The sequence below is a fragment of the Gordonia sp. N1V genome, assembly GCF_029269935.1.
GTDB classification, from domain to species: domain Bacteria; phylum Actinomycetota; class Actinomycetes; order Mycobacteriales; family Mycobacteriaceae; genus Gordonia; species Gordonia polyisoprenivorans.
The window spans coordinates 57,672-115,342 of record NZ_JARJDD010000007.1 but is presented as its reverse complement, the minus strand read 5'-3'; the positions used below and the strand labels follow the sequence as shown (position 1 = coordinate 115,342).

The following is a 57,671-nucleotide window of genomic DNA, read 5'->3' as shown; positions in this document are numbered from 1 at the left end:
TCTAGTGTCATACATAGCTGAGCTATCGTCAACACGTACGACCGCTACACACACCGGATCGAAGACGGAGGACCATCCAGATGACCAGCAGTTGGGCCGACCGCCGACCCGTCACGACTCGGGTCAGCGCGGCCGAAGCGGTGTTCACCGACCTGCGCCAGGCCATCGAGAGTGGCGACCTCCCCGTCGGTGAGCGCCTCCCGTCCGAGGCCGCGCTCGGCGAGCGCTACGCGGTGAGTCGATCGGTCGTCCGGGAGGCATTGCGCTCGTGCACTGCACTCGGACTCACCGAAACCCGCACCGGCCGAGGAACATTCGTGGTCAGCAGCACGGCGTCCCACGACCTGAAGGTCGGCGAGTACACCGCGCGGGAGCTCATGGAGGCGCGGCCGCACATCGAGATCCCGGCCGCCGGGTGGGCCGCCGAGCGGCGCTCCGCCGAGGACCTGCGTCAACTCACCGAATTGACGCAGGCCATGGCGGCCGAGTCGAATCAGACCGACTGGGTCGCCCTCGACGGACAGTTCCACCTGGCGGTCACACGAGCGAGCGGCAACCGGGTGTTCCAGAACGCGCTCGTCAACATCCGCAATTCACTGACTGCCCAGTCGGCCACACTCAATCTGGCGACCGGACGCATGCGCCGATCGAACGAGGAACACGAGCGCATCGTCGAGGCCATCAGCTCCGGCGACCGGCAGGCCGCCGAGCGGGCCATGGCCGATCATCTCGACGCCGTGCAGGTGGCGGTGCGCTCGCTCACCCACTGAACCAACCAGAGTTCTTCTGCCGCAGCAGGTTCAGAACTTGTTGCAGGTGCGCAGGGCCTTCGCCATGGCGTCACGGGTCATCGTGTGCTGCTGCGCGCCGATGCCGTGATCACGCAGAAACGCCATCACCGTCGAGCGGACCGGGTGCGCGTGACGATTCTTCTCCCGCAGCGCTTTCCGCTGCGCAGGCGACAGCACGATCATCTCCTCGAAGTGCCGCTTGGCCCGCGGATGCGAGTTGATCTGCTGCCACAGCGCCGGATCCTCGACGGCGAGCGCCCGTTCGACCTGCATCACCGAACATGTCGTTCCGAAGGCCTTCGGCGGCGACGGGGGTGTCGGTGCGGCTCCGGCGATACCGGCTCCGCCTGCCCCGACCACTCCCGCAATACCGATCCCCGCAACCGCCACCGCCACTCGACGACGCGTCGTTGCCAACCCCATCGACATTCTCCAGCCCCTTCCTCGGCACCGTGCCGACCAATAACAGCCGAAGCACACCCAATCGCGAAAACCTTTGCCGAAGCTGAGGACAAGCCGTGAGAACACCCCAGTAAGTCTGGGTGCAAGTGACGGTCAAGAGCAGGTCAACGATGTTTGCGACGTTCGTCCGATCAGGTGAAGATCGCGACGGTCTGGGTGCCGGTCATCACCAGTTGCCCGTCGGCGTCCCAGGCTTCCATCGTCTGGTAGGAGTAACCGCCGCGCGACACCGCACTCGTCGACCGCAGCAAGAACCAGCCGGTGGGGTCGACGGCCTCGTCGGCGCAGATGTCGACCGACCACATCACGGTACTGATGGGCGCCCAGTCGGAGAATGCCGTCATCGCCGCAGGCGGCAGGCTGTCACCGAGCCCGACGAGGGCCACGGCCGGATCGACACCCTGCGCATCACGGTGACGCATCCACCAAAGCACTTCGGGCTCCACGGCTTTCGTCACCGGTATCGCACCGCCGGCAATGCGTCGCTCGAATTGGTCGGTGAAGCTCGGCTGCGCCCCGGGCCGCCCGCCGACGCTCGGGCAGTCCTGCGGGCCGGCGACGTCGGGGCGAGGGATCAGGGTGTGCTCGACGGAACTGTCACGCGCTCCGGCGAAGATCAGGGTCGATTGTGCCGCAACGGAATCGCCGCTGCGCGTTTCCACGGCAACGCTTGTCACCGATCGGCCTTCGCGGAGTCGTCGTGCCCGCACGGTCATCGTCTCGGTGGCCGGTGCGGTGAACGCGAACTGCGCGGCCCGCAGGGCAGGTAACGGCGCGCCGTCGGTCTGTTGGGCGGCCACGACCGCGAGTGCTGCGGTCAGGCCGCCGTACGCGGTGCGGCCCTGGGTCCAGCCGGCCGGGATCGCGAACTCCTGTGCCGGGTCGAACGCGCGAAGCACCTCGGACAGAGACGTGCTGCGGGACTCGTTGTCGGTGACCGTCATGCGGTCATTCTATGCAGGAGTGCATAGTGAGGTTGAGTGGGGTTCGATGTGGCCGAGGGGCGCCCCGTGCGGTGCGGGGCGGAACGAAACCAGCATCGGTGCAAGAGGTCTCGAGGTTCGGCGCCGGCGCGCCTCACACCTCGACCACCGATCAAAGGAGAGGAAGAGCGCTGCCGGCGAGAGCACGACGACCCCGCCTCCCGGTGCGGGAGACGGGGTCGTCGTGAGGTGTTGTGCGCCGGTGATGTCACCGGCGGGAAGTCACCAGCTCGACTTCTGCACGCCCGGCAGCTCGCCGGCGTGTGCCATCTCGCGCAGGCACACGCGGCACAGGCCGAACTTGCGGTACACCGAGTGCGGGCGACCGCACTTGTTGCAGCGGGTGTAGGCGCGCACGGCGAACTTGGGCTTCTTGTTGGCCTTGTTGATCAGAGCCTTCTTGGCCATCTCAGTTGTCCTTCGCGTTGTTGTCCTTGAACGGGAAGCCCAGCGCGCGAAGCAGTGCGCGGCCTTCGTCGTCCGTGGTGGCCGAGGTGACGACGGTGATGTCCATACCGCGCGGCCGGTCGATGTTGTCGATGTTGATCTCGTGGAACATCGACTGCTCGTTGAGACCGAAGGTGTAGTTGCCGTTGCCGTCGAACTGACGGTCGCTCAGACCGCGGAAGTCGCGGATACGGGGCAGCGCGATCGACACGAGACGGTCGAGGAACTCCCACATCCGGTCGCCGCGCAGGGTCACGCGGGCCCCGATCGGCATGCCCTCGCGCAGCTTGAACTGTGCGATGGACTTGCGGGCGCGACGGATCTCCGGCTTCTGACCGGTGATCAGCGCGAGGTCGGCGACCGCACCGTTGATGAGCTTGGCGTCACGGGCGGCGTCGCCGACACCCATGTTCACCACGACCTTGACCACGCCGGGGATCTGCATGACGTTGGCGTAGTCGAATTCTTTGTTCAGCGCGTCCTTGATCTCGGCACGGTAGCGCTGCTTCAGCCGCGGCTGGACCTTTTCAGTGGTGGTCATCTCAGATGTCCTTCCCGGTCTTGCGCGAGATCCGGACCTTCTTGCCGGTCTCCTCGTCGACGCGATAGCCGACGCGGGTCGGGTTGCCGTCGGAATCCACGACCATCACGTTCGACACGTGGATCGGGGCTTCCTGCGTGACGATGCCGCCCGAGGCAGCACCACGCTCGTTGGCCGAGGCGGCGGTGTGCTTCTTGATGCGGTTCACGCCCTCGACGAGGACACGCTCGCGCTGCGGGTAGGCCTCGATGACCTTGCCCTTGGCGCCCTTGTCCTTGCCCGAGATGACGATCACGGTGTCACCCTTGTGCACCTTCATGTCAGATCACCTCCGGTGCCAGCGACACGATCTTCATGAACTTCTTCTCACGCAGCTCGCGGCCGACCGGGCCGAAGATGCGGGTACCGCGGGGGTCGCTCTCACCCTTGAGGATGACGGCGGCGTTCTCGTCGAAACGGATGTAGCTTCCGTCCGGACGACGGCGCTCCTTGGTGGTGCGCACGATGACCGCCTTGACGACCTCGCCCTTCTTGATGTTGCCACCGGGGATGGCGTCCTTGACAGTGGCGACGATGGTGTCACCGATGCCGGCGTAGCGCCGCGACGAGCCGCCCAGCACGCGGATGCACAAGATTTCCTTGGCTCCCGTGTTATCGGCGACCCGCAGGCGAGACTCCTGCTGAATCATTCGATTCTCTCCTTGACCTGGATGTCGTCGACACGCCGAATCCACTGGGGCGGATCTGGCGTATCTGTGCGCCGGATTTCCGACCCGACGCACACGGCCTGTTGCCATCGGACACACGCCTGCCTGGGCTTTTCCGCTGTAAGCGGGCCTTCCCAGTGGGTTCACGAGCCGATTCGCGGCGCTCACGCACCGCAGGCAACCCGTCCAGTGTAGGTGAAACCGCAGGTGGGAACCAAATCCGCGTCGCCGCCCCTACCGCGGAACGCGAGTCGGGGGTTTCGTCGGCCGTGCGAGGGGGGAATGCCTGGCGCGGGCGCGTCGGGGGCGCGGGGGTCGTCAGGAGTGACGGGGAACACACGTTTTCTGGCAATCCGAACCCATCTGGGCCCATCTGCCGTCCGAAGACCCTGCTGAGCCACACCCGGCACCGCACCGAGTCCGGTCCACGCCAAGGAGGCACCTCATGAGTGTTGACGACCTGACCATCGAGCTCACCGACACCGATGGCGCCATCCCGATGACCGCAGCACAGCGCGGCATCTACTACGCGCAGCTCCTCGAACCCGAGGTGCCGATGTCGGTGGCCGCGTTTGCCGAGTTTCACGACGCCGTCGACGCCGACCTGATGTGCCGTGCGGTCGCCGCCACCTCGATCGAGACCGAGTCCGGTCTGATCACCCTGGTCTCCCCCGAGGGCGATGTGAACGCCGGTGAACCCGGAGACGGTGAACCCCAGGTAAGGGTCGATCACACTCGCACCATCCCGCTGCACCGCCGCGACTTCTCCGACGCCGACGATCCGCGGGCCGCCGCGTTGGCCTGGATCGACGAGCACCGCTCACAGCCGACCGACCTGTTCTCCGACCCGCTGCTCGAGACCTACCTGCTCGAACTCGGTCCCCGCCACAGCATCTGGTACTGCTGGGGTCACCATCTGGCATTCGACGGCTACGCGGCGATGTACATGATGCTGCGCGTCGCGGCGCATTACACCGCGCTGGCCACCGGCTCTGATGTTCCGCCCGCGCACACCGCGACGATGGCGCAGGTCGCCGAGTTCGACCGCGATTGGCGTGAGTCACCGAATTTCGCTTCCGCCCTGCAGTATTGGGATTCGCGCCTACACGACGAGTCAGGTGCCCCCGCGGAGATCACCTCGCTGTCCACCGGATCTGCGCCGGCCGCGCCGGTGGCGGTGGTCCGCCCGGCAGTCCTCGACGCCGATCTGATCGCCACCATCCGCGCAGTCGCCGAACGTCACCAGGTGAAGGTGGCGTCAGTCATCACGGCCGCGGTCTCGGCCTACCTCGCCAAGCTCAACAACCGCACCGAGGCGATGACCTCGCTGCCGGTGGCGTGCCGCGACAACGACCTGTTGCGCACCTCGGCGGGTCTGACGTCCAACGTGCTCCCGATCCGCGTCGAGCTGACCGCCGACGACGCCCCGCGCAGCATCGGCGATCTCATCCGCGCCACCAACGGCGACGTCCGGGCGGCGTTGCGCCATCAGCGTTTCCGCCACGAGGACATCACCGGCCGGGTGCTCGACTCGCCCTCGGGACGGCGCGGCTTCTTCGGCCCGATGGTCAACGTGATGCTGTTCTTCGAGCATATCGATTTCGCCACTCTCCGAGGCGAATTGAACGTTCTGTCGACCGGACCCGTCGAAGACGCCTCGATCAACGTCTACGACGGATTCACCGGTGGGATGCGGCTGGATCTCGAGGCGAACCCGAACCTGTACTCCCCCGAGGAAATCGAGACCCACCACCGTCGGATCATCGACTTCCTCGAACGGTTCGTCCGGTCCGACGCCGGCCTGCCGATCACCTCACTGCCGCTGCCCGGGATCGACGAACAGTCGCGCATCGACGCCGCATCGCACGGCGACCCGGTCGATCTCGGCGACGCCACGGTCCTCGACCTGCTGGACGAGGCGGTCCGCACCCACACCGGGCACACCCGTTCGGGAGGCACCGCGATCGTCGACGCCACCTCCGGCGACGAACTCGATCTGGCCGACTTCACCGCACGCGCACAACAACTCGCCGACGCACTGACGGCGCGCGGGATCGGACCGGAGTCGGTGGTCGGGGTCGCACTGCCACGCAGTGTCGAACAGGTCGTCGCGTTGCACGCGGTGCTGCGGGCCGGTGCCGCATTCCTGCCGATCGATCCGGCCGAACCGGCCGAGCGACTCGCCCACATCGTCGCCACCGCGGCCCCCACCGCGATCATCGTGGACTCCGACGGACCGGCGCTGCCCACAGCCGCGGCCACACTCACCGTGCCCGAATTGTCCACCGCATCCACCGATTCCGGGATCCGCCCGTCGCGTCCGCTGCCCGATCAGCCGGCCTATGTGTTGTTCACCTCCGGGTCGACCGGCATGCCCAAGGGCGTGACGATCACCCACCGCGCGCTGGTCAACCGCCTGCGTTGGACGCAGGATCGCTACCGGCTCGCCCCCGGCGACCGGGTGTTGCAAAAGACCCCCGCCACCTTCGACGTGTCGGTGTGGGAGTTCTTCTGGCCGTTCATCTCCGGGTCGGCGTTGGTCGTACCGACCCCCGACGGGCATCGTGATCCCTGGTATCTACGTGAGGTCATCGACCGCCACGCGATCACCACCGTGCACTTCGTCCCCTCCATGCTGGCGGCGTTCGCCGAGACCCTCGGCGCCGAGGTCGACAACGCCACCAGCACCCTGAGCGGCCTGCGTCGAATCCTCACCAGTGGCGAAGCGCTGACCCCGGCCACCGTGGCCGCCACCGCACGCATCACCGACGCACCGATCCACAATCTCTACGGCCCGACCGAGGCCGCGATCGACGTCACCCACCACGACCACTGCCGCGCCGACGAGACCGTCACCCCCATCGGCACACCCGTCTGGAACACCGACGCGATCGTCCTCGATCATCGCCTGTGCCCGCAGCCGGTGGGCGCGATCGGCGAACTCTATCTGGGCGGACCGCAGTTGGCCCGGGGATACGCCGCCCGAGCGGATCTGACGGCGTCGCGGTTCATCGCCACCGCGGACGGCGGGCGCCTCTACCGCACCGGTGACCTCGTCCGCCGTCGCACCGACGGCGCCCTGGAATACCTGGGGCGCAGCGACTCCCAGGTCAAGATCCGCGGCCAGCGAGTCGAGCTCGGCGAGATCGAAACGGTGCTGGCACAGCTCGACGGTGTGTCCTCGGCCGCGGTGGCGTTGCGCGGTGACGTCGTCGACGGTGACGTGGTGCTCGTCGGATACCTGTGCGGTGATCGCCTCGATTCCCGGGACCTGCGAAGCGAACTCGCGCAACGGCTCCCGGCGCACATGGTGCCCACCACCCTCATGCTGCTCGAGCACATGCCGACCACCGCCAACGGGAAGCTGGATCGTCGTGCCCTGCCGGTGCCCGAACGTGCGGGCTCCGAGGCGCACGTGGAGCCGGTCGGCGCGACCGAACATCTCGTCGCCGACACCGTCGGCGAGGTCCTCGGACGTTCGTCGATGTCGATGTCGGACAACTTCTTCGACGCCGGCGGCAACTCGTTGTCGGCGACCCGCGTCGCGGCACGACTGACCCGGGCCACCGGCCGCCGCGTCGGCATCCGCGACATCTTCGACTCCGCCGATCTGCGCGCACTGGCCACCATGGTCGACGACACGGCACTCGATACCGCACCGGACTCCACTCGGTGGCGCTCCCCCAGCGGCCCGGTGCCGCTGTCTCCCGCCCAGCATCGGCTGTGGCTGACCGACCGGCTCGGTTCCGCCGAATCAGCCAACTACCACATCCCGTTCTCGGTGCGCCTCGTCGGCGAACTCGATGTGGACGCACTGCATTCCGCGCTCGTCGACGTCATCACCCGCCACGAACCGCTGCGCAGCACGGTGGTCGAGATCGACGGCACCGCGTGCATCGAGGTGCACGACGCCGCCGACGTCGACATCGATCTGACCGTCACCGACACCGACAAGGCCGTGAGCGATCTCGAATTCGCCGGCGCCCCCTTCGATCTCGCCCACGACATCCCCCTGCGAGCCCGCCTGGTCCGTGCCGGGTCCGACGATCACCGACTGACGATCGTCATCCATCACATCGCCGCCGACGGATGGTCGCTGACACCGCTGGCCGACGACCTCGCGACCGCGTATCGCAGTCGCGCCGCGGGGCGCGCCCCCGAGTGGGCACCGCTGCGGGTGTCCTATTCGCAATTCAGCGCCACCAAGCACGCGGCCATGGAAAGCGATTCCGCCGCAGACGATCTCGAATTCTGGCGGGCCGCGCTGGCCGATGCGCCGGCCGAGACCGAGCTTCCCCTCGACCGCCCCCGCCCGCGTGAACACGATTCGCGCGGCGCCACCACGAGCGTCTGGCTGCCCCCTCATGCGCACGCCGCCCTACACACCGTCGCCGAATCCCGCGGCGCGAGCACCTTCATGGCGCTGCACGCGCTCGTGGCCGCCCTACTGCGCACCGGATCCACCCACGACGATCTGGTGATCGGCACTCCGGTCGGCGGACGCGGCGACGCCGACCTCGACCATCTCGTCGGCATGTTCGTCAACACGATTCCGCTTCGCACCCGCGTACACAAGCACCTGGGGTTCGATGCCCTGCTCGACGCCGTCCGTGCCGCCGATCTCGACGCGTTCGACCACGCCGAGTTGCCCTTCGACCGGATCGTCACCGAACTCAATCCGACCCGCGCCGCAGGCCATCATCCGTTCTTCTCGGTGTCGGTCGCTCTCGAGGACGCGATCACCGGCGGCCACGGTGGTGGCCGGGACAGCGCAGACGCCATCGACCTCGACTTCGCCGATCTGTCGGCCACCGCCTCGCGGATCGACGTGGGGCACACCAAGTTCGATCTGCAGTTCACCTTCACCGAACGACACGACGCCGACGGCACACCCGCCGGGATGTCGGTCGAGATCGGTTATGCCACCGCACTGTTCGACGCGACAACCATTGCCTCGCTGTCCACCCGATTGCGCCGCATCCTCGAGGCGATCGTGGCCGACCCGGGGCGCCCCATCGGCGACATCACTCTCCTCGATCCCGCCGAGCGTCTCGGCCTCGTGCCCGCCGTCGGGATGGCGGGACGTCCCGGCGAGCACCTCACCGACCTCCTCGCCGAGGCCGTGCGCGCCGAACCGGACCGCATCGCGGTGCGCGACACGACCACCTCCGTGACCTATCGAGAGCTCGACCGTCGGGCCAACCGGCTCGCACGCGAACTGCTCGACCTCGGCGCGGGCCCCGAACGCTTCGTCGCGGTCGCCATGCCCCGAGGTGTCGACACGATCACCGCGGTGTGGGCGATCACCCGGACCGGAGCAGCATGGGTGCCCGTCGACCCGACCTATCCGAGCGAGCGGATCGCGTACATGATCGACGACTCGCAAGCGGTTCTGCTGCTGACCGATTCGGGGTCGGTGCCGATGGTGAACGGCGTCGCCGGTGATCGGCGCGTCATCGTCCTCGATGAGGCCGGCGGCTGGAGCGACCACTCCGATGCACCCATCGCCGACGACGAGCGGCTCGCGCCGCTGTCGGTGGATCACCCCGCCTACCTGATCTACACCTCCGGAACGACCGGCACCCCGAAGGGCGTCGTGGTGAGTCACCGGGGGCTGGCCGACTTCGCGGCACATCAGGTGGCGCACTTCGGGTTGACCGCGCGGTCACGCACACTGCATCTCGCCTCACCGAGCTTCGACGCCTCGGTTCTCGAGATGCTGATGGCGATCTCGGCGGCGGCAACCATGCACATCGCCCCGCCCGGAATCGTCGGCGGTCGCGAACTGGCCGAGCTGATGAACGAACGGGCCATCACCCACGCCTTCCTCACACCGTCCCTGCTGTCCACGCTGAGTCCCGACGACGTGCCGGATCTGCACGCGCTGGTGATCGGTGGGGAACACCCGAATCCCGAGGCGGTTCGCGAGTGGTCGCGCGGCCCGGCGCTGTTCAACGCGTACGGACCGACCGAGACGACGGTGGTGGCCACCGTGTCGGAGGACATCACGCCGGTGGACTCGACCATCACCATCGGCCGGCCCATCCGGGGGATCGCCGCGCTGGTCCTCGACGAGCGGTTGCAACCGGTCGCGCCCGGCACGGTCGGCGAGTTGTACATCGCCGGACCGCACCTCGCCCGCGGCTATCACGGTATTCGGCCGTTGACCTCGAAGCGCTTCATCGCCAACCCCTTCGGCGCACCCGGCGACCGGATGTACCGCACCGGCGATCTGGTGCGGTGGACCTCCGAACACGAGCTGGAGTTCCGTGGGCGTACCGACGATCAGACCAAGATCCGTGGGCACCGTATCGAACTCGGCGAGATCGACGCAGTGCTGACCGCCGACGACGCCGTCGCCTCCGCGGTCACCGTCACCAGCGGCGCGGGCGAGAGCGCGAGCATCGTCGCCTTCGTCACGCTCGACGGCGACGTCGATCCCGCGTCGACGCTGGCAGGTGTCTCCGACCGCATCCGCGATCACCTTCCCGCACACATGCTTCCGCGCAGCATCGTGGCGCTGTCGGCGATCCCGACCACCCCGATCGGCAAGATCGACCGCCGCGCGCTCGCCGACCCCGACACCGTCACCGCACTGAAGGTCGGTGAGATCGGTTCGGACACCGGCGAATACGTCGCTCCCGCCAACGCCGCCGAACGCATGGTGGCACAGGTGATCGCCGAGCGGTTACAGCTCGACCCGGCGAGCGTGGGTCGTGACCACGACTTCTTCGAACTCGGCGGCAACTCGCTGCTGGCCACCCACCTGGCCGGCGCGCTGGAACAACTCGGCGGTCGTCGCATCGAGGTCCGTGAGGTCTTCGCCCATCCCACCGTCGCCGGTCTGGCGCGGCTTGCGGGCGAGGTCCGCGAGGACGACCCGACATCGGTTCCGGCATCCGACCCGCAGTCCGACGACGACGGTCCCGTCGTTCCCGGCCCGGCACAGCAGCAACTGTGGTTCCTGAATCGACTCGGCGCCGACGATCCCGACGCCGACACCGCCTCGTACACGATCGCCTTCGCCCTCGATCTGCGCGGCGACCTCGACGTGGACGCGCTCCGGGAAGCGTTGCGCCACGCGGTCGATCGTCACGAACCGCTGCGCACCATCTATCCCGACATCGACGGACGGCCCGAGCTGCGGGTTCTCGACACCGACGACGCCGCCGTCGATCTCGCGCTCGAGCACACCACCGCCGAGCTGTGGCCGCAGGCGGCCCGCGCGTTGGCCCGGCAACCGTTCGATCTGACCCGCGACACCCCGCTGCGGGTCGTATTGCACCGGATCGAGTCGCCTGCAGGCGACTCCGATCATCACAAGCTGACCGTCGTCGTGCACCACATTGCTGCCGACGGCTGGTCGATGGCGCCGCTCGCGAACGACATCGCCGGCGCCTATGCGCGGATTCGCGACGGTCGATCATCGTCGCAACCGCCTCTCCGGGTTGGCTACCGCGATCATCTGCGGTGGCAGGCCCGGGGTCTCGGCGTCGATCCCGGCGCGGTCGTCCACCCGCGCCGGATCGACGACCGGGACAGTCGCCTCGCGACGCTCGCCGACTGGTGGGAGGACACCCTCTCGGGGATGGATCACACCCCGGTCCTCGCCCCGGATGCCGCACCTGCACAAAATGATTCGGCCGGCGATCGGCAGGACTCCACCCCGGATGCCGCCGGTGTCGTCCGCGTCGACTTCGGCCGCGACATCCGTGACCGGCTGCGCGACCTCGCCGGTGACCACGTCACCGAGTTCACGCTCCTGCACACCTTGCTGGCCGCGACGCTGCGGCATCACGACGCGCGGCCCGAGGTGCAGATCGACGGCGCCGTTTCCGACGTCGTGATCGGCACACCGGTGTCGGGCCGCACCGATCCCCGGCTCGCCGACATCGTGGGGATGTTCGTCAACTCGGTGGTGCTGCGCACCCCGGTCGACGGGCAGCAGAGTTTCGGCCGGTTGCTCGATGAGGTGCGCGATCGTGATCTCGATGCACTCGTGCACGCCGACATGCCCTTCGAGTACCTCGTGGCCCGGATCAACCCGCCGCGCACCGGCCGTCATCCGTTGTTCTCGATCGCGCTGGCCGCCGACGCGTCGATGCGCGACGGCGCCACCGAGCTACCACTGCCGCAACTGCCGGGGCTCGAGGTGTCGGCCGAGGAGGTCGAGACCGGCTCGGCCCGTTTCGATCTCGAGATCCGGCTGCGTTCGGACACACTGGTCTGCACCTATGCCACCGACGTCTATTCGCGTACCCGGGTGGAGTCGGTCGCCCGCGATCTGGTGGCGCTGGCGCATGCCGTCCTCGACGATCCCGATCGGCCCCTCGACGACGTGCTGCCCACCCGTACCGTCCAGGTGCGGACCCCCGACCACGAGCCCCCGCCCCCGCGCCACCTCGCCGAGTTCCTGGAGACCGCTGCCGCCGAGTACCCCGACGCCGTCGCCGTCGACGACGGAACCGCTGCGCTGACCTATCGTGAGCTCCTCACACGCGCCGAACGGTGGGCCGCGCACCTGCGCGACCTCGGCATCGGCACCGACGACGTCGTCGCCGTCGCCCTACCCCGATCACTGGACTCGGTGACGGCGACCTGGGCCGTCGCGCTGACCGGGGGCGCGGTGCTCCCGATCGATCCGCGCCATCCCGACGAGCGGATCGCCCACATGCTCACCGATTCCGGTGCGCTGCTGGGGATCACCTCCGACACCCGGCTGGGCACCCTGCCACATCTGGTGTGGTGGGTCGACACCGTGTCCCTCGATGCGTGGCCACTGCGCTCGGCCTCCCCGCGGACCCCGGAAGAGGAACTGCGGGCCGCGGCGCTCGCCGAATCGAGCGCCGACCGACACCCCGACAGCGCCGCTTACGTCATCTACACCTCCGGCTCAACCGGCACACCCAAGGGCGTCATCGTCACGCACGCCGGCCTCGCCGCCTTCAGCTCGTCGCAGCGCGACCGGTACGGAGTCGAATCCGGTGCTCGCACCTTGCATTTCGCCTCCCCGAGCTTCGACGCGTCGATGCTCGAACTGTTGCTGGCCGTCGACGCCGGTGCAACCATGGTGATCGCGCCCACCGACATCGTCGGCGGTGACGAGCTGGTGGACTTCCTTGCCGCCCAAAAGATCACACACGCGTTCATCACCCCGGCCGCTCTGGCCACCGCCGGTCACCGTGAGCTGCCGGACCTGGTGACGCTGGCCGTCGGCGGCGAAGCAACCACCGCCGAGCAGGTATCACTCTGGGCTCCCGGCCGCCGCATGATCAACTGCTACGGACCGACCGAGACCACCATCGTCGCCACCATGTCGGCACCGCTGCAGCCGGGCGCCGAGATCACCATCGGCACACCGGTGGCCGGTACCACCGCACTCGTCCTGGACCACCGTCTGCGTCCGGTTCCCGACGACTGCCCGGGCGAGTTGTATCTGATCTCGCCGGGAGTCGCCCGCGGCTATCTGCACCGCAGCGCCCTGACCGCCACACGCTTCATCGCCGCCCCCGACCTGCCCGGGGTGCGCGCCGGCACGCCGATGTACCGCACCGGCGACGTCGTGCACCAGCGGCTCGACGGCTCGCTGATCTTCCGCGGCCGCAGCGACAACCAGGTCAAGGTACGGGGATTCCGCATCGAACTCGACGAGGTGGGTGCGGCGCTCGCGGCGCATCCTGCCGTCGAGTTCGCCGCTGCCGCGGTCGGTGGCAGCGGCGCCGATGCGGCACTACTCGGATACGTCCGGCTCGCCGCAGTCGACTCCTGCGCGGTCGACTCCGCTGCCTCCACCCCAGCCGACCTGCGCGCCTTCGTATCGCGCACGCTCCCGTCGCACATGGTGCCGGCCGCGGTGATCGTGATCGACGAGATCCCGTTGACCCCCAACGGCAAACTCGACCGCAAAGCCCTGCTCGCCCTGGAGCGCACGGCTGCGGCAGCCGCCGACGAACCCGCGACCGCCGCCCCGGACACCCGCTCTCCCCTCGCGCTCGTCGCCGAGACCATCGCCGGGGTACTCGACATCGACCCCGCCGAGGTCGACGCCGACGCCGACTTCTTCGGTCTCGGCGGAACCTCCTTGCAGGCCACCACCGTCATCAGCCGCCTCAACCGGCACCACGGCGGTACGGCGCTGCGGGTCCGTGATCTTTTCGATCACCCGCGGATCGGCGATCTCGCGACGCTGGTGCATCCCGCTGCCGCACAACCCGTCCCGGTATCCGAGAAGGTCGAACGGCCCGCGGTGTCCCGTCCCGTACAGGTGCCCCCGGCACCGGTTCAGCGCGGACTGTGGTCGATCGCGCGCGCCAACCCGGCGTCGACGGACTACCTCATCCCGCTCGCCATCCGGCTCGACGGCCGCGTCGACCTCGACGCGCTGCGCGGGGCGCTCACCGACCTGGTGGCCAAGCACGTCTCCCTGCGGACCGTGTTCCCCGCGCTCAACTCCGCACCGCACGGGGTGGTCCTGGAGCACAGCCACGCGGTGATCGGCGATCTCGCCGTACAGACCGTCGACGAGCTGCCCGCAGCGATCGCCGAGCGACTCGCCCAGCCCATCGATCCGGTGTCGCAGGCCCCGATCCGGGCGCATCTGCTGGCGCAGTCGCCGGACCCCGGAAACAGCGACGAGAACGGCACTCATGTACTCCTGCTGGTGATCCACCACATCGCCGCCGACGGCGCGTCGCTGCCCATCCTGGCCGCCGACCTCGCCGCCGCCTACGCCGAGCGTCTCGCCGGCCGTACCGACGCCTGGGCCGAACCCGACGTCGACTACCGCGACTACGCGATCCGCGCGGCAGCGCTCGAGGGCGACGATCTCGCGTATTGGACCGAGCTACACGCCGATTCGCCCACCGAGACCGCCGTGCCGGCCACCCGTGCGGCAACAGCCGATGAGGCCGGCGCCGGTCGGGCGGGCACCGTTGCGGTACCGATCGACGATGCCCTGCGCAGCGATCTCGTCGCCTGGGCCCGGGAGAACGCCACCACCGGTTTCACCGTGCTGCACACCGCGCTGGCGATCCTGCTGCACCGACTCGGCGTCGGCGACGACCTGGTGATCGGCAGCCCGGTCGCCAATCGGTCCGGCCCCAACGACGACGGCCCCGCCCTGGACTGCACCGGCATGGTCGGAATGTTCGTCAACACCCTCGCGCTGCGAACCCGGGTAAGGCCCGACGACACGATCTCGGAGGTGCTCGAGCGAGTTCGTGATGCCGATCTGTCGGCCCTCGATCGCCGCGACACCCCCTTCGACGAGGTCGTCGAGGCCGTGAACCCCGACCGCAGCCCCGGTCGGCATCCGCTGTTCCAGATCGCGCTGTCGGTCCACGATTTCGGTGACGGGCTCCTGGGGACGGCGTGGCCGCTGTCCGACGAGCTCACCGGCGAGATCCTCGACGTCGGCGCTGCCGCAGCGAAGTTCGATCTCCAGTTCACCGTGACCGGACTCGCCGCCCGCACCGCGCCGAGCTCCTCGGCGCCCGGCGCGATGCTCGAGGTGACCTTCGATCGGACCCGTTATGGCCACGCCGACACCGAGATCCTCGCAACTCGTCTGTTGCGGGTCGTGCGGGCGATGATCACCCACGCCGACCGCCCGATCGGCGATGTGCGGATCACCGATCCGCTCGAGGTCGCCGACATCAGCCCGGCACGCGGCCCCGAATCGGCACCGCCGCTCACCCTCGGCACGCTGTTCGACGAGGCGGTCCGTCGCAATCCGGACGGCTGCGCCGCGGTCGCCGAGAATGCCGACGGCACCGAGGAATCCCTCACCTACGCCGAGTTGGACGCCCGCGCCAATCGGCTCGCCCGGGTGATCCTGGGACGCGACCTCGGCGACACCGAACCGGTGGTCGCGATGGCGATCCCGCGCTCGATCGACGCACTCGTCGCGATCTGGGCGATCGTGCGTTCGGGCGCCGCCTATGTGCCGATCGACCCGACGTACCCAGCCGACCGGATCGCCCACATGCTCGCCGATTCCGGTGCCGTGCTGGTGCTCACCCGTTCCGATGTCGCCGAGCGTATCGGCGACACCGTGCCCACGGTGGTCGTCGACTCGACTGCAACCCGGTCGCGACTCGGCCGCAGCGCACCCACACCGATCAGCGACCGCGAGCGTATCCCGGTGCACCGCACCGACGCCCTGGCCTACGTCATCTACACATCGGGATCGACCGGGCGACCCAAGGGCGTGCTGGTGCCGCATTCCGGACTGCGCGCGGTGCACGACGAACTGCACACCCGCATGGCGCCCGGCGCCGACTCCCGGGTACTGCATTTCGCCTCCCCGAGTTTCGATGCCTCGGTACTGGAATTCCTGCTGGCGGCATCGGGATCTGCTGCACTGGTGATCGTGCCGCCGGACCTCTACGGCGGAACGGCATTGGCCGAGTTCATCGACCGGCACCGCGTCAGCCACGCGTTCATCACGCCCGCTGCGGTGGCGAGTATGGATCCGGCGTCGGTTCCGACACTGTCGCACCTGGCCATCGGCGGTGAGGCCTACGGCCCCGACCTGGTCCGTCGCTGGGCACCCGATCGGACCGTGCTCAACGTGTACGGTCCCACCGAGACGACGATCATCGTCACCGGCAGTGAACCGCTTGTGGCGCACGCCGATCCGAACGAGATCGGCGCGCTGACCATCGGCACACCCAACAACGGTGTCGCCGCACTGGTCCTGGACCCACGTCTGCATCCGGTACCGACCGGGGTGATCGGTGAGCTGTATCTGCTCGGTGATCAGGTGACCCGCGGATATCACCGCAGGCCCGCGCTGACCGCGCAGCGGTATCTACCGGTCCCGATGCTCGCGGGCCCGGACTGGGCCGGCGCCCGCATGTACCGCACCGGCGATCTGGTCGCGCGGGACGAGCTCGGACGTCTGCGCTACGTCGGCCGATCGGACAACCAGGTGCAGTTGCGCGGCTTCCGCGTCGAACTGGGTGAGATCGACGACGCCCTGTGTGATGATCCGACAGTCGATTTCGCCGTCACCGTGCTGGTGGAGGACGACGCGGCCGAGGAGGGATCGGCGGCCCCGGCCGGCCTGCATTCGTACGTCCGCGCGGCCGACGGCGCCACGATCGACACGGCAGCATTGACCCGGCAGGTCGCGAACCGGTTGCCACGACACATGGTCCCGGCGAGTATCACCGTTCTCGACGAGATCCCGCTGACACCGGTCGGCAAACTCGATCGCGCGGCGCTGCCGCAACCCGCACGCGTTGCCGAAGCCGGTCGCGCACCCAGGCCCGGCACGGAAACCCTTGTCGCGTCGACCTTTGCCGACATACTGGGGATCGCACCGTCCGCGGTGCACGCCGACGACGGGTTCTTCGACCTCGGCGGCAACTCATTGTCGGCGACGGAGGTGAGCGCCCGTCTCTCCTCGGCGACGGGTCGCGACATCCGGGTCAACGACCTGTTCGCGGCGCCGACGCCCGCGGAACTCGCTGCCGTACTGGGCGATTCCGCGAGCACAACGCCTGCCGGCGTCTGCAGCCCCGAGTCCGACGACCACGCACCGTCAGCGATGGCGACGGTGTTGCCGTTGCGGCGTCGACGCACCACCGACGGCCCGGCCCCGCTGTTCGTCATCCATCCGGCGATCGGCCTGTCGTGGAGCTTCTCTTCGCTGCTGGCCCATCTGCCCGCCGACCGCCCGGTGTACGGTCTGCAACACCCGGCGCTGAGCGGCGGCGTGTCGCCGAACACGGTGGGCGAGTTGGCAGCTCACTACGTAGAGCAGATCCGGACGATCCACCCGGACGGCCCGTATCATCTGCTCGGCTGGTCGCTGGGCGGTCTCATCGCCCACGAGATGGCCGTGCAACTCACCGAGTCCGGTGAGAAGGTGGGCCAGCTGATGGTGCTCGACGCCTTCGTCGTCGCACAACGTCCCGATCTGGACACCACCCCGGATCTCGGTGCACTGCTCGCCGAATTCGGCATCCGGCCCCGGCATTCCGGCGAGCTGACCATCGAACGTGCGTGGGAGGCGGTCGTGGCCGCGGGCGGACCGCTGGCCTCGCTCGACGTCGACGAGTTCGCCGCGGTGCACCGGGTGTTCGTCGATGCGTCGCGACTCGCCGAGAACTGGCATCCACGCCGGTACGACGGTGATGCGGTGTTCGTCTCCGCGACCGCGGACACGCCGCCGGGGCCGCCGGCCATCGCCGGTTGGACCCGCGCGCTGCGCGGCCACGTCCACGAGATCCGCCTGAACTGCTCGCACGCCCGAATGTTGCAGGGCGAGAACGTACCCGGGTTCGCCCGCGCCATCGCGCAGGCCTGACGCGGGCGCCACCCGGTATCGATCGAGAGTCCACACGAATCACACGAGATGGGAGCATCACGATGACCAACCCGTTCGACAACACCGACGGGGTCTTCTCCGTCCTGGTCAACCACGAGAACCAGCATTCGCTGTGGCCGGACTTCGCGCCGATCCCGCAGGGATGGCAGCAGGTGTACGGGCCCGACGGACACGACGCCTGCCTGGCCTACGTCGAGGACAACTGGCATGACATGCGGCCGGCGAGCCTGATCGCCGCGATGGGTGAGGCGCCCGACGCCCACCGAACCGGGAGGAACCAGGATGGGACGGCATAGTATGGCCGGCGGATTCGACCCCGACCTCAGTACCTCGCGCCCCGGCGCGACCGACCCGATCACCGAGCGCCTCCCCGCCACCGGCTCGGCTCCCGCACTGGAATTGACCGGTGTGACAAAGACCTTCAGCTCCGGGCCGTTCGGCCGCGGACGTAAGGTGCGCGCACTCGACGGTCTGGATCTGACGGTGCCCGCCGGGACGGTCCACGCGTTGCTCGGACCCAACGGGGCGGGCAAGACAACGACCGTCCGCGCCGTCGCCACACTGATGCGCCCGGATGCCGGTTCGGTGAAGGTGTGCGGTCTCGACGCGCTCGCCGACCCGGGTGCCGTCCGCGACATCATCGGGGTGTCGGGCCAGTACGCCGCCGTCGACGGAACGCTCACCGGTTTCGAGAACCTGCGCATGGTCGCCCAGCTGTACGGACACTCGCGACGTGACGCGAGCGAGCGGGCACGCGCTCTGATCAACGATCTGGATCTCGACGCATCGGCCGATCGGCCGATGCGCACCTACTCCGGCGGCATGCGACGACGCCTCGACCTGGCAGGCGCGCTCATCAACGACCCGAAGCTGATCATCCTCGACGAGCCCACCACCGGTCTCGATCCCCGTGGCCGGCGCCAGATCTGGGAGGTCATCGGTGAGCAGGTCGCCACCGGGACGACGGTGTTGCTGACCACCCAGTACCTCGAGGAGGCCGACGAACTCGCCGATCAGATCACCGTGATCGATCACGGCACGATCCGCGCGCAGGGCACCGCGACAGAGCTCAAGGAGACCACCGCGCCGGCGATACTCACCGTCGAGGTCGCCCCGCATCACGATCGGCACGATCGTGGCAGCGGCACCGCCACCGAGGTCATCGCGACCACGCTGGCCGAGGTCGGTCTCGGCATGCCCGAGCGGATCGACGACGTGCGCTGGTCGGTGCCGGTCGCCGGCGGAACGCGCAGTGCCGTTGCCGCAGTGCGCATCTGCGGCGAGTTCGGGATCGAGATCGTCGACGCCTCGGTGACCACCCCCACCCTCGATGATGTCTTCCTCCGGCTGACCGGTCGCGTCGCCGCCGACCCGCCGACGGGTGGGGACCCACAACGATTGGAGCCCAGCGATGTTCGCTGACACCGCCGTCCTGGTGGAACGAAATCTGCTGACCGTCAAACGCATCCCGACCCTGCTGCTCTCGGCGACCGTCCAGCCGTTGATGTTCGTGGTGCTCTTCGCCTATGTCTTCGGCGCCACCCTCGGCGGAGCCCCCTACCGGGAGTTCCTGATGGCAGGCATCTTCACCCAGACCGTCGTGTTCAACGCCGCCTTCACCACCGTCGGTCTCGCCGGCGACATGTCCGGGGGTATCGTCGATCGTCTTCGGTCGCTGCCGATGTCACGCATCGGGGTGATCGCCGCACGCGTCGGTTCGGACATGCTGCTCGGCGCCATCGGTCTCGCGGTCATGGTGGCCAGTGGTCTGGCCATCGGCTGGCGGGTCCGCGGCAGCGCCGGCGACGCGGTGATCGCCTTTGCCGTGATCGCATTGTTCGCCCTGGCGATGGCCTGGATCGGTGCGGTCAGCGGTTTGGCGGCACCGAATGTGGAAGTGGCCCAGAGCATCGGGTTCCTGTGGATGTTCCCGGTGACATTCCTCTCGAGTGCGTTCATCTCCGCGCAAAGCCTGCCGGGGCCGCTGCGCGCGATCGCCGAATGGAATCCGGTGACCGCGGTGGCGACGATGGCACGCGAGAAGTTCGGCAACAGTGCGCCACCGGACTTCCCGACGCCCTCCGGTTGGGTCGCCGACCACGCCCTGGGGTACTCGATCGGCGCGAGCCTGGTGATCCTCGCGGTGTGCGTGCCGGTGTCGTTGCTGCTCTACCGCCGATCGACGAGTCGGTAACGACTGATGATCAATCGACAGGGATCGTGACACCATGCTGATCGGACATGTCTACCGTGGAGGGGTGCCACCCTCCACCGATGACACGTCGCCGCCACACCGCGAGACCGACACCGACGGGCACGGCGGATTCGCCGCCGCGCCGCGCCACGACCTGCCGTTCGCCGACGATTCCGATGCCTCGATGCGAGCGCTGCTCGAGTCGTCGGCGCTCGGCGACCGGGCATCGTTCGCCCGACTCTATGACCTGACCAACCCCCGGATCTACGGTCTGGTGCTGCGCGTGATCCGGGATGCCAACTATGCCGAGGAGGTCGTCCAGGAGGCGTACCTGCAGTACTGGCAGAAGGCGTCGACGTATCGGCCCGAACGCGGCTCGGTGATCACCTGGATGATGACCATCGCCCACCGGCGCGCGATCGATCGGGTGCGCACCGAGGATCTCCAACGACGCCGGGTCACCGAGGCCGGTGTCGCGCAGGCATCGGTGTCCGATCCGCTGCCGCTCGAGGTGGTCGTCGACCGTGAGGAAACCCGCACATTGCGTACCTGTCTCGACGATCTCACCGAACTGCAGCGCTCCAGCATCGAGATGTCCTACTTCAACGGCCTGACCTATCCCGAGGTGGCCGCCCAGACCGACACCCCGCTGCCGACCATCAAGTCACGCATCCGGGACGGGCTGCGGCGGCTGCGCGATTGTCTGCGAGGACGCGGCCATGCCTGACACCGAGTGGCTCGACGATCACGTCGAACTGTTCGCCATCCATGCCCTCGAGGGCGCCGAGGCCGACCGGTTCGTCGACGAATACAACGGACTGACGCCGTTGGAGCGCACCATCTACGACGGCCGTATCGACGAAATCCACACCACCATGGCCGATTTCGCTGCCGGCTACGCACTGGCGGCACGGCCGGAACTGCGCGAGCGGGTTCTCGATCACGTGTTCTCGGCACCGGCCGACGCCTCGGGACCGCCGGTGTCGCCGGAATCGGGTTTCCCTGAATCGATGTCGTCGATCTCGACTCCGGCGGACACCGATACCGGTCGGCACGCGGCGGTGTCGTCGGTCGCGGGGACCGACACTCCCGCTTATGCGGCAACCGGTCCGCCGGCTCCGGACGCCCCGGCTCCGGACGCCCCGAAGTCAGAACCCCCGACCTCAGAACCCCCGGAGGACGCCGGCCGGGTCGTCGACCTGGCCGCGCGCAGGCGCAGACGGGCCGCGGCACTGGCCGCCGCGGCGGTCGTCGTGGGCGTCGCGCTCGGCGCCGGTGTGCTCGTCGGACGGCAGACCGCTCCGCAGCCTGCGCCGACGACGTCGGCCGATCGCAATGTCCTCGATGTGCTGCAGGCACCCGACGCGGTGGTCTCGGTCGCTCGGCTGGCCGACGATCACGGAGCGATGTCGGTGGTGGCGTCACGGACGCAGAACCGAGCCGTGGCAGTGCTGCGTGATCAGCGCACCCCGCTGCCCTCGAATCGCACATACCAGCTGTGGCTGGTCGGCGGCGCCAACGCCCAGCCGTCCTCGGCGGGCCTTGTCCGAGGGTCCGGAGCCACCGATCCTCTGCTCATCGAACGCATCGACAACTCTCAGGTTCTGGCCGTCACCATCGAGCCCGAGGGCGGATCACCGCAACCGACGACCGACATTCTCGGGCAGGTGTCGCTGTGATTCCCGGCCGAGGAGAGTCGATACCCGGCTGACAGGACGACCCCCGGACGCCATCGGCGCCGGGGGTCGTCATCGGGTCGGGGGTACAGGGATTCAGGGTGTACCGGGGCTCACCAATCCTCGAGGCAGGTGATGCCGTCCTGCAGCGCGCGTGCGAGTAGATGCGTCTTCGTCGGTGCGGGACGCCCGACGGCCGCATATTTGGCCCGGATTCGCGCCAGGTGGGTGCTCACTGTCGATGCCGCGATGAACAGCTGCTCGGCGGCCTCGTCCTTCGATTCGGCCGCCAACCAGGCGAGAAGGACCTCGACCTCGCGCGGCGAGAGCACCGGACGCCGGATCGGTGCGGGCGCGGGCGCGGTGCTCGGCATGGCCGGGCGCATCGGTGCCCAGACCGGTGCGAGCGGACGCATCCTCAGATGCGAGCCCGGCGCGACCGGGGGCCGATAGTCGGCGATACGGGCCACCGAGGCTCGGAGATCGCGGGGGTGACCAACCGGATGTCCGGGGGCCGGGAGGGGCATGGTGTCCGAAACATCGGAATGCGCGGTCGTCACCGTTGGTCCTCGTTTACTGTCGGGTACCACGGCTCACGCGCAGGAATCGCGCTCGCCGTTCGCACTGGGGTCCATCAACTCTTCACAGAGAATATTAAGGCTGCGTTCAGTAACCGAATAGTCCCAACATGGGGGACGTCGTTTGCAGATGCAAGGATTAAGTGATTCGCCAATCCGTGATCTCAGCAGGGGACTGCACCACCACACTGGCGATCTCGGCACTCGCCCTGCTCACGGTGCCGAGCGGCGACGTTCTCATCCGATCGGATGGATCGATCCCGGCCTTCCCACGACCCACACCACGTAGGATCACCGCGACAGCAAAAGTAGAACATGTTCTAGAACAGACTCACGGCGAGGCAAGGAACCGACGATGACCCACCCTTCCCGACATGACGTACTGGGCTCGACGGTGACGATGCCGGTCGAGATCCGACACGCCCGCTGCTTCGTCGCGGGCTTCACCGCCGACGCGAGGGCGATGCAGACCGCGATCGACGCCGCCGGCGACACCCGCGGTGCGGTGGCGCCGCTTCGGATTCGTCGCGGCCGGGGCATGTGCATGCTGGTCTTCGTCGACTACATCGACGGCGATCTCGGGCCCTACAACGAATTCGGGGTGTGCTTCCTCGTCGATCCGACCACGGCCGACGACGCATCCGTCCCCGGCGGTTCCCGGTCTGGCGGGTCCTGGTCCGGGTTGCGGTCGCTGTTCGCCGGCGACGCGCGGGCCCTCATCCATCGGCTACCGGTCGATGGTGAGTTCACCCTCGCCGCCGGACGCGGGATCTGGGGATTCCCGAAGATCCTCGCCGACTTCGACGTCGACCACGAGTCGGCGACCCGGCACGGCCGGGTGAGCGTCGACGGCCGGCTCATCGCCGACCTCACCGTCAAACCGGGGATACCGATGCCCGCATCTTCGGTGGAGACCACGCTGCATGCGTACTCGCAGCTCGACGGCACCCTGCGGATGACGCCGTGGCGACTGCGGTCGATCACCGGCACCCGGACCCGACTCGGCGGCGCCCGCCTGCACCTCGGCGACCACGAGATCGCCGACGAACTGCGCTCTCTCGACCTGTCGCGGCACGCGCTCATGACGACGTCGGTGAGCAGCCTCGCCATGACCTTCGACGACGCCGAGGTCATCTGAGCGACTCCGGTGAGCGGGACGGCCGCGCGAGCGGGGGGATCCGGCGAAACGAATCCGTAGACTGGCGGGGTCGTCCCAGCCCCGGTCGCCGAATGCCGCGACCGTCCCCAGCCAGTCAGGCGGTGTCGCACGTGAGCAATCTCGAAGCCCAGCCGGCGGAAGTCGGATGCCGAACCGTCGCCCAGAACGCGGTCGCCCAGAACTCGTCCGCACAGAACTCGTCGGCACAGAACTCGTCGGGCGAGAAACGACGTCCATTGCGGGCCGAGGTCCTCACCGCCCGTGACGTCCCCCTCGGCGGTCCGCGCGCGATGACGGTCCACCGAACCGTGCCCCAGCGCAGCCGATCGTTGATCGGTGCCTGGTGTTTCGCCGACCACTACGGTCCCGACGACGTCTCGGTCACCGGCGGAATGGACGTGCCACCGCATCCGCACACCGGATTGCAAACGGCGAGTTGGTTGTTCACCGGCGAGATCGAGCATCGCGACACGATGGGCAATCATGCGATGGTCCGGCCGGGTGAACTCAACCTGATGACCGCGGGGCATGGCATCGCCCACACCGAGGTGTCCACCCCCGACACCACGGTGCTCCACGGCGTGCAGCTGTGGATCGCGCTGCCCGCCGACGCCGTGGACACGCCACGGGATTTCGCGCACTACGCGCCACCGCTGGTCACCGTCGGCGAGGTCACCGCGCGTGTCTTCCTCGGTGAGCTGCTCGGCAGCACCTCCCCCGTGCACACCTTCACACCGCTCCTCGGCGCCGAACTCCATTTACCGGCAGGCGCGGAGATCGCCCTCGACGTTCGCGACGACTTCGAACACGGATTCCTCGTCGACTCCGGCCGCGTCGACATCGTCGATTCCACCGCCCCCACCATCGAACGCACCCAACTCGGGTACGTCGGACTCGGCGCGAGCACCATCACTCTGCGCAACCGCGCCGAGGGCGCAGCTCGCATCGTCGTCCTCGGCGGTGCACCGCTGAACGAGGACATCGTGATGTGGTGGAACTTCGTCGGGCGCAGCCACGATGACATTGTCGCCTTCCGCGAGGAGTGGATGGCGCACAGTGAGCGCTTCGGTCAGGTGCAGGGGTACACCGGTGAGATCCAACACCTGCCCGCCCCCACCCTCCCCGGAACGCGCCTGCGGGCGCGGGAGAACGTGCCGGGGCGGGCGCAGGAGGGCTGAGAGCAGGCGGCGTGAGCGCTCAGGTGCCGAGCAGCCGCGCGAAGTTCGCGATGCCTGCGGACTCGGCGGCGGTGTCGTTCTGGCTGTCGTTGTCGGACAACGCATCCGCGAACGCCAGGGACTGCTGTTTGCCACTCTCGAGCAGCGCCGCGAGTTCCCGTGCGGCGCGGTCGATCCGATCACCGAGGGTGGTGGTGTCACCGGAGCAGCCCGCCCAATCCTCGGCGGCGGCATAGACACCCGTGGGCACCACGATCATGCGCAGGTAGCCGAACAGCGGACGCAGCGCGTGGTCGAGCACCATCGAATGCCGTGGGCTTCCACCGGTCGCGGCGATCAGGACCGGCGTGGCCGCCATCTCGTCGACGTCGACGAGATCGAAGAACGTCTTGAACAGGCCCGAGTAGGACGCATTGAAGACCGGGGTGGCGACGATCAGGGCATCGGCACCCTGCACGGTGTCGATGGCCGCGCGGGCAGCGCCGGTGGCAAAGCCCGCGGCCATCGACCGGCCGAGGTCCACGGCGAGGTCGCGGAGATCGATTGTCGTTGTCTGCACCCGGTTTTCACCCAGCACACCGGTCACCGCCGAGACGAGCCGGTCGACGAGCATCCTCGTCGACGACGGTTCGCTGAGCCCGGCATTGACCGCGACCAGTCGGATCATGCCTGCACCTCGTGTTCCTGTATCTCGTCTTCCGCACCGGCGTGCACCGCGGCTTCACGCGCCGCCACCAGCGAGGCGTGTGTCGGCGCGTCCGGGACCTCTGCGGGACGCCCCTCGGCGAATCCCTTACGCAATTCCGGCAGGACCGCGCCGAGTTCGTCGAGTTGTTCGAGGACGGTTTTCAGCGGCAGACCCGCGTGGTCGATGAGGAACAGCTGGCGCTGGTAGTCACCGAAGGTGTTGCGGAAAGACAATGTGCGGTCCACGAATTCGGCCGGGCTACCCACCGTCAGCGGGGTCTCCCGACTGAAATCCTCCAACGATGGACCGTGCCCGTAGACCGGCGCGTTGTCGAAGTACGGCCGGAACTCGCGGACCGCGTCCTGGGAGTTCTTGCGAATGAAGAACTGTCCGCCCAGCCCGACGATCGCCTGGTTGGCGTTGCCGTGGCCGTAGTGCTCGTAGCGTTCACGATAGAAGTCGATCAGACGCTGGAAATGCTCTGCGGGCCAGAAGATGTGGTTCGCGAAGAAGCCGTCACCGTAGTATGCGGCCTGCTCGGCGATCTCGGGGCTGCGGATCGACCCGTGCCACACGAACGGCGCGACACCGTCGAGGGGGCGGGGCGTCGAGGTGAACGACGTCAGCGGGGTGCGGAACTTGCCCTCCCAGTCGAGCACCTCCTCGGTCCAGAGCCGGTGCAGCAGATGATAATTCTCGATCGCGAGCGGAATACCCTGCCGGATGTCCTTGCCGAACCACGGATAGACCGGGCCGGTGTTGCCGCGGCCGAGCATCAGATCCACCCGCCCGTCGGCGAGGTGTTGGAGCATCGCGAAATCCTCGGCGATCTTCACCGGATCGTTGGTGGTGATCAAGGTGGTGGCCGTCGACAGATTCAGCGTCGAGGTCTGTGCCGCGATGTAGGCCAGCGTCGTCGTCGGCGACGACGAGAAGAACGGCGGGTTGTGGTGCTCACCGAGTGCGAAGACATCGAGTCCGATGTCCTCGGCCTTCTTGGCGATCGCGACGATGGCCTTGATGCGCTCGTGCTCGGTGGGAGCAACTCCCGTGGTCGGGTCCACCGTGATGTCGCTGACGCTGAAGAGTCCGAATTGCATGTCGCGCCTCCTGGGATTTCGGGACTGTCATCCAGCTTAACCGGACCATGGTCCGGTTAATTCCGGACACCGGATGACCCGTCTTCCGGGCACGCTGACCTGGGTGAGTTAGTGTGGGCTTACCCGATCCTCGATGGGAGTCAGAATCATGATGCTTCGGAAGTCCGTTGCCGCGGCCGCCCTGGCCGGTGCCGCCGTCTTCACCGTCGCCGCCTGCTCGAGCAGCGACGACAACGCCTCCACCACGACCGCGAGCACGTCGGTGGCCACGAGCGCCGAATCGAGCGCCGCGGAATCCTCCGGCAGCGACGCACCCGCTCCCGCAGATCTCGACAACGCAGCAGCTCAGGCCATCCTGGACAAGGCGCTGAACCCCGACACCTCCAGTGCCGATCTCGACGCCGTCGTCGACACCAGCAGCCCGCTGACCAAGCCCGCGATCCAGGCCTTCGCCAAGGGCTCCAAGCAGATGGGCTACACCTACAAGGTGACCAAGGTCAGCGGCGACGGCAACGATGCCGCACTGGTGACCTTCGATGTCGGCGGCGCACACTCGGCCAGCGGACTGCAGATGAAGTTCGTCAAGGTCGACGGAAGCTGGAAGCTCTCCGGTGACGCGGTGACCTTCCTGCAGTCGATGGCCGGCGGTCACTGACCACCGACGCCGTACTCCCGAGCGCCGCACCGGAAGCCTCCGGTGCGGCGCTCGTGCATCTGCGACCGGTGTGGCTGTAACCGATGCGGCTGGGACCGATCACGCTGGGACCGATCACGCTGGGACCGGATTGCCCGACGCGAGCGCCGGTAGCATGGCAGGACCCGGTGACGGCCGGGACATCGATGCCGAGGGAGGCGCTGTGCGAACCGATCAGGTCACCCGTCCGATTGCGCCCGCGGTGACCGATCGTCATGCGCGCTGGCCTCAGGTGAACGATCTGGTCGATGAACCCGTGGAACCCGAGACCCCGCTCTCCGAGATCCCCAGCACCCGGAGCGATGTCGTGGACGGGCCGCTGCCGCCGATCGGCGACCTGTGGGGTCGGGCCGAACTCGATCCGATCCCCGAGCTCACAACATCGGGCGTCGGACCTGTCGTCTATCCGCGTGGACGCACCGCTCCGGCGGCAACCGCAGCGGTGGTGTGCGGCGTGGCCTCGGTGCCGCTGACCCTGGCACTCGGCATCGGTGGTGTGCTGGGCATACTGGCGATCATCCTGGGAGTGGCCGCGGTACGCACGATCCGTCGAACACCGGGCATGCGTGGCACCGGTCGCGCGGTGGCGTCGATCGTGATGGGGACGGGCAGCGCCCTGGTCGGGCTACCGATTCTCGCGCTCGTCCTGATGGTCGGCTCGCTGCTGTAGAGCCGCGCGCGGCACAAAGTGCGCGCGCTGCTGTCGCAGGCCGGGACGGATCAGCCGGCGACGCGCAGATGTCCGACGGTGGGCTCGAGATGACGGCCCAGCCAGGCGACCACCTGGTCGATGTTGCGGCCCTGCTCGTCGGGGTCGGAGATCTCGGCCAACGCCGGGACCGAGTGGAGCACGGCTGCGTAGAACGCCGCCTCACGCGACATGCCGTGCTGCGCCATGACCACCTCGAAGGAGTCGAGAGCCTGATCGAGTTCGCCGTAGGTCACCATGTGCCCGCCGAAGCGCACCGCCGGCAACGACGGCGTCATGTCCGCTCTGTCGCGGATGTCCTGCAGTAGTTCATTCATGTGACACTCCCCCACCCGGCTGACTTGATTCATGGTCATCACCCTTCGATCAACCTCCCCGTCGACCGAGGGTTTCTTGCGATCAAGCATCAATCGCTGCGTAACGATATGGGTACCTTACCGCGCGAAATGTGGCGGATTACACACTAAAACTGGTAACGCCCACAACAACATCGGTATATCCGTCAACAGAAACGATAGAGCGTGTGACGTGAGTGATCCATGAGGTTACTGAGTCTGATGTTGAAAAGAAACGTCGCCGTGACCACTGGGGTCCCGGCGACGTTTCGTGACATCTCGTCCTGCGTTCGACGGCTCAGCCGTTCTCCCGGGCGGCCTTGTCCGCCTCCATCGCGTCGATGAGGCTCTTGGGGCGCAGATCGGTCCAGTTCTTCTCCACGTACTCCAGGCACGCCGCACGGGAATCCTCCCCGAACACCTTGGTCCAGCCGGCCGGGATATCGGCGAACGTCGGCCACAGCGAGTGCTGGTTCTCATCGTTCACGAGCACGTAGAAGCGGCCGTTCTCGTCGTCGAATGGGTTCGTCATCTCTACTCGACTCCTTCAGTCAATCGTCGTTGTCCTCGAGGCGGTTAGGTGAACCTCAGTCGTCTTTCACCGTACCGTCCCCGACCTCGTCGGCGGCACTAACCCCGCCCCGGTCTCCTGCCCTCCTCCGCTACGGAATCGAGCGCTGCCAGTTCGGCGTCGAGCACCGGGCCGATGACGGCGAGCGACGCCGCATCGGCCATCCCGAGATGGTGCGTGGCGACGTCGACGTTGCGGATCTCCCCGGACACGTAGGCGCGCCACCCCTCGGCGATCGTGCTCGGGTCGTCCTTGTCCTCGGTCGCGGTGAACACCTGCAGATCGCCGCGGAAGACCGCCGGCACGAAGTCCAGGACCACCTGCGGCGACAACTCGAAGCTCGTCATGATCCGGTCGACCTGGTCGGCGCCGAGCAACCCCATGCCCTCGATCTGGGCCCGGATGATCGCGGTGACCTCCTCCGGCGTGGACGCCTGCACGTCGTCACCGAGATCGAACAGGTCGCGCCAGCCACCGAGGACGTCGACGACCACCGAACCGTCCGGCCCGTCGCCGGGTCGTGCGGTCGCGTCGGGGGCGGGCTCGACGGTCTGCTCGGTCGCCCCCGGGTCCTCCGGTACGGAGTCCATGACGCCGAGGAAATCGACGGTCTCGCCCTCGCTCTGCAGACGCGTGGCCATCGCATGTGCGATCACACCACCGACCGACCAGCCCAGGATGCGATACGGGCCATGCGGTGCGACCTCGCGGATCTGCGCGACATAACGCTGCGCGAGCGCGTGGGCATCGGTGATCGACGGTTCGCCACCGACCACATGCGGGTCCTGCAGGCCGTAGATCGGCCGATCGGCCAGATACGGCACCAGCCCGCCGTAGAACCAGGCCAGCCCACCGGCGGGGTGAACGCAGAACAGCGGCGGTCGCGAACCCTCGGCGCGCAGGGTGATCAGCACGTCGGCAGTCGCGGCGTCGGCCCCGGTGATGCGTTGCGCGAGCCCGCGCACCGTCGCGTCCGAGAACAGCCAGGCCAGTTCGATCTCGAGTTGATGCTCGCCGCGCAGATATGCCGCGACCCGCGCCGCCGACAGGGAATTGCCCCCCAGATCGAAGAAGCTGTCGTCGGCACCGACCTCGTCGACGTCGAGTACCTCGACGTAGGCGGCGGCGACGGCACGCTCGACGTCGTTGCGCAGCGGCTCGATCTCGCGCTCGACGATCTGCGGCGCGGGCAATGCCCGTTTGTCGAGCTTGCCGACCGGGGTGAGCGGCAGATGCGCGAGCACCGTGATCGACGCGGGCACCATGTGCGCCGGGAGCCGCCGGGTGAGGTGCGCGCGGAGATCGGCGATCAACGTCGCCTGATCGGCGTCGGGATCGGTCGGCACCACGTAGGCGGCGAGCGCCGAGGCCACCGATCCCCCAACTCCTTCCGCACCGACCCCGTCAGCACCGACCCCGATGACGACGGCGGCGTCGACGAGGCGGTGCCGGCCGAGTTCGGCCTCGATCTCGCCGAGTTCGATCCGTAGTCCGCGCAACTTGACCTGATCGTCGCTGCGGCCGGCATATTCGATCACCTGACGTCCGTCGGGCCCGCGACGCCGGCGTGCGAGGTCGCCGGTGCGGTACATCCGTGTACCGGGCGCGCCGAACGGTGCGGCGACGAAGCGCTCGGCGGTCAGACCCGGGCGGTCGAGGTAGCCCCGCGACAGCGCGCACCCGGCGATGTAGAAGTCGCCGACGACACCCTCGGGCACGGGATGCAGCCGGGCATCGAGGACGACCTGCTGCAGTCCGTGCAGCGGCGCACCGATCCGCACCGGCGTCCCCGGAGTGGCGATCTCGCCGATGTTGGTGAGGATCGTCGTCTCGGTGGGGCCGTAGGCATTCTGTATCCGGACGTGCGCCGACCAGTGGTCCTGCAGCGCCTGCGGTACGGCCTCACCACCGACGGCGATGCACTCCACCGCGGGCAACCGGGCCGGGTCGAGGGTCGACAGGGTCGTCGGGGTGAGGAACGTGTGTGTCACCTCACGGTCGATCATGAACTCCTGCAACGCCTCCCCGCCGACGGCGTCGGCCGGTCGATAGACCAGGGTGCCGTTGTTGGCCACGGCGAGAAGATATTCGAGGACCGAAGCGTCGAAACTCGGTGACGCATAACCCATCACGATCGGCCCGTCACCGACGCCGAGCCGCGCCGACTCGGCGCGTGCGAAGTTCCACAATCCGGTGTGCGAGACCGCGACACCCTTGGGCCTGCCGGTCGAGCCGGAGGTGTAGATGACGTAGGCCACGTTGTCCGGACGCACCACCCGCAACCGGTCCTCGGCACCGATCGGCGCGTCGTCCATCGCCGCGATCTCGGCTGCGGTCGACTCGTGATCGGTTGCCACCCACTCGAAGTCATCACCCGGCAGGTCACCGACGGACGCGATCGACAAGCCGAGGACGGCCCCGGAATCCTCGATCATGGCCGAAACGCGCTCGGCCGGATAGCCGGGGTCGATCGGTACGTAGCCGCCACCGGTCTTGGCGACCGCCCAAATCGCCACGAACAGATCGGCCGACCGCGGGATCGCCAGCGCCACCAGTGATTCGGCGCCGATTCCGCGGCCGATGAGCCATCGTGCCAGCCGGTTCGAGCGGGCATCGACGTCGCGGTAGGACAGTGCTGTACCGGAGGGGTCGATGACCGCGGTACGTCTGCGCTGGCCGGCGACCGCCGCGGCGAAGATGTCGGCGAGCACCATGGGCGCCACCTCGGGCCCCCCGGACACCGGGACCAGCTCGTCGATCTGTTCGGCCCGCAGCAGCGGTGCGTCACCGACCGCGGTACCCGGCTCGGCGGTCAGCCGATCCAACAGACCGACCAGGCTCGCGGCCATCGACTCGACGCGGTGCGCATCGAACAGATCGGTGGCGTACTGCACGGCGCCGGACCAGGAGTGGCCCGCCGCTGCCGGGGTCACCGAGAACAGCAGGTCGACCTTGGCCGGTATCTCCCCGATCGACAGCGGCCGAACCTGCAGACCGGCCACCTCACCGCCGGCGACCGACTCCCCGGCGAGTTCGGCGATCACCGACTGTTCGAGGGTGAGCAGGACCTGGGTCAGAGGCGCAAACGCTTCCGAGCGCACCGGATTGAGGTGATCCACCAACGTCTCGAACGGGATGTCGGCGTGCGCGTACGCGTCGAGATCGATGCCCCGGATGCGTTCGAGCAGGCCGTGGAAGGACTCCTGAGCCCGATAGTCGGACCGCAGGACCAAGGTGTTGACGAACATGCCGATCAGCGGGTCGAGTTCGGGTCGGCCACGGCCGGCGACAGGTGTGCCGACCGCGATGTCGTCGCTCGCCGACAGCCGGGCGAGCAGTACCGACAGCCCGGCGTGGATCACCATGAACGGGGTGACCCGATACTCCTGGGCGAGTGCGGTGATCCGCTCGGCGATCGGGGCGTCGATCTCGAAATGTGTTGTCGCCCCGCGGGTGGACGCGACCACCGGACGCGGACGATCCGTCGGCAGGTCGAGCACACTGGGCAATCCCGCGAGCTGATGCGACCAATAGTCCCACTGTGCGTGCAGGATCGAACCCGGCTCGTCGACCGACCCGAGGTGCCGGTGCTGCCATACCGCGACGTCGGCGAATTGCAGTGCGAGCGGCTCGAACTGCGGTGGCACTCCGGCCACCCGTGCGTGGTACGCCGTCACCAGATCGGCGACGAGCGGCGCCAGTGACTCGCCGTCGGCGGCGATATGGTGCAGCACCAGCACGAAGACGTGCTCCTCGGGGCTCGCCGACCACAAGCGGGCGCGCAGCGGGAAGTCGACGGTGACGTCGAACCCCGTCGTCGCCGCCGCCTCGAGGTCGTCGCGGCTCCCGGCTATCTGCCAGTCGACCGGCGCGGATACCGGGTGGACGAGTTGCTCGGGCACACCGGCGTTCTCGGGGAAGGTGGTGCGCAGGATCTCGTGGCGGGCGACGACGTCGAGGACCGCGGCATGCAAGGCCTCGACGTCCAACGCGCCGTGCAGGGCCAGCGCCGCGGGCACGTTGTAGGCCGGTGAGGTGGGGTCGAACCGGTTGATGAACCACATGCGTTGCTGCGCCAGGGACAGCGGCACGCGGTCGGGTCGTGGCGCGGGTGGCACCATCGCCGGACCCGATGCGCCCCGACCGCCGGCGAGGGCGGCGAGTTCCCGGACGCTCGGTGCCTCGAAGACGTCACGGACCGAGATCTCGCGTCCCAGCGCCTCACCCGCGCGCGCCGCCACCCGCATCGCCGACAGCGAGTTGCCGCCCGCGTCGAAGAACGACGCGGTCACACTGACCTGCTCGACGCCGAGCACGCCGGCGAAGACCTCGGCGAGCACCTGTTCGGCCGGTGTGGACGGTGCCACGATCTCCCCCGACACCTGTTGCGGCGCAGGTAGTTCTCGGCGTGAGATCTTGCCGGCGGTGTTGAGCGGCATCTGCTCGAGCAGCACCCAGGTGGCCGGCCGCATGAACTCCGGCAGCGCCCGGGTCACGGTGGCCTTGACGGCATCGAGGTCGACGGTGTCGGGCGCGAGATAACCCACCAGCGATTCGCCGGCAGGTGTGGCGACCACCGTCGCGGCGGCATGGACGACCCCCAGGGCGGAGGTGAGCACGGCCTCGATCTCGCCGAGTTCGATGCGCTGGCCCCGCAGCTTGGTCTGGAAATCGGTGCGGCCCAGGTACTCCAACTCGCCCTCGGCGTTCCAGCGCACCAGGTCGCCGGTGCGGTAGAGCCGAGCGCCGGCAGGCCCGTAGGGGTCGGCGACGAACCGTTCGGCGGTCAGGGTGGGTTGGCCGGCGTACCCGCGAGCCACGAGATCCCCGCCGAAGTACAACTCGCCGGGCAGCCCCGGCGGAACCGGACGCAGACGCTCGTCGAGGACGAGCGCGACGGTGTTCCACAGTGGCCGACCGATCGGCACGGTGTGGCCGTCGCGCCGGATGTGCTGCACCGCGGCGTAGATCGTCGTCTCGGTGGGACCGTACTGGTTGTACAGTTCCGTGGCGGGCAGCAGTCGCCCGATCGCGTCGGCCACCGGGCGGGTGAGCGCCTCACCACCGGTGTGCAGCAACCGCAACGCCGTGAGTTCGGCCAGGTCGGATTCGTCGACGATCTCGGCCATCGCGCCGAGCACCGAGGGCACCAGCGTCGCCGAGGTGACGCCGTGATCGATCATGCGGCGCGTCACCAGCACCGGGTCGCGATGCTCTCCGGGGTGGAGCAGGACGAGCCGTCCGCCGCACACCACGGGGCGCACGATCTCGATGATCGCGGGGTCGAAGGTGTACTCGAGTTGTTGCAGCACAACGTCGCCCGGGCCGAATCCGTAGTAGTCGCGGTCGAAGGCCAGATGCGTGCTCAACGCCCGACGCGAGACGGTGACACCTTTGGGTCGTCCGGTCGACCCGGAGGTGAAGATGGTGTAGGCCGCGTGCTCGGGAAGGACCGTCGCGCGGCGATCGTCGGCGGTGGAGTCGACCACAGAGAGATCCACGGCAGTGGCGGCATCGACCGTCAGGGTCCGCACGTCGGGCAGTGCGGCGATCCCGTCGGGGATCGGGCCGGGTCCGACGAGGACGAGTGACACGTCGGCCACCTCGGTCATGTAGCGCACCCGATCTGCCGGTGCGCCGGTGTCGATCGGCACGAACTGTGCGCCCGCAGCCCACACGGCGTGGATCGCCACGATCATCTCCACCGAACGTGGGATACACACGGCCACAGCCGTGTCCGGTCCCACTCCGGACGCGATCAGCTCACGGGCGAGCGTGCTCGCGCGGGTGAGCAATTCGGCATAGGTGACCTCTCGCTCGTCGGCGATCACCGCGATCGCGTCGGGCGTGTCGGCGGCGCGGCGGGCCAGCAGGTCGGTGACCGCATCACCCTCGAGCGGTACCACCGCGCCGTGCGCCCAGTCGTCGAGGAGCGCCGTGGTGGCCGAATCCACCAGCGGCACTTCGCCGATCGGGGTGTCCGGTGCGTCGACGAAGGTCTGCAGGATTCGGGTGAGCGCGGTGGCGAAGACCATGATCTGCGCCTCGTCGAAGGCCGTGGGCAGATACGCGAATCGCAGGTGGAGCCGATCCCCGCGCACCGAGGTCGCGAGGTTCAGCGGGTAGTGGGTGGAGTCGCTGACGTCCACGCCGCGCACCTGTAGTCCCCCGACCGCCGTCGGCGACGCCGAGGACAGGGAGGCGGTGTCCACCGGGTACGACTCGTGCACGGTGAGGGTGTCGAAGGCGATGGGAACGCCGCTGTGCGCGATGATCTCGGGCAGACCGAGATGCTGGTGGTCGAGGACCGCGGTCTTGTCGTCCTGCAGGGCGCTTGCCACGGCCGCCAGGGTGGCGTCGGGGTCGACGTCGACGACCACCGGCAGCGTGTTGATGAACAACCCGACCATGTTCTCCACGCCGGGAAGGTCGGCGGGACGGCCCGACACGGTCTCCCCGAACGTGACCACACGCGAGTCCGAGAGCCGCGAGACCAGCAGCGCCCAGGCGACCTGCAGCACGGTGGCCAGGGTGGTGCCGTGTCTGCGGACCGAATCCTCCAGTGCGGCGGTGAGTTCGGCCGGTACGGCAACGATGTGTTCGGCGGGTCGGTGTTCGGCGGTGGCCTCGGCACCCGGTGCGACGAGGGTCGGCCCCTGCGCACGAGCGAGTCGTCGCGCCCACGCCTGCAGCCCCGCGCGATCATCGATGCGGCCGATGTGGTGCAGGAAGTCCCGGAAGTCTCCCCCGGATCCGTCGCCGGTGTAGGCCGATCCGGTGGCATACAGCGCCATCAGGTCGGCCAGGACCAGTGGCCCCGACCAGCCGTCGAACAGGATGTGGTGGTTGGTGATCACCACATCGGTCTGATCGCCGTGACCGATCACCACCACCCGGAGCAGCGGCGGCGACGCGAGGTCGAACGGCTCGTTGCGTTCCTGCCGCGCGATCTCGGCCACCCGGTCCGGTGCCGCGGCGTCGTCGGCGAGGTCGACGACCCGCCACCCGGCCCGTGCGTCGGGCGGGATCACCGCGAGGACCGCACCACTGCGGGCACGCACGAACCCGGAGGCGAGCACCCGGTGCCGGAGCAGCAACTCGTCGGCGGCCGCACGCAGCCGGTCGAGGTCGACGTCCCCACCGAGCCGGAGTACCGCCTGGGTGACGTACGCATCGACGACGTCGTCTGCGGTGTCCGCAGTGCCACCCGAGGTGGCCGTGGCCGGGCCGTTACCGGCGAGCACCGACTGGAAGTAGAGGCCGCGTTGCAACGGCGACAGCGGCCAGATCGCCGCTCCGGGATAACGCGCCGCCACCTCGTCGAGGTCGTTCTGGGTGGCGTGACTGCCGGGCACGTCGGACGGTGAAAGACCCACCGGCTCTCCGGCGTCGACGATCTCAGTGAGTTCGGCCAGTTCTCGCCGCCACCGCTCGGCGATGTCGGTGGCGTCGGCCTCGGAGAGTACGCCCTGGGCGAATCGCAGATCGGCGGCCAGTACCGGCCCATTCGCTCCGGTGTTGACGGCGGCGTTGATGGTCAGCGGCGCCATCACCGGCATCGCCCCCGACACCGAGGACGGCAGGAACGGCGCGTCGGGTGCGGGCAGGAAGTGGGCCGTCGCGCCTCCGCCGACGTCTCCCCCGCCGTCGGTGGCAGCCCGGTTGCCGAGGTAGTTCAGGGCGATCGTCGGCAAGGGGCGTTGCGCGAGAGGCGAGTTCGCCACCGCACGCAGGTCGGCGAATCCGATGCCATGATCGGGGATCGTCAGTCGTTGTTCCTTGGCCGATTTGACCGCGTGCACGGCGTCGGCACCGGGGTCGACGAGCATCGGGATCAGGGTGGTGAACCATCCGACGGTGCGCGAGAGGTCGGCACGACGCGGGTCCGGGCCGGACTCGAGGATGTCCTCGTGGCGGCCGTGGCCCTCGACGAGGATCGTCACCGCCCGATCGTCGGCGATACCACGCTGCTGCTGCCAGGACCGGATCGCGCGCGACAGGGTGCCGGCGAGAACGTCGTTGACGCTGCCGCCGAATGCTTCGGGCACGGCCGCGAGCAGTGACCCGGTGATCGGCGCGTCGATCCGCGCGATCACCGAGCCGACCGTGCGCAGGCGGTCCCGCTGCGGATCGGGGTCGACGCCCAGCCGGGTGGGCGTCTCCGGAGAGCGCGAAAGCCACAGCGCCAGTTCGGATTCCCGCGACTCGCGCCGATCGGCCAGCGCCTGTTGCCAGGCGCGCATCGACGTCGGCTCGGAGCGTACGACCGGCGGCGTGCCGGCCGACACCGCCGCCGCCGCGGTGAGCAGGTCCTCGATGAGGATCGGCCACGACACGGCGTCGACGGCCAGATGGTGGATCACCAGGACCAACCGGGCGGCGTCGGCACCGACCACCAGCGCGGTACGCATCACCTGCCCGGCGGCCGGATCCAGTAGCGCTGCCGCCCGCGCATGAGCGGCGCGCACCGATTCGTCGAAATCTTCTGTGCCGGAGGCACTGTCGGTGATCACCCGGTCGATGGCGGCGTGCGCGTCGAACGGCTCGCCGGTCGTCAACGCCCATCCGACCGCGCCGCGGGTCAGTCGCGCCGTGAGCATCGGGTGCGCCGCGCAGACCGCCGCCAGCATGGTCGCGAGATCGTCGACCGACAGTTCCCTCGGTGCCGCCAGCACCATCGACTGGTTGAAGTCGGCGAAGTCCTCGGGTACGGGCGAGGTGTCGACCATCCACGAGATGATCGCGCCGAGTTCGGTCGGCCCGGTGGGTCCGCCGGGCGGGTCGGCCAGTACCGGTAGCGCTGTGGCACCGTCGGTGGCTGCACGGGCCATCGCCCGAACGGTCTTGTGTTCGAAGATGTCTCGTGGGGTCAGCGTCAGTCCGGCGGCCTTGGCCGCCGAGGCGAGCTGGATGGACATGATGGAGTCGCCGCCGAGGGCGAAGAACGATTCGGTCACGCCGACCTCGTCACGACCGAGGAGGCCGGCGACGATCGCGGCGAGAGCGGTCTCGGCGGCGGTGGCCGGCGATACGCGATCGGCGGCCTCGAATACCGGCTCCGGCGCGGGCAGCGCGGCCCGGTCGAGTTTGCCTCCCGGGGTGAGCGGCAACTCCGCGAGGACGACCACCTGATGCGGGATCATGTGCCCGGCCAGCCGTGCACCGGCGGCGGTGACGATACGCGCCGGGTCGATGGTGGCGCCGTCGTCGGGAACCAGGTAGGCCACGAGCCGCGATCGCCCGGAGTCGTCGGCGACTCCGAGGACCACCGCCGAGGCCACCTCGGGTAGATCGGTGAGCACGGACTCGATCTCGCCGAGTTCGATGCGTTGCCCGTTGATCTTGACCTGATGGTCGGCGCGCCCGGCGAATTCGATCTGCCCGTCGCGGCGCAGACGCACCAGGTCGCCGGTGGCGTACATCCGCTGCCCTGGGATACCGGTGAACGGGTCGGCGACGAAGGACGTTGCCGTCAGGCCCGGCCGTCCCAGGTAGCCGCGGGCCAATGAATCGCTGGTCCCCAGATACAGCTCGCCCACCACCCCGCGCGGCACGGGGTGCAGTCGCGCATCGAGGACGTAGGCGGTGAATCCGCGGACAGGATGGCCGATCGTCACCGGTCGGCCCACCTCGGAGCGGCCGGTGCTCGACCAGACCGTAGCCTCCGACGGGCCGTAGAAGTTGTACATGCGGCGTCCGTCGGCCCCGCGTCCGTCGGCACCGCGCCCATTCGCCCAGCGCGCCACCAGTTCCGGCGGGCAGGCCTCACCGCCGGTGACCAGATTGCGGATCGTGCGACCGCGTTCGACCGGGACGGTCGCGAGCACCGTCGGGGTGATCAGGGTGTCGGTCACCCGATCGCGGCTCAGGACGGCGCCGAGGGCCTCCCCGGCGTAGGCGGTCGGGGGCGCCACCACCAGGGTGTGTCCGAGTGCGACGGACCACATCATCTCCAGCACGGAGGCGTCGAAACTCGGTGAGGCGACGTGCAGGACGCGGGTGTCGGGCGCCTGTTCGGGGGTTCCGGTGATCTCCCGGAGAGCGTCGACGAGAGTCGCGATGCCACGGTTGCCGACGCCGACGGCCTTGGGTCGGCCGGTGGAGCCGGAGGTGTAGACGAGGTAGGCCAGGGTGTCCGGGCCGATCTCGCCGGCACGGTCGGCTGCGGTCACCGGCGCTGCCGGGCGGGCGGGATCCGTGGCGATCGCGACATCGATCCAGTCGCAGCCGCCGGCGGCACCCAGGCGGTGTCGGGTCGCCGCGTTGGTGACGCCCAGGCGCACACCGGAATCGGCGATCATGTAGTCGATGCGGTCCTGGGGGTAGGCCGGATCGATGGGCACGTAGGCGGCTCCGGAACGAATCACGCCGAATACTGCCACGACGGAATCGACGGAGCGTTCGAGGCCGACGGCGACCACGTCGTCGGGGCGCACACCGCGCGCGATGAGCTCGCGCGCCAACCGGTGGGTGCGCTCGTCGAACTCGCTGTGCGAGAGCACCTCACCGTCGCAGATCACCGCATCACAGGCCGGGTCGAGCACCCGCGCGTCGAGGATGTCGACGAGCGGTCGGGGTGTGCTGATCCCGCCGTCGGCGGCCGGCTCGAGGACGCCGGTGGAATTACGACTGGGGCGCATCGCCGAGAGCGCGGCATCGTCGACGACGTCGATGTCGCCGACCGCGCGCCGGGGGTCGGCGACCATGGTGGTGACGACCTGGAGCCAGGTCTGCGCGAACCGGACGACGGTGTCCTCGTCGAACAGCGATGTGGCGTAGAGGAAGTCGGCACGCATCGGACGATCGGCGGACCGGTCGGCGACGCCGACCGTCAGATCGAACTTGGCCACCGCGTTCAGCGGTCCGAGCGGGCGTGCGGCCAGCCCCGCCACCTGAACCTCGGCCTCGGCGTCTGCGGGGGCGCCGGCCGATTCGTGGGTGAACGCGATCTGCACCAGCGGTGGGTAGGCGGTCGAGCGCTCGGGGGCGAGTTCGTCGATGAGATCGTCGAATTGCACGTCGGCGTGGGCGAAGGCTTCGACGTCGGTCGAGCGCACCGCCGCCACGAAGTCGCCGATCGGCACTGCCGGATCGACGTCGGTGCGCAGCACGAGGGTGTTGACGAACATCCCCACCAGATCGGCGAGCGCGGCGTCGGTGCGCCCGGCGATCGGCGCCCCGATCACCACGTCGGAGGTGGCGGCCAGGCGCGCCACGGTGATGGCCAGCGCGGCGTGAGAGAGCATGAACGCCGTCACATCATGTTCGCGGGCAAAGGCTTCGAACTTCGCCGCCACCGCGTCGTCGACCTCGACGGAGACGACGGCCGCCGTCGTGTCGAGCACCGCGGGGCGCGGGCGGTCCATCGGCAGGTCGGTGACCGCGGGCAGTCCCGCGAGGTGGGCACGCCAGTAGGCCATCGCAGCGGCGGCCGGCGATCCGGGATCGGCGACGTCCCCGACGACCTCGCGCTGCCACAGCGCGAAGTCGGCGTACTGCACCGGCAGTGGCAGCGGTGCGTCGATCCCCGCGCCGGTGCGTCGTAGGTAGGCATTGAGCAGATCCCCGACGAACACCGGCGAGGACTCACCGTCAAAAGCGATGTGATGCACCGTGATCACCACATCGGAATGTGCGGCACGATCCTCCGCGGCGCGGCCCCCACCGCGATCGGTTCGCACCCGCACCCGGATCGGCAGGCGGCTCGACACGTCGAACCCACGGACGGCACTCGCGGCGAGTTCGGCCTCGTCGTCGGTGACCGCGAAGTCGAGTTCTTCTGCCGCCGCGTCGGTCTCGAGTATCCGCTGGTATGGGCCGGCGCCATCGGACGGGTAGACGGTGCGCAGCACCTCGTGTCGCGCGAGGACGTCGAGGACGGCCAGCCGAAGGGCGTCGGTGTCGACCGCACCCTCCACTCGCAGGCCCATCGGGATGTTGTAGGCCGACGAGTCGGTGTCGAACTGGTTGATGAACCACATCCGCGACTGCGCGGTCGACAGCGGAAGCCGTTGCGGCCGTGGTCGTGCCGTGAGCTGTGCCCGGGTCCGGCCGCGGCCGGTCAGGGCGTTGGCGAGTCCGCGGACCGTCGGCGTGTCGAACAGATCGCGGACGGTGACATCGGCGTCGAGTGTCTGCGCCACCCGGGCGGCGACGCGGGTCGCTGCCAACGAGTTGCCCCCGAGGTCGAAGAACGACTCGGTCACGCTCACCCGATCGAGTCCCAGCACGTCGGCGTAGATCGCCGCGATCTCGGTCTCGGGTCCGGTCTCGGGCGCGACGATCTCACGGACCTCGATCTCCGGCCGGGGCAGCGCGCGACGGGCGACCTTGCCCGCACTGTTGCGGGGCATGACCGCCATCGGCACCCACAAGGTGGGTCGCATGTATTCCGGCAGTGCCCGCGTGACGGTCGCCCGGACGGCGTCGAGGTCGACGTCGTCGGGGCTCACATAACCGACGAGCTGTGCTCCCGCGGGAAAGTCGACGACGGCCGCGGCGGCGTGCACGACACCGGGGGCCGATGCGAGTACCGCCTCCACCTCGCCGAGTTCCATCCGCTGCCCGCGCAGTTTGACCTGAAAGTCGGTGCGGCCCAGGTACTCGATTTCGCCGGCGGAGTTCCAGCGCACCAGGTCGCCGGTGCGGTACAGGCGCGCGCCGGGCGGCCCGAACGGATCGGCGACGAAGCGCTCGGCGGTGAGCGCCGAGGCAGAGGCATACCCACGCGCGATCTGGATGCCGCCGAGGTAGAGCTCACCGGGCACGCCGACCGGTACGAGTTGCAGCCGCGCGTCGAGCACGAACGTGGTGGTGCTCGGCACCGGGACACCGATGGGCACGGTGGCCTCGCCGGGCAGGACGTGGTGGGCGGTGACGTCGACCGCCGCCTCGGTGGGGCCGTAGAGGTTGTGCAGCTCCAGCGCGGGCAATTCGGCGAGGACCGCCTGCGCGGTGGCCGCCGCGAGCGCTTCCCCGGAGGTGAACATCGCCCGCAGCGAACGCAATCCGGACAGCCGCGGGCCGAGCACGTCGACGAACGTGGCCAGCATCGACGGCACGAAGTGGATGACCGTAACGTTCTCGGTGGTGATCAGGTCGGCGATGTGGTCGGGGTCGCCGTGCCGATCCGGCTCGGCCAGCACGAGGGTCGCGCCGACGGTCGCGGGCAGGAACAACTCCCACACCGACACGTCGAAGGTGATCGGCGTCTTCTGCAGCACGACGTCGGAGTCCTTGAACCCGTACCACTCCCGCATCCACTCGAGCCGGTTGACGATCGCCGAGTGGGAGACCGTCACCCCCTTGGGGCGCCCGGTGGAACCGGAGGTGAACAGCGTGTAGGCGGCATCGTCGGGCCGGATCGGTGCGCGCCGTTCGGCGTCGGCGATCGGCGGGGTCGCCGGGTCGATCGGCACCCACGTGTCGACGCCGATCACCCGGATCGGTTCGGGCAGGTCGGCGATCACCGCGGGAGCCGCGCCGTCGACGACGAGGACGATCCGGGCGTCGGCGGTGTCGAGCATGTATCGCACCCGGTCGAGCGGTGCGTCGACGTCGAGGGGGACGTAGTGGCCGCCGGCCTCGACGATCGCGTGGATCGCGACGAGCATCTCCACCGAGCGTGGCATCGCCACGCCCACCGCCACATCGGGGCCGACGCCCGCGGCGATCAGCCATCGGGCGAGATCGTTGACGCGCGCCGCGAACTCCGCGTAGGTGACCCGTCGGTCACCGCACACCACGGCCACGCCGGGCGACGCGGCACTCATCCGGACGACCTCGGTCACGCGTTGTCTCCCTCTCTGTGCCCCGTGTCCCCATGCCGGTTGTCCCCGTGCAGGCCGCCCCCGTGCCACTGTGTACTCGCGTCGTCGGTGCGGGGTCGCGCCCTGTCCGACATCAGTGTCGACAGGGTGCTCGCGGGATGGCGCCCCGGGGTGCCCGACGACCACTGCACCAGCGTGTCACGTTCGGTCGGGGCGACGATCGGGGCGGCACCGACCACAGCGTCGGGCGTCTCGGTCACCGCGTCGAGCACGGCGACGAAACGCGCCACCAACGTGGCGATACCGGCCTCGTCGAAGAGGTCGGTGGCGTATACCACCGACGACCGCCATGGTCCGTGAGCGCTCGCGCCGATGCTGATCGACAGGTCGAGCTGCGCACCGACCACCGGCGGGGTCATCGGCGTGATGACGATGCCGGAGTCGTCGGCGACGGCGTCGGTCGGTGTCGGCTGCGCCAGGGTCAGCAGCACCTGCGCCAGCGGTGAGAATGCTTGTGAGCGCACCGGATCGACGGCGTCGACGACGGTCTCGAACGGGATGTCGGCGTGCGCGAACGCTTCGAGGTCGACTCCCCGGACATCGTCGAGCAACTCCGCGAATCCCGTCGCGGGATCGACGACGGTCCGCAGGACGAGCGTGTTGACGAACATGCCGATCAGTCCGTCGAGTTCGGCCTGGCCACGGCCGGCGATCGGGGTGGCGATCGCGATGTCATCGGTCGCCGAGAGCCGTGCGAGAAGCACCGCGAGTGCCGCGTGGATCACCATGAACGGGGTGACGCCACGGTCGCGCGCCAGACCCGACACACGGTCGGCGATCGGGCCGGGGATCTCGAACTCGAAGAGCGCACCGGCCTGCGAGGCGACCGCGGGCCGCGGATTCTTCGCGGGCAGGTCGAGAACGTCGGGGAGCCCGCGCAACTGCTCTCGCCAGTAGGTGAGCTGACGTCCGACGACGGTCTGCGGGTCATCGGCGGAGCCGAGTTCGCGGTGTTGCCACAGTGCGTAGTCGGCGAATTGCACCGGCAGTGGCGCGAATTCGGGGTTCTCGCCGGCCACCCGGGCTCGATAGGCGGTGATCATGTCCGCGATCAAGGGCCGCATCGATTCGCCGTCGCCGACGATGTGGTGGATGACCGCGAGCAGGACCCAGTCGTCGTCGCCGGCGTGCCACAGCCGGACCCGGAACGGCGGTCGCGCAGTGACGTCGAAGCCGGTGGCCGCGGCCTCGTACATCTGTGTCTCGTCGGCGACCACCGCCCAGTCGAGGCGGGCGAGAACGTCGTCGGGGCCGTGTACCCACTGCACCGGTTCGCCGTCGATCGTCGGGAATGTGGTTCGCAGGATCTCGTGGCGCGCAACGACATCGCGCACCGCAAGCGCCAGTGCATCGGGATCCAGGGGCCCGCTGATGCGCAACCCGACCGGAATGTTGTAGGCGACCGAGTCCGGCTGCAGGCGGTTCAAGAACCACACGCGGCTCTGTGCGAAGGACAGCGGGACGGGCTCGGGTCGCGGGACGACGGCCCGGACCGGCGCGAGTGCACCGGCGCGGCCCGCGGCCACCCGGGCCAGTGCCCGCGGGGTCGATGCCTCGAATACGTCGCGCACACCGAGGTCGGCGTCGAGCGCATCACCGACGCGTGCTGCGAGTCGGGTGGCGGTGAGCGAATTGCCGCCCAGGGCAAAGAAATCCGCGGTGACCGACACGGTGTTCACGCCGAGGATCTCGGCGAAGCACGCCACCACTGCGGCCTCGGCGGCCGATGCGGGGCCGACGTGCTCACCGGCGTCGAGCACGGGGTCGGGAAGTGCACGTTTGTCAACCTTGCCCGCAGGCGTGAGCGGCAGGTGGTCGAGGACGGTGACAGCCGCGGGCACCATGTGCGCGGGCAGTCGCCGGCCGAGGAACTCAGTGAGGTCGGCCGGTGTCACCGATTCGGCTGCGGTGCCGCCGTCACCCGAGGTCACGACGTAGGCGGCGAGTGCGGTCGCGACCGATCCGCCGACCCCGATCACGACGGCGGCGTCGATCGCGGGATGCGCCGTCAGTGCCGTCTCGATCTCGCCGAGTTCGATGCGCAGGCCACGCAACTTGATCTGGTCGTCACTGCGTCCGACGTACTCGATCACCAGCCGTCCGGTGTCGGACGAGCCGGTGTCGAACGAGCCGGTGCCGGAGGGTCCGGACCTGGCAGCTACCCACCGGACGACGTCGCCGGTGCGATACATCCGCTCGCCCGGCGCGTACGGGTCGGCGACGAACCGTTCGGCGGTCAGCCCGGGGCGCCGCAGATAGCCACGGGCGAGCGGGGTTCCGGTCACGTACAGCTCGCCGGGCACACCGACCGGGACCGGGTGCAGACGGTCGTCGAGTACCAGGAGTCCGGCGCCGGCGATGGGTCCGCCGATGTGGACCGGCGCAGCGGGATCGAGTGCGGCGCTGATCGCCACCGCCACCGATGCCTCGGTCGGCCCGTACGCGTTGTGGAAGGCCACCCGGCCCGACCAGCCCGCCACGAGCGCCTGCGAGACCGCCTCGCCACCGGCGATCAGGACGCGCAGATCCGGCAGGTCGGCGTCGGGATCGACGGTCGCGAGGACCGCCGGGGTCAGGAACACGTGCGAAAGCTGTTGAGCGCGAAGGAACTCAGTCAGCTGCGCGCCGCCGAGCACGTCGTCGGGTCGATAGACCAGAGTCGCACCCGCGACCGACGCGAGCAGCCATTCCAGCACGGAGGCGTCGAAACTGGCCGACGCGAAGCCCAGCACACGGTCGCCCGCGGTGACGCCCAAACGCTCGACCTCGGCGACGGCGAAGTTGTGCGCGCCGCGGTAGGTGACCGAGACACCCTTGGGCACGCCGGTCGAGCCGGAGGTGTAGATGACGTAGGCGACGGCGTCGAGGTTGTCCGCACCACCGGGAGCGTCGAGGCCCGTATCCGGTTCGCCGGTCCCTGGTTCGACAGTCCCGTGTTCGTGCGAGCCTGCGACGAGGTCGTCGACGGTCAGCCAGTTGAGTCCGCCGGGTGCGGGTAGTTCCTCGCCGGGAGAGCAGATGCCCACGCGCACAACCGAATCGGTGATCATGTGCGCGATGCGGTCGGCCGGGTATCCGGGGTCGATGGACAAGTAGGCGGCACCGAGTCGGGTGATCGCCCACAGTGTCGCCAGACGGTCGACGCGGCGCCCGAGCGCCACAGCGACGATCGTGTCGGTCCCGATGCCCCGAGCGCGCAGTCCGCGGGCGATCGCGGCCGAGCGGGTGTCGAGGTCACGGTAGGTCAGCGATCGGCCGTCGGCGTCGGTCACCGCGGGGGTGTCCGGGCGCGCGGCGGCGACCTCGGCGAAGACCTCACGCAGATGCCGTGGCGCGGCGGCCGGGCCGCCGCTGACCGGGGTCAGTGACCGGCGGGTCTCGACGGGTACCAATTGCAGGTCTCCGCAGGCGATGTCGGGCGCACTCGCGATCGTTGCGAGGATCGTGCGCACCGCGGCGGCGAATCGTTCGATCTGCGCGGCGCCGAAGACGGCGGGCAGGTACTTGAGCGTGATCGCCACACCCTCGGCCGAGGGTGTCGCCGACAGGTTGAGCGGATAGTGCGTCGAGTCGCCGGCGTCGATGCCGAGGATCTGCAGACCACCGGTCAGGGCGGCGTCGGCGGCCGACAGCGACTCGCTTGCCACCGGGAACGACTCGTACACGGTCAGCGTGTCGAACAGCACCGGCAGCCCGGTGGTCGCGGTGATCTCCGGTAGCCCGAGATGCTGGTGATCGAGCACGGCGATCTTGTCCTGCTGCAGGCGCCGCAGCACCTCGGCCGCCGCCGAACCGGGATCGACATCGACGACGACGGGCAGCGTGTTGATGAACAGCCCCACCATCGATTCGACGCCGTCGAGATCGGCGGGCCGACCGGACACGGTTTCACCGAATCCGACGACCCGGTTGCCGGTGAGCCGCGAGAGCAGCACCGACCACGCGAACTGCAGCACCGTGCTCACGGTGACCCCGAGGTCGCGGGCGAGTGTGTCGAGCGCGGTGGACAATTCGGCGCCGAGATGTTCGGTGTGATCGCGCGGCGGGGTGGAGATGTCGTCGTCGTTCTGCGGCGCCACCAGTGTCGGTTCGGTAAGCGGGGCGAGCACTCGGCGCCACGTGTCCAGACCTGTCGAGTCGTCGCGCGCGGCGAGCCGGCGGACGTGCGTACCGAAGTCGGCCGCCACTGCGCCGCTGGTCGGTTCGGCATCCGAATCCCGCTGCGCGAGCGCGGAGGTGAACGTGCCGCGCCCGGCGTAGAGCGCGAGGAGGTCGGCCAGGACGAGCGGCCCCGACCAGCCGTCGAGCAGGATGTGGTGGTTGGTGACGATCAGCGATGCCGCCTCGCCGTGGCGGATCAACACGAACCGGATCAACGGTGGGGCGTCGAGGGCAAACGGCGCGAGCTTCTCGGCCGCGGCGATCTCGGAGACGGAGTCGGCCACCTCGTGCGACCCTCCGCCCAGATCGATTTCACGCCACGGGATATCGACGGCCTCGGGAACGACTGCGACGACCGCACCGGCATCGGTGCGGACATATCCGCTGCGCAGCACCCGATGGTGCGCGAGCAGTGCGGCCGCCGCCGCGTGCAACCGCTCCGCGTCGATCTCGCCGCCGAGCTCGAGAACCGCCTGTGTCACATAGACATCGACGCCGTCGCCCCCGGTGGCCATCTCCGACTGGAAGTACAGGCCCTGTTGCAGTGGCGTGAGCGGCCACACGTCGGCGCCGGGGAAACGCACGGCGAGCGTGTCGAGTTCGTCCTGGCTGATGGTGGTGCCGGGAATGTCGGACGGGCTCGCTCCGATCGGTGCACCGCCGGCCACGACCCCGGCGAGCGCCCGGAGTTCGGCGCTGAAACGCGCTCCGAGATCGGCGACGTCGGCGGCGGTGAAGAGCGCCGACGGGTAGGTCAGCGAGGTGACCAGTTCCCGTCCGCGCGTACCGGTCCGGGTGGCCACGGTGACACTGAGTGCGTTGAGCGCCACCATCGCACCGGTCGCCGACGCGGCGAATCCGGGTGCGTCCCCGGCGGGGGTGAACGGGATCTCCTGTGGCGCTTCGGCGTCGGCGCCACCGGTGCCGCCGGCTGCGCGGCCGGCGCCGAAGAAGTTGAATCCGATACTCGGCAGCGGGCGGGTGGTGAGCTCACTGCGGGGATCGGGGTTCGCGTACCGCAGCAGCCCGAAGCCGATGCCTGCGTCGGGGATCGACAGGCGTTCTTCCTTGGCCGCCTTGACCGCGTGGATCGCGTCGACCGACGGGTCGAGGCGCACGGGCGCGATCGTCGTGAACCATCCGACGGTGCGTGACAGGTCGCTGTCGTAGGGGTGCGGTCCCGAGGCGACGATGTCCTCGTTGCGTCCGTGACCCTCCACGAGCACCGACACCGGACCTCGGTCGTCGATGCCGCGTGCGTGCTGCCATCCGCGCACGGCGCGGGCGAGCGCACCGAGCAGGATGTCGCCCGCGCCCCCACCGAAGGCGTGCGGTACGGAGGTCAGGACGGCCTCCGAGGTCGACGGGTCGAGGATCTCGGTGACCGACACCTCGGTGGCGAACCGGTCGCGGCCGGCCACGACCTCGGCGCCGAGGTCGGTGGCGCGGGCCGGCAGCCGATCGAGCCAGTAGCCCTCCTCCGACATGCGGCGTTCGGCTTGGGCGGCAACCGCATCCGCCCAAGTACGTGCCGAGGTGACCTCCGGTCGCAGGGCGAGCCCGGTGTCGCCGGACTGGGCCTGTCCCCAGGCAGTGACGAGATCTTCCAGCAGGATCGGCCACGACACCGCATCGACGCCGAGATGATGGATCACCAGGACGAGGCGGCCCGCTCCGGCCGGGTCGACGACGAGTTCGGCGGCGACGAGTGCACCGGTGGTTGGGTCGAGGCGTGCTGATGCGTCGGCGAACGCGGTGTGCAGATCGGCGGCGAATCCGTCGGTGCCCACCGCAGAGCCGGATCGCCGGGCGCCGACCGCGGCTGCGATGTCGACGTCCACCCCGGCGGTGAGCGTCCAGCCGTCGTCGGTGGGCACCAGTGAGGCCGCGAGCATCGGGTGGGTATCCACCACCCGCGCGAGCAGAGCCGCGACCGACGACGCGGTGGCGTCGGCGGGCAGGTACAGCACCCGCGACTGCGAGAAGTCACGGAAATCCGAAGGCTGCGTGGAATGTTCGATCATCCACGACACCACTGCCGGAGGTGCGACTGCGCCGCGCGCACCGGTATCGGGCAGCATCGGCAGCGTGGTCGCGGTGTCGAGCGCGGCCCGCGCCATCGCGCGCACGGTGCGGTGCTCGAAGATGTCGCGCGGCGAGAGCGACAGGCCCGTCGCGCGGACCGCCGATGCGAGCCGGATCGACATGATCGAGTCGCCGCCGAGGGTGAAGAACGAGTCGGTGACCGACACCCGCGGCAGTCCGAGGAGACCGGCGACGATCGCGGCGAGGGTTTCCTCGACCGCATTCGCCGGAGCCACGTACTGTGCTGTCGCGAAGTCGAAATCGGGTGCGGGCAGGGCTTTGCGGTCAAGTTTGCCTGCGCTGCCCAGCACGACGTCGTCGAGCGGCATCCACACCGTGGGTCGCATGTACTCGGGCAGTGCGGCAGCCACGGCGGCGCGAGCGGCATCGAGATCCACCGTCGACGGAGACACGTATGCCACCAGATGTGCGCCGCCGGTGTCGGATTCGGCGACGGTGGCCGCGGTGTGGACCACCCCGGGCACCGTCGCGATGATCGATTCGATCTCGCCGAGTTCGATGCGCTGGCCACGCAGCTTCACCTGGAAGTCGGTGCGGCCCAGGTATTCGATCTCCCCGGAGGTGTTCCAGCGCACCAGGTCTCCGGTGCGGTACACGCGGGCGCCGGGCGCCCCGAAGGGGTCGGCGACGAAGCGTTCGGCGGTCAGCGCGGGAGCTCCGGCATAGCCGCGGGCGACCTGGGTGCCGCCGAGATACAGCTCGCCGGGCACGCCGACGGGTACCGGGCGCAGCCGGGCGTCGAGCACGAGTGTGGTGGTGTTCCACACCGGCACCCCGATGGGCACGATCCGATCGGCATGGGTGACATCGGCGTAGGCCACCTCGACCGCCGCCTCCGTCGGGCCGAACAGGTTGACGATAGCGACGTCGGGCAGCAGCTGATGGGCTCGCACGGTCACCGCGGGCGGCAGTGCCTCACCGGAGGCGAACAGCCAGCGCAACGAGGTCAGCTCCGAGATCTGTTCGGGCGGCACCACATCGAGGAACACCGCGAGCATGGACGGCACGAAGTGCACCGAGGTGGCGCGCGTCGCAGCGATCAGGTCGGCGATGTAGAGGGGATCGGCGTGACCGCCGGCGTCGGCGATCACCATCTGCGCGCCGGCGATGACCGGTCCGAACAGCTCCGGTACCGAGACGTCGAAGGTGTACGGGGTCTTCTGGATGATGCGGTCGCCGGTGGTCCACGGATATTCCGCCAGGCCCCAGCGCAGCCGGTTGAGCACCGACGCGTGGGAGACGGTGACGCCCTTGGGACGTCCGGTGGAGCCAGAGGTGAACAGCGTGTAGAGCGCATCGTCGCCACGGATCGGGCGGACGCGCTCGGCATCGGTGAACGGTGCGGTCGATTCGTCGACCGCGACGGTGGTGTCCACCACCATCGACGTGACGACATCGGCGAGGGCGTCGAGATCGGCAGCGACCGGACGCGGGCCGGTGAGCAGCACACGGACACCGGCGGTGTCGACCATGTGGCGCAGGCGTTCGGCCGGCGCGGCGGTGTCGATCGGGACGTACTGGCCGCCGGCGGCGACGACGGCGTGGATCGCGACAACCATCTCGATCGAACGATCGATGCACACACCGACCGCCACCTCGGGTCCCACGTCCGCTGCGCGCAGGGTCCGCGCCAGCGACGCCACCCGCGCGCCGAACTCGCCGAAGGTCACCGTTCGGTCGCGCAGCGACAGCGCCACATCGTCGGGCGCGGCACTCACGCGCGCGGCGATCGCATCGGCGACCGAGCCGGCCGGGATGCGCACCGACGCACCGGTCGCCCGCTGCAGCAGCGCGTCGGTCTCGGCGGCGGGCAGGATCGGTGCGTCGGCGACGGCGATGGCAGGGTCGGCGGTCAGCGAGTCCAGCAGCGCGACAAAGGCGTCGAGCATTGCGTCGATGCGCGCATCGTCGAAGAGGTCGCGGGCGAAGACGGCCTCGATCGGCCAGTCGGCGCCGTGATCGGCCACCGAGACACTCACGGTCAGATCGAGTTTGGCCGGCGGATCGGCCGGGCTGACCGGGGTGATGGTCAGGTCGGCGATGCCGGTCGCGGTCGGCGCGGCCGCGAACTCGGGCAGCGTCGACTGATCGAGTGTCAGCATGACCTGCGCGAGCGGCGCGAAGGCTTCCGAACGGACGGGGCTGACCGCGTCGACGATCATCTCGAATGGCACGTCGGCATGGGCGAACGCCTCGAGGTCGGATTCGCGGACCTGATCGAGCAGCTCGACGAAAGCCATGTCGGGTGTCACCCGCGCCCGGAGCACCAGCGTGTTGACGAACATGCCGACGAGCGGGTCGAGTGCACGCTGGCCGCGGCCGGCGATCGGTGTGGCGACGGTGATGTCGTCACCGGCCGACAACCGCGACAACAACACCGAGAGTGCGGCGTGGACCACCATGAACGGGGTGAGTCCACGCTCGGCGGCGATCGCCCGGATTCGGTCCCCGACCGCCGCGGGCACTGCACCGGTGACACGTCCGCCACGCTGGGTGGCCGCCATGGGCCGGGGGCGATCGGCGGGCAGGTCGATGACGTCGGGGACGTCGGCCAGGGCGTCGGTCCAGTAGGCGAGCTGACGGGCGACCACCGACGACGGATCGTTGCGGTCGCCGAGTTCGCGATGCTGCCACAGGGCGTAATCGGCGAACTGCACCTCCAGCGGCTCGAAATCCGGTGCGCCACCGCCACTGCGGGCCAAATATGCCGTCATGAGGTCGCCGACCAGCGGCTGCATCGACTCGCCGTCGGCGGCGATGTGATGCACGACGAGCGCCACAATGTGCTCGTCGTCGCCGATGCGCAGTACCCGGCCACGGATCGGGAGTTCGGCCGCGACGTCGAAGCCGGTGGTGACCGCGGCCTCGAAGTCGTCGGCGGAATCGACCACCGCCCAGTCCACTTCGTCGTCGATCGCGGCAACGGGGTGGATGAGCGCCGAGGCACTCTCGCCGTCGGCGACGAAGGTGGTGCGCAGCACCTCGTGGCGGGTGACCACATCGGCCAGCGCCGCACGCAATGCCGCGACGTCGAGCCGGCCGGTCACCCGGAACACGGCCGGGATGTTGTAGGTGGGCAGCGACGGATCGAACTGGTTGATGAACCACATCCGCTGCTGTGCGAACGAGAGCGGGATGCATTCGGGGCGTGGGACGGTCGCGGTCACCGGCGGCAGACCCGACGCCCGGCCGGCCACCGCGGCGGCAAGGGTGCGCACCGTCGGTGTGTCGAACAGATCGCGGATCGAGGTCTCGACCCCCAGTGCTTCACCGACCCGGGCGACCAGCCTGGCCGCCGACAACGAATTCCCGCCGAGGTCGAAGAACGACTCGACGACGCTGATCTCGTCGATCCCGAGGATCTCGGCGAAGACGTCGGCGACAGCACGCTCCGCCGCGGATGCCGGTGCGACGATCTCGACCGCCTCGATCACCGGCTCCGGTAGCGCGGCCTTGTCCAGTTTGCCGACCGGCGTCAGCGGGAGTGCCTCGAGGAAGGTGATTGTTGCAGGCACCATGTGCGCCGGGAGTGACTGCGCGACATGTGTTTTCAGATCGGCGACGCTCGCGGACCCGGGGTCGGCGACGACGTAGCCGGCCAGTGCGGTGGCCACCGAACCGCCGACGCCGACGACGACCGCCGAATGCACCGCGGGGTGCGTGGAGAGCGCCGACTCGATCTCGCCGAGCTCGATGCGGAGCCCGCGCAGTTTGACCTGATCGTCGCTGCGCCCGGAGTATTCGAGCACCGGTGCGCCGGTGGCGTCGGCCCGCCAGCGGACGACATCGCCGGTGCGGTACATCCGGTCTCCCGGCCGCCCATGCGGATTGGCGACGAAGCGGTCGGCGGTCAGGCCGGGACGGTCGAGGTAGCCGCGGGAGAGCGGCAGTCCGCAGACGTACAGTTCGCCCGGCACACCGAGCGGCGCCGGGCGCAGGTGGGCGTCGAGCACCATCAGTCCGACCCCGGCGAGCGGGCCGCCGAGGGTGACCGGTTCACCGACCGACATCGGCGCGCTGATGGTCACGCCGATGGTGGTTTCGGTGGGCCCGTACAGATTCTGGATACGACGCAGCGGCGCCCACGCGTCCTTCAACGCCGTCGGGACCGCCTCGCCGCCGGCGTAGACCACGCGCAACGCGGGCACCGAGTGCGGGTCGACGGTGGCGAGCACCGTCGGGGTGAGGAAGGTGTGCGTGATGGCCTGACGCATCAGGAGATCCTGCAGCGCCGGACCGCCGACGGCCTCGGCCGGACGGTAGATGAGCACACCACCGGATACCGCGGCCAACAGATATTCGAGCACCGAGGCATCGAAGCTCGGGGACGCGAATCCCAGCACCCGCGAGTACTCGTCGGCATTCGACCGGCGGATCTCCTCCGCGGCGAAATTCGCGAGACCCGAATGGGTCACCGCGACACCCTTGGGCCTGCCGGTGGAGCCGGAGGTGTAGATGACGTAGGCGACGTTGTCGACCCGGACCTCACCGAGCAACTCCGCGGCAGTGACCGCGGCACCGTCAGCGGCCGCGATCTCCTCGGCGACCGCCGGGTCGTCGAGGCGGACCCAGTCGAATGCCGCACCGGGCAGCACATCGGTGGCGCCCGCGGTGAGGCCGAGGATCGCGCCGGAGTCCTCCACCATGTTCGCGACGCGCTCGGCGGGATAGTCCGGGTCGATCGGCACGTAGCCGCCGCCGGTCTTGGCCACCGCCCAGATGGAGACGAGCAGATCCAGCGAGCGCCCGATCGCCAGTGCCACGAGTTTCTCGGGCCCGATGCCACGGTCGATCAGCCAGCGCGCCAACCGATTCGAACGTTCGTCGAGTTCCCGGTAGGTCAATGAGGCGTTGTCGGCGTCGACCACGGCCTGGCGTGGCCCCCAGGTCACGGCGGCATCGATGACGATGTCGCGCAGAAGTTTCGGTGCGGTACCCGCTCCCCCGGTCACCACGGCGTCGGAGTCTGCGATCTCCACCGGTTCGGGTGCGGACACACGCGCCGCCTCGGCAGTCCGGGCCAGCTCGGCCACCGACGGTTCGCGGCCGACCGCGATGCGACCGACAGGTGCGGCGGGATCACTCAGCGCCTCGTCGAGGACGTCGACGAGACGCCCGGTGAACGCGGAGACCGTCGACTCGTCGAACAGATCGGTGGCGTAGAGCACCGAGCCCGGCCAGTCGGACCCTGCCGTATCCCCTGCTGTCGGGGAGACGCTCACCAGGAGATCCACCCGGGCGGGAACGACGTCGGTGGCAATCGGTTCGACACGCAGACCGGCGATCTCACCGACAGACAGGTCGGCGCCCGCCAATTCCGGCAGGGCGGTCTGATCGAAGGTGAACCACACCTGGGTGAACGGCGCGAACGCCTCGGACCGCACCGCGTCGGAGGCGTCGACGACCGCCTCGAACGGGGCGTCGGCGTGCGCGAAGGCCTCCAGATCGGTGTCCTTGATCGCGGCCAGCAGGTCGGCGAATCCGTGGTCGGCGTCGACCCGGGTGCGCAGCACCAAGGTGTTGACGAACATGCCGACGAGCGGATCGAGCACGGCCTGTCCGCGTCCGGCGATCGGGGTGCCGATGGCGATGTCGTCGCTGCCCGAGAGGCGGGACAACAACAACGACAGCCCGGCGTGGACCACCATGAACGGCGTGGTGCCGTACTCGACGGCGGCCGCGCGGACCTTGTCCCCGGTCGCGGCCGGCAGTGTGAACGGCACCCGCGCACCGCGGCCGCTCGCACGGGGCGGGCGGGGCCGATCGGTGGGGATGTCGAGGACGTCGGACAGTCCGGCGAGCTTGGCCCTCCAGTAGGCTATCTGTTGCCCGACAACAGATTCGGGATCATCCGGCGATCCCAGCACGTCGTGCTGCCAGAGCGCGACATCGGCGAACTGCACCTCGAGGTCGGCGAACTGTGGATCGGTGTCCGCGGTCTCGGCGAGGTATGCGGTCACCAGATCGGAGACCAGCGGTGCCACCGACTCGCCGTCGGAGGCGATGTGGTGGGTGACGACGGCGAGGACGTGCTCGTCGATACCGATCCGTGCGACGCGTACCCGGATCGGCCACTGCGTGGCGACGTCGAAGCCCTCGGCCACCGCAGCCTGGACGTCGGCGACCGAATCCACCTGTGCCCAGTCGAGTTTCGCCGCCACGGCGGACGGACGGCCGATCTTCTGGTACGGCACACCGGATTCGGCCGGGAAGGTGGTTCGCAGCACCTCGTGACGGGTGACCACGTCGACGACGGCGGCATGCAGCGCGTCGACGTCGAGCAGACCGGTCAAGCGCAACACGATCGGGATGTTGTACGCCGCAGAGGTGGTGTCGAGTTGATTGACATACCACATGCGCTGCTGCGCGAATGCCAGCGGAATCCGTTCCGGGCGAGGCGATACCGCGGTGATCGGCGGGCGAGTGTCACCGTTGCCCGCGGTGGCCGCGACGAGCGCGCGCACCGAGGGCGCATCGAAGAGATCGCGGACGCCAATGTCGGTGCCCAGTGCGTCGGCGGCCCGGGCTGCCAGGCGCATCGCCGATAGCGAGTTGCCGCCGAGGTCGAAGAAACTGTCGGTGACACTGATCTGCTCGACACCGAGGATTTCGGCGAACACCTCCGCGACGCGGGTCTCCGCCTCCCCGACGGGTGCCACGTAGTCACCGGCCTCGAATACCGGTTCCGGCAGGGCTCGCCGGTCGATCTTGCCTGCGGTGTTGAGCGCGATGTCTGCGACCGGCATCCACACGGTCGGCCGCATGTACTCCGGGAGCGACTCGGCGACCACGGCGCGCACCGCATCGAGATCGACGGTCTCCCCGGGGGCGGCGGACACATAGCCGACGAGATGCTCACCACCGCCGGGGGCGGAGGCGACGGTCGCGGCCGCGTGCACCACACCCGGGGCCGAGGCGATGACCGACTCGATCTCGCCGAGCTCGATGCGCTGGCCGCGGAGCTTCACCTGGAAGTCGGTGCGGCCGAGGTACTCCAACACTCCATCCGGACGGCGTCGCACCAGGTCACCGGTGCGATAAAGACGGGCTCCCGGCTCCCCGTACGGGTCGGCGACGAAGCGTTCGGCAGATAGGTCCGGCCGCGCGGCGTACCCGCGCGCGAGTTGCACGCCACCGAGATACAGCTCTCCGGGCACACCGTCGGGTACACGATGCAACCGCAAGTCGAGCACCACCGCGGACGAATTCCACACCGGCACACCGATCGGGACGGTCGGGTCGTCGGCGGCGACGTCGTCGATCTGCTCGTAGGTGATCTCGACGGCGGCCTCGGTGGGACCGTACAGGTTGAAGAACAACGCCTCGGGCCACAGTGCACGAGCCTGCGCCGCGACGGCCGGCGGCAGGGCCTCACCGGTCGCCGAGACGATCCGCACCGAATCGAGGCCGGCGAGCCGCTCCTCGCGGTGTGGGCCGGAGCCGAGGATCTCGAGGAACACCGAGAGCATCGACGGCACGAAGTGCACCATGGTGGCGCGGGTGCGGCGGATCTCGTCGGCCACGTAGCCGGGGTCGAGGTGCCCGCCGTCGGCCAGCACGACCAGGGTGGCGCCGATCATCAACGGCGCGAACAGTTCCGGGACCGAGCAGTCGAAGGTGTACGGCGTCTTCTGCAGCACCACGTCACCGGCGTCGATCGGGAGGGTGTCCAGGCCCCACCACAACCGGTTGAGCACCGCGGTGTGCGAGAGCGTGACCCCCTTGGGGCGTCCGGTGGAGCCGGAGGTGAACAGGGTGTAGGCGGCGGCGTCACCGAGCAGTACCGTCGGGCGATCGGCGTCGGTGACCGGTTGCGCCGCTGCCGAGTTCACGTCGACGTCGGTGCTCGAGTCGACCCGGAGGATGCGGACACCGGCGTCGACCGCGGCTCCGACCGCGGCTGCTGCGGCTCCGGTGTCGGCGACGAGCAGGGCTGCGGCACCGGCGGTGTCGAGCATGTACCGCACCCGGTCGGCGGGCGCGTTGACGTCGATCGGCACGTACTGTCCACCGGCGGTCACCACCGCGTGGATGGCTACCATCATCTCCACCGAACGCGGGATGCAGAGCCCCACAGCCACATCCGGACCGACTCCGGTTGCGATCAGCTCACGCGCGAGCGTGTTGACGCGCGCACCGAACTCGGCGTAGGTGACCTCCCGCTCACCGAAGACCAGGGCGCGGGCGGCCGGGGTTCGGTTCACCTGTGCGGCAAGGGCGTCGGGCACGGTTGCCGGCGCCGGCAGGTCGACTCGCGCCCCCCATTCGCTATCGGCGATGCGGGCGGTCTGCGCGGGGTCGAGCAGCGAGGCGTCCCCGACGGCCACGGACGGCGTGGTGCAGAGTTGCTGCAGCAGTGCGATGAACCGCGCCGCGAGCGCGTCGATCCTCGACTCGTCGAACAGGTCGGTCGCATACGTGACCGAC

General features: G+C 69.1%; 24 protein-coding genes (1 of these 24 only partly in view). 11 read left to right on the top strand and 13 right to left on the bottom strand.

Annotated elements, in window-relative coordinates; translation table 11 throughout:
• Window positions 1–80 precede the first annotated feature (80 nt).
• On the top strand, window positions 81–770 hold the full coding sequence (locus tag P3L18_RS11350; RefSeq protein ID WP_020170467.1) for a FadR/GntR family transcriptional regulator: 690 nt from the start codon (window positions 81–83) through the stop codon (window positions 768–770).
• A gap of 30 nt (window positions 771–800) precedes the next feature.
• Here the strand turns inward: P3L18_RS11350 and P3L18_RS11345 are convergent, their stop codons facing one another.
• From P3L18_RS11345 to rplN, 6 genes are all read right to left on the bottom strand, one after another.
• Window positions 801–1,220, bottom strand: coding sequence for a hemophore-related protein (locus P3L18_RS11345; protein WP_006370430.1), 420 nt, complete (start codon window positions 1,218–1,220; stop codon window positions 801–803).
• 164 nt (window positions 1,221–1,384) lie between these two features.
• A complete protein-coding gene (locus tag P3L18_RS11340) occupies window positions 1,385–2,197 on the bottom strand; it encodes a thioesterase family protein (protein WP_079930656.1) in 813 nt (270 codons plus the stop codon).
• A gap of 261 nt (window positions 2,198–2,458) precedes the next feature.
• Window positions 2,459–2,644 (bottom strand): type Z 30S ribosomal protein S14, encoded by a 186-nt coding sequence (locus P3L18_RS11335; protein WP_006370432.1) that lies wholly within the window; start codon window positions 2,642–2,644, stop codon window positions 2,459–2,461.
• 1 nt (window position 2,645) lies between these two features.
• On the bottom strand, window positions 2,646–3,224 hold the full coding sequence (rplE, locus tag P3L18_RS11330) for a 50S ribosomal protein L5 (protein WP_006370433.1): 579 nt from the start codon (window positions 3,222–3,224) through the stop codon (window positions 2,646–2,648).
• A gap of 1 nt (window position 3,225) precedes the next feature.
• Window positions 3,226–3,543 carry a 50S ribosomal protein L24 gene (gene rplX, locus P3L18_RS11325; protein ID WP_006370434.1) on the bottom strand — a complete coding sequence of 106 codons (318 nt, stop codon included), beginning with the start codon at window positions 3,541–3,543 and terminating at the stop codon, window positions 3,226–3,228.
• 1 nt (window position 3,544) lies between these two features.
• Window positions 3,545–3,913, bottom strand: coding sequence for a 50S ribosomal protein L14 (rplN, locus tag P3L18_RS11320; protein WP_006370435.1), 369 nt, complete (start codon window positions 3,911–3,913; stop codon window positions 3,545–3,547).
• A gap of 463 nt (window positions 3,914–4,376) precedes the next feature.
• On the opposite strand from rplN, the gene P3L18_RS11315 reads away from it, so the two are divergent.
• The 6 genes from P3L18_RS11315 to P3L18_RS11290 all read left to right on the top strand — a co-directional run bounded on the left by P3L18_RS11315 (window position 4,377) and on the right by P3L18_RS11290 (window position 22,139).
• Window positions 4,377–18,245, top strand: coding sequence for a non-ribosomal peptide synthetase (locus tag P3L18_RS11315; RefSeq protein ID WP_276114106.1), 13,869 nt, complete (start codon window positions 4,377–4,379; stop codon window positions 18,243–18,245).
• 62 nt (window positions 18,246–18,307) lie between these two features.
• Window positions 18,308–18,562 (top strand): MbtH family protein, encoded by a 255-nt coding sequence (locus tag P3L18_RS11310; protein WP_079930658.1) that lies wholly within the window; start codon window positions 18,308–18,310, stop codon window positions 18,560–18,562.
• A gap of 1 nt (window position 18,563) precedes the next feature.
• Window positions 18,564–19,688 carry an ATP-binding cassette domain-containing protein gene (locus P3L18_RS11305; protein ID WP_079930659.1) on the top strand — a complete coding sequence of 375 codons (1,125 nt, stop codon included), beginning with the start codon at window positions 18,564–18,566 and terminating at the stop codon, window positions 19,686–19,688.
• Complete coding sequence (locus tag P3L18_RS11300; RefSeq protein WP_020170462.1) at window positions 19,678–20,460, top strand: ABC transporter permease; 783 nt, start codon at window positions 19,678–19,680, stop codon at window positions 20,458–20,460. The genes P3L18_RS11305 and P3L18_RS11300 overlap by 11 nt, the downstream gene beginning before the upstream one ends.
• 34 nt (window positions 20,461–20,494) lie before the next feature.
• Window positions 20,495–21,187 carry a sigma-70 family RNA polymerase sigma factor gene (locus tag P3L18_RS11295; protein ID WP_276114105.1) on the top strand — a complete coding sequence of 231 codons (693 nt, stop codon included), beginning with the start codon at window positions 20,495–20,497 and terminating at the stop codon, window positions 21,185–21,187.
• Window positions 21,180–22,139, top strand: coding sequence for an anti-sigma factor (locus P3L18_RS11290; RefSeq protein WP_276114104.1), 960 nt, complete (start codon window positions 21,180–21,182; stop codon window positions 22,137–22,139). Before P3L18_RS11295 ends, P3L18_RS11290 begins: the two co-directional genes overlap by 8 nt.
• A gap of 110 nt (window positions 22,140–22,249) precedes the next feature.
• Here P3L18_RS11290 and P3L18_RS11285 read toward each other — a convergent pair whose 3' ends face one another.
• Entirely contained in the window at window positions 22,250–22,552 is a 303-nt protein-coding gene (locus tag P3L18_RS11285) for a LuxR C-terminal-related transcriptional regulator (RefSeq protein WP_276114103.1), read from the bottom strand.
• Window positions 22,553–23,069: 517 nt separating this feature from the next.
• Here P3L18_RS11285 and P3L18_RS11280 point away from each other — a divergent pair.
• Both P3L18_RS11280 and P3L18_RS11275 read left to right on the top strand, forming a co-directional pair.
• Window positions 23,070–23,852, top strand: a complete 783-nt coding sequence (locus P3L18_RS11280) for an acetoacetate decarboxylase family protein (RefSeq protein WP_276114102.1) — start codon at window positions 23,070–23,072, stop codon at window positions 23,850–23,852.
• A gap of 131 nt (window positions 23,853–23,983) precedes the next feature.
• Window positions 23,984–25,051, top strand: a complete 1,068-nt coding sequence (locus tag P3L18_RS11275; protein WP_276114101.1) for a pirin family protein — start codon at window positions 23,984–23,986, stop codon at window positions 25,049–25,051.
• Window positions 25,052–25,070: 19 nt separating this feature from the next.
• On the opposite strand, the gene P3L18_RS11270 is transcribed toward P3L18_RS11275, so the two are convergent.
• Complete coding sequence (locus P3L18_RS11270; RefSeq protein WP_276114100.1) at window positions 25,071–25,718, bottom strand: CE1759 family FMN reductase; 648 nt, start codon at window positions 25,716–25,718, stop codon at window positions 25,071–25,073.
• Window positions 25,715–26,839, bottom strand: a complete 1,125-nt coding sequence (locus P3L18_RS11265; protein WP_276114099.1) for an LLM class flavin-dependent oxidoreductase — start codon at window positions 26,837–26,839, stop codon at window positions 25,715–25,717. Before P3L18_RS11265 ends, P3L18_RS11270 begins: the two co-directional genes overlap by 4 nt.
• Before the next feature lie 148 nt (window positions 26,840–26,987).
• On the opposite strand from P3L18_RS11265, the gene P3L18_RS11260 reads away from it, so the two are divergent.
• Together P3L18_RS11260 and P3L18_RS11255 are read left to right on the top strand one after the other, a co-directional pair.
• Complete coding sequence (locus P3L18_RS11260) at window positions 26,988–27,494, top strand: hypothetical protein (RefSeq protein WP_276114098.1); 507 nt, start codon at window positions 26,988–26,990, stop codon at window positions 27,492–27,494.
• A 202-nt stretch (window positions 27,495–27,696) separates the two neighbouring features.
• On the top strand, window positions 27,697–28,203 hold the full coding sequence (locus P3L18_RS11255; RefSeq protein WP_276114097.1) for a DUF4190 domain-containing protein: 507 nt from the start codon (window positions 27,697–27,699) through the stop codon (window positions 28,201–28,203).
• Between the two features lie 50 nt (window positions 28,204–28,253).
• Here P3L18_RS11255 and P3L18_RS11250 read toward each other — a convergent pair whose 3' ends face one another.
• The 4 genes from P3L18_RS11250 to P3L18_RS11235 all read right to left on the bottom strand — a co-directional run.
• A complete protein-coding gene (locus P3L18_RS11250) occupies window positions 28,254–28,598 on the bottom strand; it encodes a hypothetical protein (protein ID WP_006370450.1) in 345 nt (114 codons plus the stop codon).
• 277 nt (window positions 28,599–28,875) lie between these two features.
• Complete coding sequence (locus P3L18_RS11245; protein ID WP_006370451.1) at window positions 28,876–29,109, bottom strand: MbtH family protein; 234 nt, start codon at window positions 29,107–29,109, stop codon at window positions 28,876–28,878.
• Window positions 29,110–29,207: 98 nt separating this feature from the next.
• On the bottom strand, window positions 29,208–42,938 hold the full coding sequence (locus P3L18_RS11240; RefSeq protein WP_276114096.1) for a non-ribosomal peptide synthetase: 13,731 nt from the start codon (window positions 42,936–42,938) through the stop codon (window positions 29,208–29,210).
• Window positions 42,935–57,671 carry the 3' end of a non-ribosomal peptide synthase/polyketide synthase gene (locus tag P3L18_RS11235; protein ID WP_276114095.1) on the bottom strand. It continues 25,565 nt past the right edge of the window, so only the last 14,737 of its 40,302 coding nucleotides appear in the window; its start codon lies beyond the right edge, outside the window; the stop codon is at window positions 42,935–42,937. Before P3L18_RS11235 ends, P3L18_RS11240 begins: the two co-directional genes overlap by 4 nt.

Excerpts from the sequence above, each read along its gene's own strand:
- P3L18_RS11350 (WP_020170467.1), top strand. The coding sequence starts at position 81 with ATGACCAGCAGTTGGGCCGACCGCCGACCCGTCACGACTCGGGTCAGC.
- P3L18_RS11345 (WP_006370430.1), bottom strand. The coding sequence starts at position 1,220 with ATGTCGATGGGGTTGGCAACGACGCGTCGTCGAGTGGCGGTGGCGGTT.
- P3L18_RS11340 (WP_079930656.1), bottom strand. The coding sequence starts at position 2,197 with ATGACGGTCACCGACAACGAGTCCCGCAGCACGTCTCTGTCCGAGGTG.
- P3L18_RS11335 (WP_006370432.1), bottom strand. The coding sequence starts at position 2,644 with ATGGCCAAGAAGGCTCTGATCAACAAGGCCAACAAGAAGCCCAAGTTC.
- rplE (WP_006370433.1), bottom strand. The coding sequence starts at position 3,224 with ATGACCACCACTGAAAAGGTCCAGCCGCGGCTGAAGCAGCGCTACCGT.
- rplX (WP_006370434.1), bottom strand. The coding sequence starts at position 3,543 with ATGAAGGTGCACAAGGGTGACACCGTGATCGTCATCTCGGGCAAGGAC.
- rplN (WP_006370435.1), bottom strand. The coding sequence starts at position 3,913 with ATGATTCAGCAGGAGTCTCGCCTGCGGGTCGCCGATAACACGGGAGCC.
- P3L18_RS11315 (WP_276114106.1), top strand. The coding sequence starts at position 4,377 with ATGAGTGTTGACGACCTGACCATCGAGCTCACCGACACCGATGGCGCC.
- P3L18_RS11310 (WP_079930658.1), top strand. The coding sequence starts at position 18,308 with ATGACCAACCCGTTCGACAACACCGACGGGGTCTTCTCCGTCCTGGTC.
- P3L18_RS11305 (WP_079930659.1), top strand. The coding sequence starts at position 18,564 with ATGGCCGGCGGATTCGACCCCGACCTCAGTACCTCGCGCCCCGGCGCG.
- P3L18_RS11300 (WP_020170462.1), top strand. The coding sequence starts at position 19,678 with ATGTTCGCTGACACCGCCGTCCTGGTGGAACGAAATCTGCTGACCGTC.
- P3L18_RS11295 (WP_276114105.1), top strand. The coding sequence starts at position 20,495 with ATGCTGATCGGACATGTCTACCGTGGAGGGGTGCCACCCTCCACCGAT.
- P3L18_RS11290 (WP_276114104.1), top strand. The coding sequence starts at position 21,180 with ATGCCTGACACCGAGTGGCTCGACGATCACGTCGAACTGTTCGCCATC.
- P3L18_RS11285 (WP_276114103.1), bottom strand. The coding sequence starts at position 22,552 with ATGCGTCCGCTCGCACCGGTCTGGGCACCGATGCGCCCGGCCATGCCG.
- P3L18_RS11280 (WP_276114102.1), top strand. The coding sequence starts at position 23,070 with ATGACCCACCCTTCCCGACATGACGTACTGGGCTCGACGGTGACGATG.
- P3L18_RS11270 (WP_276114100.1), bottom strand. The coding sequence starts at position 25,718 with ATGATCCGACTGGTCGCGGTCAATGCCGGGCTCAGCGAACCGTCGTCG.
- P3L18_RS11265 (WP_276114099.1), bottom strand. The coding sequence starts at position 26,839 with ATGCAATTCGGACTCTTCAGCGTCAGCGACATCACGGTGGACCCGACC.
- P3L18_RS11260 (WP_276114098.1), top strand. The coding sequence starts at position 26,988 with ATGATGCTTCGGAAGTCCGTTGCCGCGGCCGCCCTGGCCGGTGCCGCC.
- P3L18_RS11250 (WP_006370450.1), bottom strand. The coding sequence starts at position 28,598 with ATGACCATGAATCAAGTCAGCCGGGTGGGGGAGTGTCACATGAATGAA.
- P3L18_RS11245 (WP_006370451.1), bottom strand. The coding sequence starts at position 29,109 with ATGACGAACCCATTCGACGACGAGAACGGCCGCTTCTACGTGCTCGTG.